Annotated in this window: 45 protein-coding genes, 1 pseudogene and 1 riboswitch (1 of these 47 running past the window's edge); of the genes and pseudogenes, 17 read left to right on the top strand and 29 right to left on the bottom strand. The window is 69.4% G+C overall.

Annotated features, from left to right (window positions below):
* Positions 1-229: 229 nt before the first annotated feature.
* The 4 genes from V5F49_RS15440 to V5F49_RS15425 form a co-directional block, all read right to left on the bottom strand.
* Positions 230-1,690, bottom strand: a complete 1,461-nt coding sequence (locus V5F49_RS15440; RefSeq protein ID WP_394117169.1) for a tripartite tricarboxylate transporter permease — start codon at positions 1,688-1,690, stop codon at positions 230-232.
* Between the two features lie 404 nt (positions 1,691-2,094).
* Entirely contained in the window at positions 2,095-2,610 is a 516-nt protein-coding gene (locus V5F49_RS15435) for a tripartite tricarboxylate transporter TctB family protein (RefSeq protein WP_394117153.1), read from the bottom strand.
* A 109-nt stretch (positions 2,611-2,719) separates the two neighbouring features.
* Complete coding sequence (locus V5F49_RS15430) at positions 2,720-3,736, bottom strand: Bug family tripartite tricarboxylate transporter substrate binding protein (RefSeq protein WP_394117152.1); 1,017 nt, start codon at positions 3,734-3,736, stop codon at positions 2,720-2,722.
* Positions 3,737-3,943: 207 nt separating this feature from the next.
* Positions 3,944-4,798, bottom strand: a complete 855-nt coding sequence (locus V5F49_RS15425) for an IclR family transcriptional regulator (RefSeq protein WP_394117151.1) — start codon at positions 4,796-4,798, stop codon at positions 3,944-3,946.
* Between the two features lie 194 nt (positions 4,799-4,992).
* On the opposite strand from V5F49_RS15425, the gene V5F49_RS15420 reads away from it, so the two are divergent.
* Positions 4,993-6,033, top strand: coding sequence for a 2-dehydropantoate 2-reductase (locus tag V5F49_RS15420; protein WP_394117150.1), 1,041 nt, complete (start codon positions 4,993-4,995; stop codon positions 6,031-6,033).
* 107 nt (positions 6,034-6,140) lie between these two features.
* On the opposite strand, the gene V5F49_RS15415 is transcribed toward V5F49_RS15420, so the two are convergent.
* A complete protein-coding gene (locus V5F49_RS15415) occupies positions 6,141-6,272 on the bottom strand; it encodes a hypothetical protein (protein ID WP_394117149.1) in 132 nt (43 codons plus the stop codon).
* A 444-nt stretch (positions 6,273-6,716) separates the two neighbouring features.
* On the opposite strand from V5F49_RS15415, the gene V5F49_RS15410 reads away from it, so the two are divergent.
* The gene (locus V5F49_RS15410) at positions 6,717-7,298 is read left to right on the top strand and encodes a YqaA family protein (RefSeq protein WP_394117148.1); all 582 of its coding nucleotides are present in this window, start codon (positions 6,717-6,719) and stop codon (positions 7,296-7,298) included.
* Positions 7,299-7,534: 236 nt separating this feature from the next.
* Here the strand turns inward: V5F49_RS15410 and V5F49_RS15405 are convergent, their stop codons facing one another.
* Positions 7,535-8,404: a hypothetical protein gene (locus V5F49_RS15405; protein ID WP_394117147.1), complete on the bottom strand. Its 870-nt coding sequence runs from the start codon at positions 8,402-8,404 to the stop codon at positions 7,535-7,537.
* Positions 8,405-9,015: 611 nt separating this feature from the next.
* On the opposite strand from V5F49_RS15405, the gene gltB reads away from it, so the two are divergent.
* Together gltB and V5F49_RS15395 are read left to right on the top strand one after the other, a co-directional pair.
* A complete protein-coding gene (gene gltB, locus V5F49_RS15400) occupies positions 9,016-13,719 on the top strand; it encodes a glutamate synthase large subunit (protein ID WP_394117146.1) in 4,704 nt (1,567 codons plus the stop codon).
* A 198-nt stretch (positions 13,720-13,917) separates the two neighbouring features.
* Positions 13,918-15,339 carry a glutamate synthase subunit beta gene (locus V5F49_RS15395; RefSeq protein WP_394117145.1) on the top strand — a complete coding sequence of 474 codons (1,422 nt, stop codon included), beginning with the start codon at positions 13,918-13,920 and terminating at the stop codon, positions 15,337-15,339.
* Positions 15,340-15,693: 354 nt separating this feature from the next.
* Here V5F49_RS15395 and zapE read toward each other — a convergent pair whose 3' ends face one another.
* Positions 15,694-16,881, bottom strand: coding sequence for a cell division protein ZapE (gene zapE, locus V5F49_RS15390; protein ID WP_394117144.1), 1,188 nt, complete (start codon positions 16,879-16,881; stop codon positions 15,694-15,696).
* A gap of 296 nt (positions 16,882-17,177) precedes the next feature.
* On the opposite strand from zapE, the gene V5F49_RS15385 reads away from it, so the two are divergent.
* A complete protein-coding gene (locus tag V5F49_RS15385; RefSeq protein ID WP_394117143.1) occupies positions 17,178-19,400 on the top strand; it encodes an FUSC family protein in 2,223 nt (740 codons plus the stop codon).
* Positions 19,401-19,449: 49 nt separating this feature from the next.
* On the opposite strand, the gene V5F49_RS15380 is transcribed toward V5F49_RS15385, so the two are convergent.
* Positions 19,450-20,577: a 2'-deoxycytidine 5'-triphosphate deaminase gene (locus V5F49_RS15380; RefSeq protein ID WP_394117142.1), complete on the bottom strand. Its 1,128-nt coding sequence runs from the start codon at positions 20,575-20,577 to the stop codon at positions 19,450-19,452.
* Between the two features lie 70 nt (positions 20,578-20,647).
* Positions 20,648-20,728, top strand: a riboswitch (SAM riboswitch).
* Positions 20,729-20,810: 82 nt separating this feature from the next.
* Between V5F49_RS15380 and V5F49_RS15375 the strand changes: the two genes are divergently transcribed.
* From V5F49_RS15375 to V5F49_RS15365, 3 genes are all read left to right on the top strand, one after another.
* A complete protein-coding gene (locus V5F49_RS15375; protein ID WP_394117141.1) occupies positions 20,811-22,031 on the top strand; it encodes an O-succinylhomoserine sulfhydrylase in 1,221 nt (406 codons plus the stop codon).
* A 105-nt stretch (positions 22,032-22,136) separates the two neighbouring features.
* Entirely contained in the window at positions 22,137-22,529 is a 393-nt protein-coding gene (apaG, locus tag V5F49_RS15370; protein ID WP_394117140.1) for a Co2+/Mg2+ efflux facilitator ApaG/CorD, read from the top strand.
* A gap of 30 nt (positions 22,530-22,559) precedes the next feature.
* Positions 22,560-24,053 carry a TrkH family potassium uptake protein gene (locus V5F49_RS15365; protein WP_394117139.1) on the top strand — a complete coding sequence of 498 codons (1,494 nt, stop codon included), beginning with the start codon at positions 22,560-22,562 and terminating at the stop codon, positions 24,051-24,053.
* A 76-nt stretch (positions 24,054-24,129) separates the two neighbouring features.
* Here V5F49_RS15365 and V5F49_RS15360 read toward each other — a convergent pair whose 3' ends face one another.
* From V5F49_RS15360 to V5F49_RS15295, 14 genes are all read right to left on the bottom strand, one after another.
* Positions 24,130-24,885, bottom strand: a complete 756-nt coding sequence (locus V5F49_RS15360) for an SDR family oxidoreductase (protein ID WP_394117138.1) — start codon at positions 24,883-24,885, stop codon at positions 24,130-24,132.
* Between the two features lie 54 nt (positions 24,886-24,939).
* Entirely contained in the window at positions 24,940-26,064 is a 1,125-nt protein-coding gene (locus tag V5F49_RS15355) for an MFS transporter (protein WP_394117137.1), read from the bottom strand.
* Positions 26,061-26,267 (bottom strand): cbb3-type cytochrome oxidase assembly protein CcoS, encoded by a 207-nt coding sequence (gene ccoS / locus V5F49_RS15350; protein WP_394117136.1) that lies wholly within the window; start codon positions 26,265-26,267, stop codon positions 26,061-26,063. Before ccoS ends, V5F49_RS15355 begins: the two co-directional genes overlap by 4 nt.
* On the bottom strand, positions 26,264-28,492 hold the full coding sequence (locus V5F49_RS15345; protein WP_394117135.1) for a heavy metal translocating P-type ATPase: 2,229 nt from the start codon (positions 28,490-28,492) through the stop codon (positions 26,264-26,266). The genes ccoS and V5F49_RS15345 overlap by 4 nt, the downstream gene beginning before the upstream one ends.
* Positions 28,493-28,704: 212 nt before the next feature.
* Positions 28,705-29,208 (bottom strand): FixH family protein, encoded by a 504-nt coding sequence (locus V5F49_RS15340; protein ID WP_394117134.1) that lies wholly within the window; start codon positions 29,206-29,208, stop codon positions 28,705-28,707.
* A 32-nt stretch (positions 29,209-29,240) separates the two neighbouring features.
* Positions 29,241-30,710: a cytochrome c oxidase accessory protein CcoG gene (gene ccoG, locus V5F49_RS15335; protein ID WP_394117133.1), complete on the bottom strand. Its 1,470-nt coding sequence runs from the start codon at positions 30,708-30,710 to the stop codon at positions 29,241-29,243.
* 346 nt (positions 30,711-31,056) lie between these two features.
* Positions 31,057-31,941 carry a cytochrome-c oxidase, cbb3-type subunit III gene (gene ccoP / locus V5F49_RS15330; protein ID WP_394117132.1) on the bottom strand — a complete coding sequence of 295 codons (885 nt, stop codon included), beginning with the start codon at positions 31,939-31,941 and terminating at the stop codon, positions 31,057-31,059.
* Positions 31,942-31,945: 4 nt separating this feature from the next.
* On the bottom strand, positions 31,946-32,107 hold the full coding sequence (locus tag V5F49_RS15325; protein ID WP_394117131.1) for a CcoQ/FixQ family Cbb3-type cytochrome c oxidase assembly chaperone: 162 nt from the start codon (positions 32,105-32,107) through the stop codon (positions 31,946-31,948).
* A 3-nt stretch (positions 32,108-32,110) separates the two neighbouring features.
* Positions 32,111-32,857, bottom strand: a complete 747-nt coding sequence (gene ccoO, locus V5F49_RS15320) for a cytochrome-c oxidase, cbb3-type subunit II (protein ID WP_394117130.1) — start codon at positions 32,855-32,857, stop codon at positions 32,111-32,113.
* Positions 32,858-32,868: 11 nt separating this feature from the next.
* Positions 32,869-34,533 carry a cytochrome-c oxidase, cbb3-type subunit I gene (ccoN, locus tag V5F49_RS15315; RefSeq protein ID WP_394117129.1) on the bottom strand — a complete coding sequence of 555 codons (1,665 nt, stop codon included), beginning with the start codon at positions 34,531-34,533 and terminating at the stop codon, positions 32,869-32,871.
* Between the two features lie 312 nt (positions 34,534-34,845).
* Positions 34,846-35,982, bottom strand: a complete 1,137-nt coding sequence (locus V5F49_RS15310; protein ID WP_394117128.1) for an ABC transporter permease — start codon at positions 35,980-35,982, stop codon at positions 34,846-34,848.
* The gene (locus V5F49_RS15305; RefSeq protein WP_394117127.1) at positions 35,979-36,965 is read right to left on the bottom strand and encodes an ABC transporter ATP-binding protein; all 987 of its coding nucleotides are present in this window, start codon (positions 36,963-36,965) and stop codon (positions 35,979-35,981) included. Before V5F49_RS15305 ends, V5F49_RS15310 begins: the two co-directional genes overlap by 4 nt.
* A complete protein-coding gene (locus V5F49_RS15300; RefSeq protein WP_394117126.1) occupies positions 36,962-37,921 on the bottom strand; it encodes an HlyD family secretion protein in 960 nt (319 codons plus the stop codon). The genes V5F49_RS15305 and V5F49_RS15300 overlap by 4 nt, the downstream gene beginning before the upstream one ends.
* Positions 37,918-38,517 carry a TetR/AcrR family transcriptional regulator gene (locus V5F49_RS15295; RefSeq protein ID WP_394117125.1) on the bottom strand — a complete coding sequence of 200 codons (600 nt, stop codon included), beginning with the start codon at positions 38,515-38,517 and terminating at the stop codon, positions 37,918-37,920. The genes V5F49_RS15300 and V5F49_RS15295 overlap by 4 nt, the downstream gene beginning before the upstream one ends.
* 332 nt (positions 38,518-38,849) lie before the next feature.
* Between V5F49_RS15295 and V5F49_RS15290 the strand changes: the two genes are divergently transcribed.
* On the top strand, positions 38,850-39,512 hold the full coding sequence (locus V5F49_RS15290) for a transglutaminase-like cysteine peptidase (RefSeq protein ID WP_394117124.1): 663 nt from the start codon (positions 38,850-38,852) through the stop codon (positions 39,510-39,512).
* A 97-nt stretch (positions 39,513-39,609) separates the two neighbouring features.
* Here V5F49_RS15290 and V5F49_RS15285 read toward each other — a convergent pair whose 3' ends face one another.
* Positions 39,610-40,140: a gamma carbonic anhydrase family protein gene (locus V5F49_RS15285; protein ID WP_394117123.1), complete on the bottom strand. Its 531-nt coding sequence runs from the start codon at positions 40,138-40,140 to the stop codon at positions 39,610-39,612.
* A gap of 107 nt (positions 40,141-40,247) precedes the next feature.
* Entirely contained in the window at positions 40,248-40,760 is a 513-nt protein-coding gene (locus V5F49_RS15280; protein ID WP_509210699.1) for a low affinity iron permease family protein, read from the bottom strand.
* Positions 40,761-41,032: 272 nt separating this feature from the next.
* On the opposite strand from V5F49_RS15280, the gene V5F49_RS15275 reads away from it, so the two are divergent.
* From V5F49_RS15275 to V5F49_RS15250, 6 genes and pseudogenes are all read left to right on the top strand, one after another.
* Entirely contained in the window at positions 41,033-41,368 is a 336-nt protein-coding gene (locus tag V5F49_RS15275) for a hypothetical protein (protein WP_394117121.1), read from the top strand.
* Between the two features lie 68 nt (positions 41,369-41,436).
* Entirely contained in the window at positions 41,437-42,108 is a 672-nt protein-coding gene (locus tag V5F49_RS15270) for a 5'-methylthioadenosine/S-adenosylhomocysteine nucleosidase (protein ID WP_394117120.1), read from the top strand.
* Positions 42,105-43,406 carry an RsmB/NOP family class I SAM-dependent RNA methyltransferase gene (locus V5F49_RS15265; RefSeq protein ID WP_394117119.1) on the top strand — a complete coding sequence of 434 codons (1,302 nt, stop codon included), beginning with the start codon at positions 42,105-42,107 and terminating at the stop codon, positions 43,404-43,406. Before V5F49_RS15270 ends, V5F49_RS15265 begins: the two co-directional genes overlap by 4 nt.
* A gap of 599 nt (positions 43,407-44,005) precedes the next feature.
* Positions 44,006-44,230, top strand: a complete 225-nt coding sequence (locus V5F49_RS15260; protein ID WP_394117118.1) for a hypothetical protein — start codon at positions 44,006-44,008, stop codon at positions 44,228-44,230.
* 108 nt (positions 44,231-44,338) lie between these two features.
* Positions 44,339-45,907, top strand: a complete 1,569-nt coding sequence (guaA, locus tag V5F49_RS15255) for a glutamine-hydrolyzing GMP synthase (protein WP_394117117.1) — start codon at positions 44,339-44,341, stop codon at positions 45,905-45,907.
* Positions 45,908-46,005: 98 nt separating this feature from the next.
* A pseudogene (locus V5F49_RS15250) lies at positions 46,006-46,236 on the top strand (integrase core domain-containing protein); the annotation flags it as partial.
* A 224-nt stretch (positions 46,237-46,460) separates the two neighbouring features.
* Here V5F49_RS15250 and V5F49_RS15245 read toward each other — a convergent pair.
* From V5F49_RS15245 to V5F49_RS15230, 4 genes are all read right to left on the bottom strand, one after another.
* On the bottom strand, positions 46,461-47,792 hold the full coding sequence (locus tag V5F49_RS15245) for an HlyD family type I secretion periplasmic adaptor subunit (RefSeq protein ID WP_394117116.1): 1,332 nt from the start codon (positions 47,790-47,792) through the stop codon (positions 46,461-46,463).
* Complete coding sequence (locus V5F49_RS15240) at positions 47,789-49,510, bottom strand: type I secretion system permease/ATPase (protein WP_394117115.1); 1,722 nt, start codon at positions 49,508-49,510, stop codon at positions 47,789-47,791. The genes V5F49_RS15245 and V5F49_RS15240 overlap by 4 nt, the downstream gene beginning before the upstream one ends.
* A gap of 84 nt (positions 49,511-49,594) precedes the next feature.
* Positions 49,595-53,788, bottom strand: a complete 4,194-nt coding sequence (locus V5F49_RS15235) for a tandem-95 repeat protein (protein WP_394117114.1) — start codon at positions 53,786-53,788, stop codon at positions 49,595-49,597.
* 169 nt (positions 53,789-53,957) lie between these two features.
* On the bottom strand, positions 53,958-54,146 hold the full coding sequence (locus V5F49_RS15230) for a helix-turn-helix transcriptional regulator (RefSeq protein ID WP_394117113.1): 189 nt from the start codon (positions 54,144-54,146) through the stop codon (positions 53,958-53,960).
* A 427-nt stretch (positions 54,147-54,573) separates the two neighbouring features.
* Here V5F49_RS15230 and V5F49_RS15225 point away from each other — a divergent pair, with 427 nt between their 5' ends.
* Together V5F49_RS15225 and V5F49_RS15220 are read left to right on the top strand one after the other, a co-directional pair.
* Entirely contained in the window at positions 54,574-54,765 is a 192-nt protein-coding gene (locus tag V5F49_RS15225) for a hypothetical protein (protein ID WP_394117112.1), read from the top strand.
* A gap of 328 nt (positions 54,766-55,093) precedes the next feature.
* Positions 55,094-56,182: a LuxR C-terminal-related transcriptional regulator gene (locus V5F49_RS15220; protein ID WP_509210698.1), complete on the top strand. Its 1,089-nt coding sequence runs from the start codon at positions 55,094-55,096 to the stop codon at positions 56,180-56,182.
* Between the two features lie 148 nt (positions 56,183-56,330).
* On the opposite strand, the gene V5F49_RS15215 is transcribed toward V5F49_RS15220, so the two are convergent.
* Positions 56,331-57,317: the 3' portion of a GTPase gene (locus V5F49_RS15215; protein ID WP_394117110.1), read on the bottom strand. It continues 651 nt past the right edge of the window; the window shows 987 of its 1,638 coding nt (coding positions 652-1,638); its start codon lies off the right edge, out of view; it ends in the stop codon at positions 56,331-56,333.

Here is a 57,317-nt window from a genome sequence, read left to right as displayed (position 1 = left end):
GATGCACGGGCGATTGATGCACGACCTGGGTTCCTCTCCTCGCTCGGCCTCCTTCTGTCGAGGCGGTCCGATGCCGTGAAATATTGTATACGGTCTGCATTACGCCAACGCAATCCCGGTTCCGGCAAATTGTGTTGCGCGCTGCAGCATGAAGGACTTCCGGCCAGGCCGGACGTGGCGGAGCGGGGCGGCGGGCTCCGGAGGGAGCCGTGCCGCCCCGCTCCGCGCCTTACTCCGCCGCCGCGTGCTTCGCCGGCTTCAGCCGGGCGAGCGCGAGGGAGATCAGCGGCCAGGCCAGCATCACCAGCGCCAGCGTGACGATGGAGCCCACCAGCGGGTTGGACCAGAAGATCGACAGGTGGCCCTGCGAGACCAGCATCGCCTGCCGGAACGAGGATTCGGCCATGTCGCCCAGCACCAGCGCCAGCACCAGCGGCGCCAGCGGATACTGCAGCTTCTTGAACAGGTAGCCGATGACGCCGAACACCAGCATGACCGCGATGTCGAGGCCGGCATTGTGCACCGTGTAGGCGCCCACCGCGCAGATCACGAGGATGATCGGGGCGATGACGCTGAACGGAATGCGCAGGATGGCCGCGAAGATCGGCACGGTGGTGAGCACCACGATCAGGCCGGCGATGTTGCCGAGGTAGATCGAGGCGATCAGGCCCCACACGAAGTCCTTCTGCTCCACGAACAGCAGCGGGCCGGGCTGGAGGCCCCAGATCAGCAGGCCGCCCAGCAGCACCGCCGCGGTGGGCGAGCCGGGGATGCCCAGCGTGAGCATGGGCAGCAGCGCCGAGGTGCCGGCCGCGTGGGCCGCCACTTCCGGCATCACCACGCCCTCCAGCTCGCCCTTGCCGAAGTTGCGCCCGTTGCGGGAGAACTTCTTGGCAAGGCCGTAGCTCATGAAGGAGGCCGGGGTGGCGCCGCCGGGGGTGACGCCCATCCAGCAGCCGACGATGGCCGAGCGCAGGCAGCCGACCCAGTATTGCGGCAGCTTCTTCCAGGTCTCCCACACCACCTTGGGATTGATGGCGGCGCTCTTGCCCTTGAAGGCGAGGCCTTCCTCCATGGTGAGCAGGATCTCGCCCACGCCGAACAGGCCGATGACCGCCACCAGGAAGTCGAAGCCGCGCAAGAGCTCCACCGAGCCGAAGGTCATGCGCAGCTGGCCGGTCACCGTGTCGATGCCCACCGCCGCCAGCGCGAAGCCGAGCATCATGGCCGCGATCACCTTCGCCGCCGGCTCGCGCCCCATGCCGACGAAGGCGCAGAAGGTGAGCAGGTACACCGCGAAGAATTCCGCCGGCCCGAACTGCAGCGCGAACTTGGCGATGACCGGCGCGAGGAAGGTGATCAGCAGCACCGCGAAGAAGGCGCCGATGAACGAGCCGGTGAAGGCCCCGGTGAGCGCCTCGCCGGCTTTCCCCTTCTGGGCCATGGGGTGCCCGTCGAAGGTGGTGGCCACGCTCCACGGCTCGCCGGGAATGTTGAACAGCACCGAGGTGATGGCCCCGCCGAACAGCGCGCCCCAGTAGATGGACGAGAGCATGATGATCGCCGACACCGGCGACATGGAGAAGGTGAGCGGCAAGAGGATGGCGACGCCATTGGCGCCGCCGAGGCCCGGCAGCACGCCGATGAGCACGCCGAGGGCGATGCCGACGAACATGTAGATGATGTTCATTGGGTCGGCGAGCACGCCGAACCCTCCGATCAGGGACGTGAGCGCTTCCACGGGGTTCCTCCGTTGCGCCGCCCCGCCGCCGGTGGATGGGCGGCGCGACGGGGACGGGCGCGTTCAGCTTCGTTCGGGTTGGCCGGACCGCCGCGCGGGGGCGAGGCGGGCCTCGGACCGGGCACAGGTCGGCGCGGGTGGTCGGCGCGGGTGCTGGAAGCGTCGCGGCTGAGCCGGCGCGCTGTCGCGGAGTTCCGGCGCGGCGTCCGGCCGCCCCCGTCCGCAGGCGGGGAAGCGCGGGCGCTGCGCCCGGGATGCGCGGCGAGGCGCGCGCATCCCCGTTGTCGGCGACGCCATCCGTCCTTGCGGGGCGCCGCGGGGCGGGGCCGGCAACGGCGCCGGACCCCTCTGCATCAATAGCCGAGCGCGGTCTCCAGCGGCCCCTTCGGCAGCGGCACGAGGAACCACACCTCGAACATGACGAAGAGGGCCAGCGGCACACCCACCGCCACGGGAATGATCCGCACCGGCGAATACTTGCCCAGCCACCACATGAAGAAGGCGATGAAGATGGCCGAGGCCACATAGATGCCGAGGATGAAGATCAGCCCGACATAGACCGTGGTCGGCACCAGCACCTGCATCACCGACGCCAGCTGGGAGCGGTCGACGAAGTTGCCGAGATCGGGATGCTTGGTGACAAGGCAATGCACCAGCGTCCAGGTGCTGGCGATGAACATGATGAGGCCCACGTAGAACGGGAAGTAGCCCGCCTGCGGACCATCCGAGGCCCAACTCGCGCCGATGCGCCAGCTGTCGCCCATCACCGTGGCGGCGAGCGCCATGAAGAGCAGGGCCACCACCACATCCATGGTGCGGTTGGTGACCGTCCGCTCCTCGCGCCCGGCATGTCCGGTTTCACTGCTCATGACTGAACCTCCTCGAGAACCGGGAAAAGCCTTGTCCGTCTCCCCGGCCTCCCCGCCCCCTGAGGGGCGAGGCGCCGGCGCGGCCACGCGCGGCCTACTTGCGCGCGGCCTACTTGGCGACGAAGCCGGCCTTCTCCATGAGGTCCTTGTGGGTGGTCTCAGCCTTGCCGAGCCAGGTCGCGTACTCCGGGCCGGACAAAGCGGTGGTGTTGAACGCGCCCTTCTGCATGAACTCCTGCCACTCGGGGGTGGCGCGGACCTTCTTGAACAGCTCGACGAAGTAATCGACCTGGTCCTTGCTGGCGCCCGGCGGCATGAAGATGCCGCGCAGCATCAGATATTCGATGTCGAGGCCGGCTTCCTTGCAGGTGGGGATGTCGTTCCAGGACTTTCCGCTGGCGATGGGCTCCTTGTACGGCAGCCGGTTGTCGTCGAACACGCACAGCGGCTTCAGCTCGCCCGCGCGCCACTGGGACACCGCCTCGATGGGATTGTTGACCGAGGAGGTCACATGCCCGCCCACCAGCTGCGCCGCGACATCGCCGCCGCCCTTGTAGGGCACATAGATGAACTTGGCGCCGGTCTTCTGCTCGATGGCGGCGGTGATGATCTGGTCTTCCTGCTTGGAGCCGGTGCCGCCCATCTTGAAGATCTGGTCGCCGGAAGCAGCCTTCAGCGCGGCCAGATACCCCTTCACGTCGTCATAGGGCGCCTTGGCATTCACCCACAGCACGAATTCGTCCAGCGCCAGCATGGAAACCGGCGTCATGTCCTTCCACGAGAAGGGCACGCCGGTAGCAAGCGGCGTGGTGAACAGGTTGGACAGGGAGATGATGATCTTGTGAGGATTGCGGTTCGACCCCTTCACATCGAGGAAACCCTCGGCGCCGGCGCCGCCCGACTTGTTGATGACAACCAGGGGCTGGCTCATCAGGTTGTTCTTCTGGACGATACCCTGGATCATCCGCGCCATCTGGTCGGCGCCGCCGCCGGTTCCCGCCGGCACGATGAACTCCACCGTCTTCGTAGGCTCCCACGCGAACGCCGCGCAGGGGGACAGGGCGGCAGCGGACAGGGCGAGCGCCGCCGCCCCTCGCCGGACAGTTCTGGCGATTGCAGATTGCATTGGTCTTCCTCCCGGATCGTCCGCTTTTTATGGGGTGCGGATCGAATCTTATCGCCTTGTTTTTTCAGGCGATTCTGCCGCTTACGTTAGGGCGGCCGGGAAAGAGTATAATGTATGTCAAAGGTGTCAATGGAATTCTCAATTTGGAATTCCGTGCTTCGTATTCCAAATACAGAAAATATTGTATACCAGTTACGTCAATACTACTTACCGATACGCGGCATAGTCCTGCGACAGGCCCTCGTCCGCGCCGGAGTAGAGGCGGGTCATCTGCTCGGCCGCCGCAGCGACCCGCCGGCCAAGGCGCTGGATGCGATCGTCGCTCATGCGCACCACCGGCGCCGACACCGACACCGCGCCGATGGGATCGCGCCATTCATTGAGGATGGCCGCAGCCACCGCCCGCATGCCCGGGGCGTGCTCCTCCCGGTCCACGGCATAGCCGCGGGTGGCGATCTCGGCCACGTCGTCCATCAGCGCCCGCTCCTCGCGGTGGGTGGCGGTGGTGAACGGCTCGTAGCGGATCTGCGCGAGGCAGGCGCCGCGGAACGCGGGCGAGGCCGCAGCCAGCACCGCCTTGCCGGCGGCGGTGGCGTGGAGCGGCAGGCGCCCGCCCAGCCGGAAGAAGGCGCGCAGCGGCGCATGGGCCTCCGCCTGCGCCACCACCACCAGCTCCATGGCATCGAACATGGCGAGGTTCACGGTCTCCTCGGTCTCGTGCAGCAGGCGGCGGATCACCGGGCGGCCGATGTCCGGCAGCTTGCGGATGCGCAGATAGGCCGAGCCGATGCGGAACAGGCCGAGCCCCACCGTCCACAGCCCGCTGGAGAGGTCGTGATTGACCAGCTGACGCTTCTCCAGCGTGGTCAGCAGGCGATGCACGGTGGACACCGGCAGCTCGGCCCGCCGGGCGATCTCGGCGAGCGCCATCCCGTCCTGGTCGGCCACCACCCGCAGCAGGGCGATGGCCCGGTCCAGCGACTGGACCTCGGCCCCGCCCTCGGAGCCGGTGCCGGACGCCGGACGGCCCCTGCGACGCGGTGCGACCTCGATATCGGGCATTGGCTGGCTCCCCCGCTCTTTCGCCTCGAACAGGGCTACAGGCTAGCCTGCCGCGGGCGCCCGCGCACCCTGTGACAAATTTCCACCTTACGGAATTAATTTCCACTGATATGGTGAGAGTAAGGGTTGCTGGAGGCGTCATTCTGCGCCTTAATCTGGCATACATAATACATCGCACAGCAGGAGGGACGACCATGAAGGTTTGCATCTATGGTGCCGGCGCCATTGGCGGGTACATGGGCGTGCAGCTCGCGCAGGCCGGCGCCGAGGTCAGCCTGGTGGCGCGCGGCGGCCATCTGGAAGCCATGCAGACCAACGGCCTCAAGCTGCTCATCGACGGCGAGGAGCGCGTGGCCCACGTGCGTGCCACCGACGACCCGCGCGAGCTGGGCCCGCAGGATTATGTGATCGTCACCCTCAAGGCCCACTCCGTGCCCGGCGTGGTGGAGCGCATGCGCCCCCTCATCGGCGAGCACACCACCATCGTCACGGCCGTGAACGGCGTGCCCTACTGGTACTTCTACAAGCATGGCGGGGCTCTGGAGAACCGCACCCTCGGCACCATCGATCCGGGCGGCCGCCAGTGGGAGGTGCTCGGCCCCGAGCGGGCGCTCGGCTGCATCGTCTATCCCGCCACCGAGGTGGTGGCCCCGGGCGTGATCCAGCACATCTACGGCGACAAGTTCCCGCTCGGCGAGCCCTCCGGCGAGATCACCCCGCGCGTCACCGCCCTCAGCCAGATGATGGAGAAGGGCGGCCTGCGCGCCCCGGTGATGACCAACATCCGCGACGAGCTGTGGCTGAAGCTGTGGGGCAACCTCTGCTTCAATCCCATCAGCGCCCTCACCCACGCCACCCTCGACATCATCGCCGCCGATCCCGGCACCCGCGCGGTCGCCCGCGCCATGATGCTGGAGGCCCAGGGCATCGCCGAGCAGCTCGGCATCCGCTTCCGCGTCGACGTGGAACGGCGCATCAACGGCGCCGGCGCCGTGGGCGCGCACAAGACCTCCATGCTGCAGGACCTGGAGCGCGACCGTCCCATGGAGATCGATCCGCTGGTGAGCGTGGTGCAGGAGATGGGCCGCATGCTCGGCACGCCCACCCCCACCCTCGACGTGGTGCTGGCGCTGGTGCGCCAGCGCGCCGGCATGGCCGGCCTCGGCGACATCCTCTCGGTGCCTCCGGTGACTGCGGCCGATCTCGCGCCGGCGAAGAAGGTGGCGGCGCACTGACGCCCGCCGGAACCGCGACAAAAGAAAAGGCCGGGAATTGCCCGGCCTTTTTCGCGTCTGCGCCTGATGTGCGACCCGGGCGCCGGCGCGCGCCCCCGGGCGTCAGCTCACTCGGCCTCGATGACCGGCGCGGCCAGCGGCGTGCCCGGGGCCGGCTGGCTGGCGTTCAGCGCCATACCGGTCAGGACATAGCCCAGCACGAGAGCGGCAAACACGGCAATTCGCTTGAACATCGTCATCCCTCAACTTGCGTCGCGGCCCAGAACCGTTCGACGGCCCCCCGTCTCCGACGCGTCGCGGTTCTAAGCCCTGCGCCCCGCACCGGAGATGAAAGCTTCCGTCAGCAACCGTTCATGAAGGCTGAACGGTTCGCTTCCGTTCCCGTGCCGGCACCCGAAGGTGCGGACGGCGGCCGCGAGCCGATCGGCACCGGAACCGCGGCGCCGCCCCGCGCGACTCAAGGTTCCGATGGGCATGGTCTTACACGCCGCAGGAAAGGCTGTCTGTGTCGCGGCGGCCACAGCCCCTCCTCCCGTGTGCACCACGGTAAAGCAAGGGTTTACGCAGACACCTCCGCCATGCAACGGGCGCGGAAGAGGGCTGCCGAGATGCCGGCGGCTTTACTCGCCCGGCGGGACGTTCTAAGCCGGGGCATCCCTACCGCGCTGCAACATAGGGCGCCCATGCTCCGCAAGCTCTACGACTGGATCATCGCCTATTCCGCGAAGCCGTCGGCGCCGTGGGCGCTCTTCATCGTCGCCTTTGCGGAAAGCTCCGTCTTCCCCGTGCCGCCGGACGTGCTGCAGGTGCCCATGACGCTGGCGCGGCCCGACAAGGCCTGGCGCTACGCGCTCATCGCCACCATCGGCTCGGTGCTGGGCGGCCTCGTGGGCTATGCCATCGGCGCGCTGCTGTACGACAGCGTGGGCAAGTTCCTGATCGACCTGTACGGCTACGGCTCCAAGGTCGACCAGTTCCGCGCCGCCTATGCCCACTACGGCCACTGGGTGATCCTGCTGAAGGGGCTGACCCCCATCCCCTACAAGCTGGTCACCATCACTTCGGGCTTTGCCGATTACAGCCTGTTCTGGTTCGTGGTGCTGTCGCTGATCACCCGCGGCGCCCGCTTCTTCCTGCTGGCGGCGCTGCTGCACCATTTCGGGCCGACGGCGCGCGAGTTCATCGAGAAGCGGCTCGGCCTCGTGACCCTGGTGTTCCTGGCGGTAATCGTGCTCGGCCTCGTCGCCGCAGCCTATTTCGCCTGACGCGCCAGCCGTCGCCCACCGCGCCGGCCGTGTCGCGCGCGACCGAGCCGCGCCGCCGGCAGGCGCCCGCGCGGCTCCACCGCCTACAAAGAAGGCCGCACGCAGGGTCACCCCGCGTGCGGCCTTTGATGTTTCCGTGATGTCGACCCGCACGGGCATTCGCAGGCGGGAGGGAACGCTCCACCCACGCCCCGCCGCGTGCTGCCGTGCGATGGCCGGGATCGCCCCCTGCCCGGTCAGGGCGCCTTGGGCCGCGACAGGACCGAGGCGGAGCCCGCGCTGGCGCTGTCGGTGGTGGCGGTTCCCGCGCCGGCCTTCTTGCGCGCAGGGGCCGGGGCAGGCTGAGCCGCCGGCTGGACGGCCGCCGCCTTCGCCGGGTCCGCATGGGCCGGCTCGGCCTTCGGGATCTCCGCTTTCGCCGCCTCGGGACCGGGCACCGCAGGCACGACGCCCGCGCCTGCGGGAGCCGTGGCCGATGCCCCCCCGGGCGCCACGCCGGGCGGTGTCGCGGCGGGAGGCGTTGACGTTGCCGTAGGCGGCGCAGCCGGAACGGCGGGGGCGATGACCGGGGCGGGCGTCACCGCCGCCACGGCGGCCTCGGGCGGGCGGGCCGGGGGCAAAGGCGCGGCCACCGGCGGCGACACGGCGCGCGCGGACGGAGCCACCGGCTGGGGCGCCGGCCGCGCGGCAACGGGCGGGGGCGCGCCATAGCGCGGCGGCACCGAGGGCACGGCGATGGTCGGCCCGCCATAGACGCTGCGGGCGCTCACCACGCGGCCGGTGAGACTGTCGATGCGCAGCACCGCCGGACCTTCCTCGTCCACCGCGGTCAGCACATAGAGGCGGCCGGCGAGACGCGGCGCGGAGACATTGCGATAGCCCATGCCGCGGACGATGGCCCGCACCTCGGCCGGCGCCAGCATGCCGTAGCCGCGCGGCGCGGCCGGATAGGCCGGCGGCGGGGCGGGATAGGCACGCGGCGGCGGGCCATAGGGCCCCTCGTAGATCAGCACCTGCGCGCCGGCGGAACCGGATGACGCAAGGCCAGCGCCCAAAAGAAGGGCAGCAATGGCCATCGGGCGGGCGCGGACGACGGGTCGCGACATGACGCTCCTCTCAGGACGGGACCCCGCGGGGGATCGAAACCCGGCGTGCCGCGCGCGAATATCGGCCGCTCAAGCCTTTTCGCGCGCCCACGGGCGGGGCGATTCCTCACCATATGAGCGCGCCAATGCGGCAGCCGTGGGACGTCGCCGCGCCTCCGGAGGGGCGAGGCTGCCTGCCTCCCCCCCAACCGCGAATGAAACGCCGTTGCGCGGGCGCGGGCCGCGCCGTACCGTTCCTTTCGCCAAGGCCAGCAAGAGCGCAAGATTTCACCCGACTGACCATATTTGCGCCAGCAAGGCGCTTGTGGGTCTGCCTCTTTTCTGGCATGTTCGGCGAGATAGGGAAACCTTACTTCCCTATCTCCCGCGTCGATGGCTTGCAACGGCTCAGCCCGCGTTCCCCCCCGAACGTGGGCCTTTTGTGCGGCGCGGCAGTGGTGCAAAAGTTGCAGCGGCGGGTCCGGAGCCTTTGGGGGGCTCCGTCCGGCGCGACCGGGCCGGCCCGGCCGGCAGGGGGGTCACGATCCGTCAGCGGATCGGCGGCGCATCGGGCAAGTTGGGGCAGGACGGCGGGGGCGCACCCCGGCCGCGAGAAGAGAAGGAACGGACACATGGCAGCGTCAGATCGCAGGGATGGCTTGAACGGAAGCGTGGCTCGGACTGCCGCCGCCGTGAAAGACACGGCGATCGTCGGGCGCCCCGCCGCGTCCGGCCTGTTCGATCCCGCGCACGAGCGCGACGCCTGCGGCGTCGGCTTCATCGCCGACATCAAGGGCCGCAAGAGCCACCGCATCATCCAGGATGGCATCAACATCCTTCTGAACCTCGAGCACCGCGGCGCGGTGGGCGCCGACCCGCGCGCCGGCGACGGCGCGGGCATGCTGGTGCAGATCCCGCACAAGTTCTTCGCCAAGGAGGCCGCCCGCCTCGGCTTCTCCCTGCCCGAGCCCGGGCAGTATGCGGTCGGCCACATCTTCATGCCGCGCGACGCCGAGGGCCAGCAGATCGTCCGCGCGGCCTATGAGCGCGTGGTGGCGGAAGAGGGCCTCGCCCTCCTCGGCTGGCGCGACGTGCCGACCGACAATTCCTCCCTCGGCGTGAGCGTGCTCCCGACCGAGCCCGAGCACGTGCAGATCTTCATCGGCCGCGGTGAGTTCGCCGGCGACGAGGACGGCTTCGAGCGCCGCCTGTTCGTGCTGCGCAAGGTGATCTCCAACACCGTCTACAGCGCCAACGACCCGCGCACCGCCGGCTATTATCCGGTATCGCTGTCGTGCCGCACGCTGGTCTACAAGGGCATGTTCCTGGCCGACCAGCTGGGCGCCTACTATCCGGACCTGCACGACCCGGACTTCGAGAGCGCGCTTGCCCTGGTGCACCAGCGCTTCTCCACCAACACCTTCCCGGCCTGGCCGCTGGCCCACCCCTACCGCATGGTGGCGCACAACGGCGAGATCAACACCCTGCGCGGCAACGTCAACTGGATGGCGGCGCGGCAGGCGAGCGTGGACAGCGAGCTGTTCGGCTCGGACATCTCCAAGCTGTGGCCCATCTCGTATGAAGGCCAGTCGGATACCGCCTGCTTCGACAACGCGCTGGAATTCCTGGTGCAGGGCGGCTACGCGCTGCCGCACGCGGCCATGATGCTGGTGCCCGAGGCCTGGGCCGGCAACCCGCTCATGGACGAGGAGCGGCGCGCCTTCTACGAGTATCACGCCGCCCTCATGGAGCCGTGGGACGGCCCCGCCGCCATCGTCGCCACCGACGGCCGCCAGATCGTCGCGACGCTGGACCGCAACGGCCTGCGCCCCGCCCGCTACATGGTGACCAGCGACGACACCATCGTGCTCGCCTCGGAAATGGGCGTGCTGACGCTGCCCGAGGAGAAGATCGTCACCAAGTGGCGCCTCCAGCCCGGCAAGATGCTCCTGGTGGACCTGGAGCAGGGCCGCCTCGTCCCCGACGAGGAGATCAAGACCGAGCTCGCCCGCGCCAATCCCTACAAGGAGTGGCTGAAGCACACCCAGCTGGTGCTGGAGGACCTGCGCCCCGTGGAGGCGCGCGAGGTGCGCACCGACGTGTCGCTGCTCGATCGCCAGCAGGCGTTCGGCTACACCCAGGAGGACCTGAAGCTCCTCATGGCGCCCATGGCCATCACCGGCCAGGAGGCGGTGGGCTCCATGGGCACGGACACGCCCATCTCCGTGCTCTCCAACAAGTCGAAGCTGCTCTACACCTATTTCCAGCAGAACTTCGCGCAGGTGACGAACCCGCCCATCGACCCGATCCGCGAGGAGCTGGTGATGAGCCTCGTCTCCTTCATCGGGCCGCGGCCGAACATCTTCGACCTGGAGGGCAACGCCCGCCGCAAGCGCCTTGAGGTGCGCCAGCCCATCCTCACCAACGAGGACTTGGAGAAGATCCGCTCCATCGGCTTCATGGAGGAGCGGTTCGATACCCGCACGCTCGACATCACCTACGGCGCCGACAAGGGTGCCGCCGGCCTCCACGACGCGCTGGAGCGCCTGTGCGAGCGCGCCGAGACGGCGGTCCACGGCGGCTACAACATCATCATCCTGTCCGACCGCATGACCGGGCCGGACCGCATCCCGATCCCGGCGCTGCTCGCCACCGCCGCCGTGCACCACCACCTCATCCGCCACGGCCTGCGCACCTCCGTGGGCCTGGTGGTGGAGACGGGCGAGGCGCGCGAGGTGCACCACTTCGCCTGTCTCGCCGGCTACGGCGCCGAGGCCATCAACCCCTATCTCGCCTTCGAGACCCTGCTCTCCATGAAGGACGAGATTCCGGAGGAGGTGGACGACAAGGAGATCGTGAAGCGCTTCATCAAGTCCATCGACAAGGGGCTTTTGAAGGTGATGTCCAAGATGGGCATCTCCACCTACCAGTCCTATTGCGGCGCGCAGATCTTTGACGCGGTGGGCCTCTCCTCGGAGCTGGTCAACAAGTACTTCTTCGGCACCGCCACCACCATCGAGGGCGTGGGCCTTGCCGAGATCGCCGAGGAGACGGCGCGCCGTCACACCCAGGCCTTCTCGGACAACCCCATCTTCCGCATGGCCCTCGACGTGGGTGGCGAATACGCCTACCGCATGCGCGGCGAGGACCACGCCTGGTCGCCCGAGGCGGTGGCGCTGCTGCAGCACGCCGTGCGCGGCAATGCGCAGGACCGCTACAAGGCCTTCGCGGCGATGATCAACGAGCAGGAGAAGCGCCTGCTCACCGTGCGCTCGCTGTTCCGCATCAAGGGCGCGGAGGAGATCGGCCAGCCGGCCGTCGACATCTCGCAGGTGGAGCCCGCCACCGAGATCGTGAAGCGCTTCGTCACCGGCGCCATGTCGTTCGGCTCCATCTCGCGCGAGGCGCACACCACCCTCGCCATCGCCATGAACCGGATCGGCGGCAAGTCGAACACCGGCGAGGGCGGCGAGGAGCCCGAGCGCTTCGTGCCCCTGCCGAACGGCGACAGCATGCGCTCCGCCATCAAGCAGGTGGCCTCCGGCCGCTTCGGCGTGACGGCGGAATATCTCGTCAATTCCGACGTGATGCAGATCAAGGTCGCGCAGGGCGCCAAGCCCGGCGAGGGTGGCCAGCTCCCCGGCCACAAGGTGGACGCGGTGATCGCCAAGGTGCGCCACTCCACCCCGGGCGTGGGCCTCATCTCCCCGCCCCCGCACCATGACATCTATTCCATCGAGGACCTGGCCCAGCTCATCTACGACCTGAAGAACGTGAACCCGGCCGCCGACGTGTCGGTGAAGCTGGTGTCTGAGGTCGGCGTGGGCACGGTGGCGGCGGGCGTGGCCAAGGCGCGCGCCGACCACATCACCATCTCCGGCTTCGAGGGCGGCACGGGCGCCTCGCCCCTCACCTCCATCAAGCACGCCGGCTCGCCGTGGGAGATGGGCCTCGCCGAGACCCAGCAGACTCTGGTGGCCAACCGCCTGCGCTCGCGCGTCGCGCTGCAGGTGGACGGCGGCCTCAGGACCGGCCGGGACGTGATCATCGGCGCCCTGCTCGGCGCCGACGAGTTCGCCTTCTCCACCGCGCCGCTGATCGCGGCCGGCTGCATCATGATGCGCAAGTGCCACCTGAACACCTGCCCCGTCGGCGTGGCGACGCAGGACCCGGTGCTGCGCAAGCGCTTCAAGGGCACGCCCGAGCACGTCATCAACTACTTCTTCTTCATCGCGGAGGAGGTCCGGGAGATCATGGCCTCCCTCGGCTTCCGCAAGCTGGAGGAGATGGTGGGCCGCTCCGAGGTGCTGGACCAGAAGGCGGCCATCGAGCACTGGAAGGCCAAGGGGCTCGACTTCTCGCGCATCTTCGCCAAGCCGGACGTTCCGGCCGACGTGGGCATCCGCCACACCGAGCGCCAGCACCACCCCATCGAGAAGGTGCTCGACCGCACCCTCATCGAGAAGGCGGCGCCGGCCATCGAGAAGGGCGAGCGCGTGGTGATCGAGACGCCGATCCGCTCGGTGGACCGCTCCGCCGGCGCCATGCTGTCGGGCGCGGTGGCCAAGGCCCATGGCGGCCAGGGCCTGCCCGACGACACCATCCACGTCGAGCTCAGCGGCACCGCGGGCCAGGCGTTCGGCGCCTTCCTCGCCGCCGGCATCACCTTCGACCTTATCGGCGAGGCCAACGACTATGTGGGCAAGGGCCTTTCGGGCGGGCGCATCATCGTCCGTCCGCCGGCCAATGCCGCGATCGTGCCGGAGAACTCCATCATCGTCGGCAACACGGTGATGTACGGCGCCACCGAGGGCGAGTGCTACTTCCGCGGCATCGCGGGCGAGCGCTTCGCGGTGCGCAATTCGGGGGCAATCGCCGTCGTTGAAGGCACCGGCGACCACGGCTGCGAGTATATGACGGGCGGCATCGTGGTGGTCATCGGCCAGACCGGGCGCAATTTCGCGGCCGGCATGTCCGGCGGCGTCGCCTATGTGCTGGACGAGGACAAGAGCTTCGCCAAGCGCTGCAACCTGTCCATGGTCGACCTCGAGCCGGTGGAGGAGGAGGAGGATCTCCTCGAGCGCCTGCACCACCACGGCGGCGACCTGGAGTTCAAGGGCCGCATCGACGTGCAGGGCGACATGTCCCGCCACGACGAGGAGCGCCTGCACCAGCTCATCGCCAAGCACCTGCACTACACGGGCTCGGCGCGGGCGCAGGCCATCCTCGACAACTGGGCGGACTACCGCTCCAAGTTCGTCAAGGTGATGCCGGTGGAATACCGCCGCGCCCTGCGCGAGATGGAGAAGCGCCGCGGCCTCGCGGCGGCCGAGTGAGGCAGGCGCGTCCCCTCTCCGGAGGGGACGCCGGCCGGCCCCAGCGGCCGGCGAGCGGGCTCGGCAAGCCCGTGCGGTAACGCGCGGAAAACCGAGTCCTCAAGCTGGAACAATTCTTGTAATGGAACTGCTGGTGCGGCACGCGGAGACATCCGGCGCGCGCGGCGGTTCCCTCAAGGTTCGCCAACGAGGTCATTTATGGGCAAGGTCACGGGTTTTCTGGAGATCGACCGGCGGGAGCAGAAGTACCAGCCCGCCTCGGACCGCATCCGCCATTTCCGCGAGTTCACGCTGCCGCTGCCTGACGCCGAGGTGACCAACCAGGCGGCGCGCTGCATGGATTGCGGCGTTCCGTTCTGCCACGGCCCCAACGGCTGCCCGGTCCACAACCAGATCCCGGACTGGAACGATCTCGTCTATCGCGAGGAATGGGAGGAGGCGGCCCGCAACCTCCACTCCACCAACAACTTCCCCGAGTTCACCGGCCGCATCTGCCCCGCCCCGTGCGAGGAAGCCTGCACGCTGAACCTCGAGGACATGCCCGTCACCATCAAGACGGTGGAGCAGGCCATCGCCGACAAGGCGTGGAAGAAGGGCTGGATCAAGCCCGAGCCCGCCGCCGTGAAGACCGGCAAGAAGGTGGCCGTCGTCGGCTCCGGCCCGGCCGGCCTTGCCGCCGCCCAGCAGCTGGCCCGCGCCGGCCACGACGTGCACGTCTATGAGCGGGAGCCCAAGGCCGGCGGCCTGCTGCGCTACGGCATCCCCGACTTCAAGATGGAGAAGCACCACATCGACCGTCGCGTGAAGCAGATGGAAGGTGAGGGGGTGACGTTCCACTACAACGAGAACATCGGCACCGCCCGTCCGCTGCAGGAGCTGCTGGACGGCCATGACGCGGTGCTGCTCGCCGGCGGCTCCGAGGCCCCGCGCGATCCGCAGCTGCCGGGCCAGGAGATGGAGGGCGTGCACTTCGCCATGCCCTATCTCGTGCAGTCCAACCGTCGCGAGGGCGACGAGCCGGTGAACGAGATCCCGATCCTCGCCGGCGGCAAGCACGTGGTGGTGGTGGGCGGCGGCGACACCGCCTCCGACTGCGTGGGCACCGCCTTCCGCCAGGGCGCGCTTTCCGTGACCCAGCTGGACATCCGCGCCGTCCCCCCCATGAAGGAGGACAAGCTGGCGGTGTGGCCCTACTGGCCGACCAAGTTCCGCACCTCGTCCTCCCAGGCCGAGGGCGCCGAGCGCGAGTTCGCCTGCGCCACCCTCGGCATCGAGGGCCGCAACGGCCGCGTCACCGGCGTGAAGTGCGCCCGCGTGGACCAGAAGCGCCAGCCCATCCCCGGCACCGAGTTCGTGCTGCGGGCCGACCTCGTGTTCCTCGCCATCGGCTTCGCGCATCCGCTCTATGCCGGGCTCATCGCCGAGTCGGGCGTGACGCTGGACAAGCGCGGCAACGTGCAGGCGGACGATCTCGCCTATGCCACGTCGGTCCCCAAGCTCTATGCGGCGGGCGACATGCGGCGCGGCCAGTCTCTCGTCGTGTGGGCCATCCGCGAGGGCCGGCAGGCCGCGCACGCCATCGACAAGGACCTGATGGGCGCCACCACCCTGCCCCGCTGACGCGCGGAGGCACATTGCTGATCGCCAATGGCCGGGCCGCAAGCCCGGCCATTTTGCGTTCACGCCCTGAGGTGGCTTTCCGGCCCTGACGCGGTCGGGGGAACTGCGGTGCGGGGCAACCTGCCGCGGCCCGCGCGCAGGGCGGAAGACGCTTCGCGCGGCGCATGGTTCGGGGGAGCCGGATCACCTGCGAACTTGCCGGCCAACTTGAGAGGGGGCGGCTGACTTGAGGCGCGCCCGCTCCCGCCGACGTGCGCGTCCGGAGGGGCCGCGGAAGAGCGCCACCCGCCGGCCAGCCCCCTGCCCCGCGCGCGCCGAGCCGTGACCGCCCGCGGGCCGTCGCGGCGCGCGCCCTCAGGTCTCGACCAGACCCGTCGTATCGCCGGAGGCGGCGGAATCGGGACGGCCGTGGGGCTTGGCGAGGTATTCGCTGGAGCGCATCTCGTGGATGCGCGAGATAGTGCGCGCGAACTCGAAGGCCTCGGCCCCGTCCGTGCCCACATAGAGCCCGTCCGGCTCGGCCGCGGCGGAGGCCACCAGCTTCACGTTGGCGTCGTAGAGCGTGTCGATCAGCGAGATGAAGCGCTTGGCCTCGTTGCGCTGGTCCTGGCCCATGATGGGGATGTGCTCCACCACGATGGTGTGGAACATGCGCGCCAGCCGCAGATAATCCGGATTGGGCCCCAGCGCCGCCTCGCACAGGTTGGCGAAGGAGAAGCGGGCCGCGCCGTTGGCCATGGCCGGAATGGCGAGCCGCCGGCCCTTCAGCATGACCTCGCCCGGCGCGCCGCCGCCCGGCCCGGCGAGCCGCCGCCACGCCGCCGCCACCGCCGCATCGGCCTCCGGCCCGAGCGGGGTGTGCCAGGTGCTCACCCCTTCCAGCTTCTCCATGCGGTAGTCGGTGCGCGAATCCAGCGTCATCACCCGCATGCGCTGCTCGATCATGTCGATGAACGGCAGGAACAGCGCGCGGTTGAGGCCGCCGGTGTACAGATCGCGCGGGGCGACGTTGGAGGTGGCCACCACCACCACGCCATCGGCGAACAGCTTCTCGAACAGCCGGCCGAGGATCATGGCGTCGGCGATGTCGGTGACGTGGAATTCGTCGAAGCACAGGATCTTGGCCTCGTCGGCCAGCGCCTGGGCCACCGGGGCGATGGGATCGGCCGCCTTGCGGGTGCCCTGCTTCTGCGCCTGCCGCTCGCGGAAGATGCGCTCGTGCACATCGCCCATGAACTCGTGGAAATGGGCGCGGCGCTTCCCGCGCGCCGGCAGCGCCTCGTAGAACAGGTCCATCAGCATGGTCTTGCCGCGGCCGACCTTGCCGTAGACGTACATGCCCTTCGGCACCTCCGGGGCGCGGCGCTGGAACAGCCAGCCCAGCGCGGAGGACTTCTGCGCCATGGCGCGCTGGCGCAGCTCCAGCTCCAGCCGGGCGAATTCCTGCACCACGGCGGCCTGCGCCTCGTCCTCGGAGATGTCTCCGGCCGCGCGCCGCGCCGCATAGAGTTCGCTCACGCGCGCCTGGGTTTCCGCCGTCATTCGCCCGTTCCCGTTCGCCGGCTGAGGATCCGCCGTCCCGCCCGCGCGGGAAGTCGCGCTGGCTATAGAGCAGATGCGGGCAAAGTTGAATGCACCGCCGCATCCGCCATGCTGCGACTGGACACGGCGGGCGACGTGTGAATTCCTCGCCCGGGCCGCACAGAGGGAACCGAGACGTTCGCCATGGGTCTTCGACCGAGCCGTCTTCGACCGAGCCGCCTGCGACCGGACACCCCGCCCGCGTCCGCGCGCCGCCGGCGCCGATTCGCCTGCGCCCCGCGCGGGCGCCTCGTCCCATGACGGGGCGGGCCCGGCCGCGCCCGCTGCTGTGGCGCGTGAAATCCTGGCTGGCCGAGCATGATCCCGGCCGCATCGACCAGGCGCGGGCGTTCCACCTGGGCGTCTCCTTCGTCATCGTCATCCTGGTGGGCTATGCCACCTCGTCCGCCTTCGGGCTGGGCATGGACATCACCTTCCCCATGATGGCCGGGTGCGCGGCGCTGGTGATGATCAGCTTCAATCCGGCCGCCAGTGTGCGGGCCGAGGCGCTCACCATGGCCCGCCTGTTCGGGCTCGGGGTGGCATTCCTGGTGGTGCTCGCGGCGGTGGGGCCCGGCCAGGGCCCCGCCAACGACACGGTGCAGAAGCTGCTGCTGATCCCGCTCGCCTTCATCGCGCTGGTGCTGCGGCGCTACGGCATGGACGGGCAGCGCATGGGGCTGGCGCTGATCGTGGTGGCCACGGTGGGCACCATTCTGAAGCCGACGCGGATGGAGGGCGCGCTGCTGCTGGCCGCCTTCTGCCAGGGGGCGCTGGTGGCCGCGGTGGTGCGCCTGTCGCCGTGGCGCCCCTCGGCGCTCGCCGCCTTCGTGGCCACCACGCTCGACATGCAATCGGCGGTGGCCTCCTATCTGCGCGAGCTGTCCGATGCGGTGCGCTCCGGCCGCCACTTTGCCGACGACGCCAACGAGGCGCTGGAGGATCTCAGGGCGCGGGTATGGAACGCCCTCGCCGCCGCCATCGCCGAGGACCCCGCCGCCCAGCCGGATTTCGAGCAGCTGCGGGTGCGCTTCTACCGGCTGCGGGTGGCAGTGCAGCTGCTCGCGGGCTGCGTGCCGGAAAAGGCGCCCAACACGCTGGACTGGCGCGGCCCCTTCGCCGCCGCCGCCGACCACATCGCTCGCCGATTGGAAGCGGTGGACGTGTCGGACGTGCATGCCGAGGAGCGGTTCGAGCGGGCGGTGGCGCAGCTGCGGCAGGTGGCCTTCTCCCCGGAACTGCCGCCGCAGGCCCGCTTCGCCCTGCTGCGGGCACTCACCGCCTTCGACCGGCTGTCGCTGGTGGTGACCGGCATCGCCGCGGCCGAGACCGCCCCCTTTCCCCCGCCGCACGAGGATGCGCCCCTGCCCGCGCCAGTCCCGCCGCGCGCCGTGCCGCTGCTGGTGACCGGGCCGGATGGACGACGCATGTTCTCGGCGCCGCTGCGGGTGGCGTGCCAGGGCGCCATCGCCACCGTCATCACCACCGTGCTCGATCTGGTGGTGCATCTCGATCACGCCTACTGGGCGACCATGACGGTCATGTTCGTCATCGGCAACAGCGTGGGCGAGACCTTCATGCGGGTGCGCTACCGCACGGTTGGCACGCTCATCGGCGTTGCGGTGGGCATCGGCTTCTTCCTGCTCCTGGGCGAGCACATCTGGCTGCTGGCGCTGTTCTGCATGGCAGCGCAGATGGTGGCGCTCGTCACCCAGAAGGACCGCTACGACGTGGCGTCCGCCGCCGTCGGCTTCTCCGTGGTGCTGGGCCTGCACATCATCTCCGGCCTCGGCACGCAGGGCATGGTGGCGCGGGTCTACGAGACCGCCATCGGTGCCGCCATCGCTCTGGCGGTGTCCTATGTGGTGCTGCCGGTCTACCTCACCGACCAGCTGCGGCCGGAGGTGCGCGCGCTGGTGCGGCGCGGCCGCACCGCCTTCGCCACCTGGTGGCCCCATGCCGGCACGCGCGAGAGCGTCTCCCCTCTCGCGCAGGACGTGCGGGCCATGGGCGCGCGCCTGCCGCAGCTGGGGGCCGAGCAGGTGTTCGGCCATTCCGCCGGCGACGCCGCCAACATGGTGTCCACGCTGGACGTGCTCATCACCTATCTCGCGCTCATGGAGGACGTGGCGCTGCGCCTCGCCGCCGCCGGCGCGCCGGAGGAGGTGGTGGCGGTGGTGGAGGCGGCGCGCTCGCGCACCCTCACCGGCTTCGAGGTGGTGCTGGGCGAGGCGGGTGCCGGCAGCGCCGATGCCGCCACCCCGGCGGTGGACGCCGCCGTCTCCACCGTGCTGGAGCTGGCGGACGATCCCGCGGTGAAGGAGGTGCTGCCGCTGGTGGCGGACTATCTCGCCTATTCGGATTCCATCCTGCGGCCGCTGCGCGAGCTCCACGCCGCGCTGCAGGACGACACGCCCTGGCGCAAGGAGGACATGATCGCCGCCGGCCGCGCGCCCGCAGCCTCCAAAGGCGCTGCCTAGCGAGGGCGCTCGCTTGCCCGGCCGGCCGCCGCCCGGAGCCTCGCGCCCCTCAGAGCGTCACCGGCCTGAAGTGCTTGGAGAGCTTCAGCCCCTGCCCCTGGTAGTGCGAGCGCATGTCGGCGCCGTAGAGCGTGCCCGGGCGCCCGGCCATGCGCTCGTAGACGAGCCGGCCCACCGTCTGGCCGTGCTCCAGGATGAAGGGCACCTCGCGCGAGCGCACCTCCAGCACCGCGCGGGCGCCGCGTCCGCCGGCGGCGGGATTGCCGAAGCCGGGATCGAAGAAGCCGGCGTAATGCACCCGGAACTCGCCCACCAGCGGATCGAACGGCACCATCTCCGCCGCATAGTCGGGCGGCACGTGCACCGCCTCGCGGGAGGCGAGGATGTAGAAGGCGTCGGGGTCGAGCACCAGGCTGGCGCTGCGGTTCGGGCGCACGTGGATCGGCTCCCAGAAGTCCGCCACGTCGAGCACGCCGGCCTCGTCCACGTCGATGACACCGGTGTGCTTCTTGGCGCGGAAGCCCTGCAGCCCGCCCAGCGCATCGCCGGCGAGATCCACCCCGAGCGCGATGCCGCCCGCGGCCACGTCCGGCTGGGCGGCGTCCACCAGGCATTCGGCCGCCTGCAGGTTCAGAAGCTCGAGGTCGGAGAGCCGGGCCACGCCGCGCCGGAAGCGGGCCTGGCTGAGCCGGGAGCCGGTGCGCACCAGGATGGGGAAGGTGCGGGGCGAGATCTCGAGGTAGAGCGGGCCGGTATAGCCGGCGGGGATGGTGTCGAACGCGCGCGCGCCGTCGGTGATGACGCGCACGAATACGTCGAGCCGGCCGGTGGAGCTCTTCGGATTGGCCGCCGCCGCGAGGTCCGCCGGCAGCTTGAACCGCTCGAACAGCTCCACGAGATAGACGCAGCCGGTCTCCAGCACCGCGCCGCGCGTCAGGTCGAAATCGTGCAGAGCGAGGTCGGCCAGCCGCTCCTTCACCGAGACGCCGGCCCCTGGCAGGAAGCTGGCGCGCACCCGCCACGCGGTGCGCCCGAGCCTCAGGTCGAGGCTCGCCGGCTGGATCTGGTCGTCATCGAGGGCGCGGCGGCAGGCGATGGCGCCGCTCGCCTTCAGCGCCGCGATGGCCTCTGCGGGCAGGATCCCGGGCCTCAGATGATCCGTGGCTCGCACCGTCATATCCGCTTTCCCGTCCCTTTTGTTCGCTTTACCGGACGAAACCCTTGACGCCAAGGCCCGGCCCGCGATTAACTGCGCGCGTGGAGAATTTGAGCCGGCCGGCTTGCAGCCACGTTAAACATCCTTGCTAAAAGGCCGGGGACCGACACGCAGGCCCACCGCCGCGCGCCACACGGCGTCCATCGCGGCAGAGCCACGGGCCCGATCCCCTCGGCCTCCCTTCGGAGTCCGTCATGTCCGTGGCGTCCAAGCCCCTTCCCCGTTTCACCCCGCGCGATCCCCTTACACTCCACCCGGAGACCCGCCTAGTCCATGGTGGAACGACGCGCTCGCCGTTCGGCGAAACGTCCGAGGCGCTCTTCCTCACCCAGGGCTTCGTCTACGACAACGCCGAATCGTGCGAGGCGCGGTTCAAGGGCGAGGATCCCGGCTTCGTCTATTCGCGCTACGGCAACCCCACCACCGCCATGTTCGAGGAGCGCATGGCGCTGCTCGAAGGCGCCGAGGCCGCCCGCGCCACCGCCTCCGGCATGGCGGCGGTGAATGCGGCGCTGCTGTGCCAGCTCTCCGCCGGCGACCATGTGGTGGCGGCCCGCGCGCTGTTCGGCTCCTGCCGCTGGATCATCGAGGAATTCCTGCCCCGCTTCGGCGTCGACACCACGCTGGTGGACGGCACCGACCTTGCCGCCTGGCGCGCCGCGGTGCGGCCCACCACCAGGATCTTCTTCCTGGAGAGCCCCACCAACCCGACGCTGGAGCTGATCGACATCGCCGCGGTGGCGGAGATCGCCCACGCCGCCGGCGCCCGGCTGGTGGTGGACAACGTGTTCGCCACCCCGCTGCTGCAGCACCCGTTCGAGCTCGGGGCGGACGTGGTGGTCTATTCCACCACCAAGCATGTGGACGGCCAGGGCCGCTGCCTCGGCGGCGTGATCCTGTCGTCGCAGCAGTTCGTCACCGACCACCTGCAGACCTTCCTGCGCCAGACCGGCCCCTCCATCTCGCCCTTCAACGCCTGGATCATGCTGAAGGGGCTGGAAACGCTGGCGCTGCGGGTGGAGCGCATGCAGGCGAGCGCCGGCAAGGTGGCCGATGCCCTCGCCGGCTTCACCACGGTGGAGAAGGTGATCTACCCCGGTCGCGACGACCATCCGCAGGCCGAGCTCGCCCGCCGGCAGATGAAGGGTGGCGGCACCCTCGTCACCTTCGTGGTGAAGGACGGCAAGGAAGGGGCGTTCCGCTTCGCCAACGCCCTCGGGCTTATCCGCATCTCCAACAATCTGGGGGATGCCAAGAGCCTGCTGACCCATCCCGCCACCACCACCCACCAGCGCTTCACCCCCGAGGCGCGGGCCGAGATGGGCATTTCCGACGGCCTGCTGCGGCTTTCCGTGGGCCTCGAGCACCCCGACGACCTCATCGCCGACCTGAAGGCCGCCGCCGAGGCGGTGTGACCAAGCACCCCGGTGCCGCCGGCGCCAGTTGCGCGCGGGCGGCAACGCGGGTTCACTACGCACGGCGGGGATTTTGCCCCCGCCTTGAGGGGAGCTAGAGCGGGTATGTACCGCGCCATCACTCGCAATATTCAGGTGACCGCGACGCCGCGTTACGTGGCCGAGCGGTCCGAGCCCGACCAGGGCCGTCATTTCTGGGCCTATACCATCGAGGTGGCCAATTTGGGCCGCGAGACCGTGCAGCTGAAGGCCCGCCACTGGGTCATCACCGATGCCAACGGCCGCACCGAGGAGGTGCACGGGGCCGGCGTGGTGGGCGAGGAGCCCACTTTGCCGCCCGGCGGCCGGTTCGAATATACAAGTGGCGTGCCGCTCAACACCGCCACGGGAATCATGCGCGGGGCGTATGAGATGCTCGGCGAGAACGGAGAGACCTTCACCGTGGAGGTGCCCGCCTTCTCGCTGGACGTGCCGGATGCGCGCCGCGTCCTGAACTGACGAGACGCCGGGGAACGGGGGGAAGACGCCATGCACGCGCGCATGCCCACGGTGGAGGCCGAGGCCGTATCGGTGCTCAGCCTGCGCCCGGTTGCGGCGACGCTGGGCATCGTGCTCTCCATCCTCGGCGTATCCATGCTGCTGCCGGCGATTGTGGATTTCGCCGCCCGCTCCGGCGGGCAGGGGGCGTTCGTCGGCGCCTCGGCCATCACCGTGTTCGTCGGCGTGCTGCTGTGGATGAGCGGGCGCAGCGCCGTGGTGCGCAAGCTCGACCTGCGGCAGGCCTTCCTGCTCACCACCTGCGTCTGGCTGGTGCTGTCCGTGTTCGGCGCCCTGCCCCTCATGTGGGGGCATTCGCGCCTCTCCTTCACCGCCGCCATGTTCGAGAGCATGTCCGGGCTCACCACCACGGGCGCGAGCGTGATGAGCGGGCTCGATGCCATGTCGCCGGGCGTGCTCCTGTGGCGGGCGCTGCTGCACTGGTTCGGCGGCATCGGCATCATCGCCATCGCCATCGCCGTGCTGCCGATGCTGTCCATCGGCGGCATGCAGCTGTTCCGCACCGAATCCTCCGACAAGTCGGAGAAGTTCCTGCCGCGGGCGGGCGCCATCGCCAAGCGGCTGCTGGTGGCCTACGTGGTGCTGACCGGCCTGTGCGCCGGCTTCTATCTCGGCGCGGGCATGAAGCCGTTCGATGCGGTGACGCTGGCCATGTCCACCCTCTCCAGCGGCGGCTTCGCCAATTCGGACAGCTCCCTCACCGTGTTCGCCAATCCGGCGGTGGACTATGTGGCCGTGGTGTTCATGCTGGTGGCCGCCCTGCCCTTTCCGCTCTATGTGCGGGCGCTGTCCGGCGACGTGCGGCGGCTGTTCACCAATCCCGAGGTGCGGCTGTTCCTCGCCATCGTCGCGGTGTTCACGCTCCTGTCGTTCGCCCAGTTGAGCCTGTCCGGCACCGCCTCGGGCGAGACGGCGCTGCGCTGGGCGCTGTTCACGGTGGCCTCGCTCATCTCCACCACCGGCTTCATGGCGGCCGACTACACCAACTGGGGCGCGAGCTCGGACGCCATCTTCTTCGTGCTGATGTTCCTCGGCGGCTGCACCGGCTCCACCTCGGGCGGCCTGAAGGCGCTGCGCCTCGCCATCACCGCCAAGGCCATCCGCCAGCACCTCAAGGCCATATCGTTCCGCAACGGCGTGTTCCCGCTGCGCTATGGCGGCGCGCCGGTGGCGGACGACGTGGTGACCTCGGTCCTCTCCTTCGTCTTCCTCTACCTGCTCACCTTCTTCCTGGTGGGCGTCGCGCTGAACCTCATCGGCCTCGACCTGCGCACGGCCTTCTCCGCCGCCATCGCCTGCCTCGCGAACGTGGGGCCCGGCCTCGGCCCGGTGGTGGGGCCGGCTTCCAACTACGGCTCGCTGCCGGACAGCGCCCTGTGGGTGCTCACCGCCGCCATGCTGCTGGGCCGGCTGGAGATCCTGACGGTGCTGGTGCTGTTCCTGCCGCGCTTCTGGGTGCGCTGACCGCGGGGCTTCTGGGCGCGCTGAACGCCGGCCTGCCTGCGCTCGGCCCGGACGGCCGAAGCGGCCTGCGCCTCCCTCAGAAGTGGGCCATGTAGCCACCGTCCACCGCCAGCACCTGCCCCGTCACGTAGGACGCCGCCGGCGAGGCGAGGAACACCGCCGCGCCCGCCACCTCCTCCGGCCGGCCCCAGCGGCCGAGCGACGTGCGCCGCGCCAGCCAGTCGCCCACCGCCTGATCGCGGGCCAGCTCGGCATTCGGCTCGGTGAGGAAATAGCCGGGTGCGATGGCGTTCACGGTGATGCCGTGCGGGCCGAGATCGGCCGCCAGCGCGCGGGTCAGCGCCTCCAGCCCGCCCTTGGCGGTGGTGTAGGCGGCATCCCCCGCCCGCGACAGCGGCCCGGCGATGGACGTGACATTGATGATGCGCCCGCCCGCCCTGCGCGCCACCATGCCCCGCGCCACCTCGCGGGAGATATGGGCGGGGGCGAGCAGGTCCAGCTCCACGAGGCGGCGGAAATCGGCAGCCGGCATGTCGAGGAAGGCGCGCCGGTCGCGGGCGCCGGCATTGTTCACCAGGATGTGGATGGGCGCGGCGGCGGCGATGGCGGCGGTGACGGCTTCTGCGTCGAACACGTCCAGCACGAACGGCTCGGCCTTGCCGCCGGCGTGATGGATGGCGGTGACCGCCGCGCCGAGCCGCCCGGCATCGCGGCCGTTGAGCAGCACGTGCGCGCCGGCGCGGGCCAGCTCCCGCGCGATCTCGAAGCCGAGGCCGGCCACCGAGCCGGTGACGAGGGCGGTCTGTCCGTCCAGCGAGAAGGGATGGGTCACGAAAGGCTCCGCGCGGCGTTGGGCTGCCGGCCCTCAATAGCCGCCCGCGGCGGATCAGGCGAGCAGGTAGCCCAGCAGCGCGCCGCAGACCGCGGCGAAGAACAGCCCGCCGTCATGCAGCGCCAGCGCCAGCCGGCTCGGCACGCCGGCCCGGTAGATCCAGGCCGTGGCCCCGACCGTCGCCACCGACCAGCCGGCACCCACGCAGATCAGCGCGGCGGTGATGGTCTCGGGCGTTCCCAGGCTCTGGAGCGGGATGCCCACCGCCACGAGCAGCGCGCCGCAGAGCGCCACGGCCATGGGCGGCACCCGGTCACCCACCAGCGCCAGCGGAATGGCGGGCGCATACATGGCGGCCACGTGGAGGGCGACGAAGCCGAACACAGCCGCTCCGCCGATGCCGCAGCCGACCAGCGCCAGCGGCGCGCCGGACATGACGGCATTCATGCCGAACCATGCGGCGCCGGCCACCACCGTCGGCCAGACGAGGGCGGACAGCGGCGCGGTGGCGCGCGGATGGAACTGGGTGGTCGGGTCGGCGGCGAGCGTCACCGCGACGCCGAGGGAGCAGGTATGCGCCAGCGCCGCGAGGCCGGCCGCGCCCACGAGGAAGTATGGCGCCGCGAGCTGCTCGGCAAAGCCGGCGAGGGTCGGCCCGGCGAAGGCGGCGAGGAGGCCGCCGGCCAGCACGCCGGCGGTGGCGGCCGCGGGCCGTCCGCTCGCGGCGGCGGCCTCGTGCCGGTAGAAGAAGGAGAAGCCCTGCGCCATGCCAAGCCACAGGGCGCCGAGGCAGGCCCAGGCGAACTGCCTCTGGATCAACGCCGCGATCAGCAGCGCGCCGCCGGCGATGCCGAGGGAGGCACCGAGGGCGAAGCCGGTGCGCCGGCCGAAGGCGTCGCGCAGGAAGGAGGCGGGGAAGGAGGCGAGCGCGGCCCCGAGCAGCATGGCCGCGAACGGCCAGGTCACCAGCTCCGGCCGCGGGGCGAGCATGGCTCCGGCCAGCGGCAGGGCGGCGGAGGCCACCGTCTGCGCCAGCACCGCGAAGGCAAATCCCAGCGTGAGGCCGAAGGTGGAGACGGCGCGCGGGCCGTTGTCATTGGCGGGCGCGTCGAGCTGCGGGTCGCAGACGCAGACGAGCATGCCCGCGCGGGGCTCGGGCGCGGGCGCGGCACGCCTCACGGCCGGGTCCCCCGGGCGGCGGCGTCAGGCGCGGCCTTGCCGGCCAGCTTGCCGGCATCGGGCAGGTCATCGTCGGACAGGATGCGGACGGCGGCGCCGTCCAGGTCGTCATACTGGCCGCTCTTGAGGCTCCAGAGGAAGGCGAACAGGCCGCTCAGGCCGAGCAGCAGCGCCAGCGGCAGAAGATAGACGAGCACGTTCACGCGGCCGCCTCCTCCAGCGCCCCGCCCAAGCCCTCCTGGGGGCGGGCATCGGTTTCCTCATCCTTGCGCCCGGGGCGGGCGGCGCGCAAGGCGTTGACGGTCACGATTATGGAAGAGCCGGACATGGCCAGCGCCGCCACAAGCGGCGTCACCAGCCCGGCGATGGCCAGCGGCACCGCGATGACGTTGTAGAGCACGGCGATGGCGAGGTTCTGCCGCATCAGCTTCGACGCGACCCGCGCGCCATCCACCGCGGCCAGCACGGGGGCGAGGCGGCGGCCGAGGAACACCGCGTCCGCATGGGCCTGCGTCACCGCCGCGCCGGAGGCGGGCGAGAGCGAGACCGAGGCGGCCGCCAGCGCCGGCGCGTCGTTGAGGCCGTCGCCCACCATCAGCACCCGGCGGCCCTGCGCCTTGAGCGCATCGAGCGCGGCGATCTTGTCGGCGGGCTTCAGGCCGGCATCGGCGGCCGCGATGCCCAGCGCCTCGGCCACCGGCGCCACCGCCGCCGCCCGGTCGCCGGAGAGGATCCGCACATCCAGCCCGCGGGCCTGGAGCGCGGCCACCACTTCGGCCGCGTCGGGCCTGAGTGCCTGTTCCACGCCCAGCACGAGCGTGCGCGCGCCGTGGCGGAACGCGATCAGCGAGGCCTCGGCGGGAATGCCCGCCGGCGCCACGGCATCGCAGAAGGAGAGGCTTCCGAGCCGGGCCAGCCGGCCGTCCACCATCGCCTCCACGCCCTGCCCGCTCACTTCCACCACGCCCTCGACGGCCGGGCCATCGGCGCGGGCCGCCACCACGCGCGCCAGTGGATGGCGGCTGGACAAAGCGAGACGGCCGGCAAGGCCGAGCAGGCCGGCATCCGTGCCGCGCGGCAGGCGCAGCGCCGGGTCCGGCAGCGTCAGCGTGCCGGTCTTGTCGAACACCACCGTGTCCACGGCGGCGAGGCGCTCCAGCATGTCGCCGGCATTGATGAGCAATCCGGCGCGGAACAGCCGCCCGGTGGCGGTGACCTGCACCGCCGGCACCGCGAGCGCCAGCGCGCAGGGGCAGGTGATGATCAGCACTGCCACCGCGATCATCACCGAGGCGTGCAGCCCGGCGCCGGCCAGCAGCCAGCCGATGGCGGAGACGAGCGCCGTGAGATGCACCATGGGGGCATAAAGACGCGCTACCCGGTCGGCAAGCCGCACATAGGCGCCCTTCTCGGCGAGCGCGCCGTCCAGCAGGCGCTGCACGTCGTCCACCAGCGTGTTCTCGCCGCCGGCGGTGACGCTGAGGTGAAGCGCGCCCTCCCCGTTCAGGCTGCCGGCATAGACCGCGGCGCCGGCCTTCACCGCGCGCGGCAGCGTCTCGCCGGTGACGAGGCTTTCATCGATGCTGGAGGCGCCGGAGGAGACGACACCGTCGGCCGCCACCCGCTCGCCGGGGGCGACGAGGATCATGTCGCCGGGCTGCAGCGCCTGCACCGGCACCAGCACCGGCACGCCATCGGCGCCGAGGCGGTGGGCCATCTCGCCGCGCAGGGCGGCGATGTTGCCGGCCGTCGCCCGGGTGCGGCGCCGGGCCTCGTGGTCGAGGTAGCGGCCGGCGAGCAGGAAGAACAGCAGCATGATCGCGCTGTCGAAATAGGCGTGCGGCTGGCTCAGAGCGGTTTCCACCACGCTCATGCCCAGCGCCAGCGTGACGCCGATCGTTATGGGCACGTCCATGTTGAGCCGGCCCGAGCGGATGGCCCGGAACGCGCTCTGGAAGAACGGCTGGCCGGCATAGGCTGCCGCCGGCAGCGCGATGAGCGCGGAGACCCAGTGGAAGAAATCGCGCGTCTCGGGGGTGATGTCCGTGACGTTGCCGGACCACACCGAAACCGAGAGCAGCATGATGTTCATGGCCGCGAAGCCGGCGACGCCGAGGCAGCGCAGCAGCCAGCGGGCGTGGCGCGCCTCGCTCTCCTCCGCCCGGCCGGCGAACGGATGGGCCCGGTATCCGAGCGCCTCGAGCTGGCTCACCACCCGGTCGGGGGAGGTCTCGTCGCGCCAGGCGACGGTGAGGCGGTGGGTGGAATAATTGAGGCGGGCGCGTACCACGCCGGGCAGCGCCTTCACGCCGTTCTCGATCTCGGCGATGCAGGCGGCGCAGTCGATGCCGTCGATGGCGAGGCTCATCTGCGCAAGGCCGTCCTCGGACCGCGCGACGAAAATGGAATAGTCGATCGCCTCAGCCATTGCTCCGTCCCCGGGGGCCTCGGGGTCCTGCCGCAGGAGGCGGCGGGAGGGTCATGACCCGAATGAGAGAAGAGTACGACAGGCCGACCGGTGCGACGAGCCGGCCGGCCTGATCGTACTCAAGGTGCGGATGGCCCTGGACGAGCGCCACCCGGCAGTCTCGATGCCGCCTCGGGTGTCCGGACGAAGCCGGCTGCCCGTTGGTAAGCGGCTTACGGAAGCTGCACCCGATTCTTGGACCGGAACAGCCGTTCGTCGCCTTGCGCAAAATCAATCACCAGATCCCACTGGCCGGGACCGGCCTGGGCCAGCGCGCGATAGCGCCCGTCGCCCAGCGGCTTGAGGTCGAGGTCGACGTCGCGCCGGGCGTCGGTGGGATGGGCGAGCCGCCCGTCCGGCACCAGCGCGGACAACGGGGCGCCGCTGGCGTCGAGCACCCGCACGGTGATGACGCGGGAGCCGGCGCCCGGCGACGCCATCTCCACGTTCACGGTCCAGTGCCGCGCCGCCTGCGCCTCGGCCGCGCGATGCTCGGCGGTGAAGGCGAGACCGGCCTTGTAGGAGCTCTCCGTCTCCACCCCCGCGAAGGTGGAGACGGCGTAGCGGGCCATGATGAGGTTCACCGCGATCACCACGCCGAAGAAGGCGAGGAGGATCAGCAGCACCGCGCGGCCGGTGAGCTCGCGCGGACGCCGCGGAATGGTGGCGTCGGCCATGGGCGCCTTCCCTGTGCTGTCGGTCCGCTGTGTCACGGGCCGATGAAGTGGTCTTTGACCGCCGCCGTCAAGCCCGATGCCTTGTCGCGGATGCGGAAGGTGATGGGCAGCGACGCCTGCGGGGCGAGCTTGTCGTGGGTCGTCACCAGCACGCGGATCTCGCGGGTCTGGTCGGGGCCGATGGTGAGACCGTCGGCATTGTCGCCGATCACCTCCATGCTGGCCCCCGGCACGCCGTCGATGGAGAGGATGAAGGTGCGCTCCTCCAGCTTCATGTTGGCGAGGCGGATGGTGTAGGCGTTGCGGATCGCGCCGTCCGACAGGCGCACGAACAGCGGGTTGCGGTCGTGGATGGCGGCGACGCCCTCGGTCGCGCGGCCGATGAGGGCCGTCAGCATCAGACCCGCGACCAGCGTGATGAGCGCCGCATAGAGGAGGGTGCGCGGGCGGATGATGCGCTGCACGAACGGCTTGCCGGCGAGGCGCGCCTCGAGGTTGGCCTCGCTCTCATAGGTGATCAGCTCGCGCGGGCGGCCGATCTTGTCCATCACCGTGTTGCAGGCGTCGATGCACAGGCCGCACTGGATGCACGGCAGCTGCAGGCCCTGGCGGATGTCGACGCCGGTGGGGCAGACCGCCACGCACTGGTTGCAGTCGATGCAGTCGCCCGCCGGCTCGCCCTTCTCGCGCAGCGCCGCCGCCTTCTTCACCGAGCCGCGCGGCTCGCCGCGATCGAAGCAGTAGGTGACGTTGAGGGCGTATTCGTCGGTCAGCGCCGCCTGGATGCGCGGCCAGGGGCACATGTAGGTGCACACCTGCTCGCGCATGTGGCCGGCCAGCGTGTAGGTGGTGAAGGTGAGGATGCCGATGGACCAGTAGGCCACCGCCGGCGCCTGGAACGTGGCGAGCTCCTTCACCAGCGTCGGCGCGTCGGCGAAGTAGAGCACCCAGGCGCCGCCGGTCCACCACGCCAGCAGCAGCCAGATGGAGTGCTTGAGCGTCTTGTGGGCGAACTTCTCCATGGACCACGGCGCGGCATCCGCGCGCATGCGCTCGCGCCGGTCGCCCTCGACGAGGCGCTCCACCGCCATGAACAGGTCGGTCCAGACCGTCTGCGGGCAGGTGTAGCCGCACCACACGCGCCCGGCCACCGCATTGGCCAGGAACAGGATCAGCGCTGCCATGATGAGCAGGCCGGCGACGTAGTAGAATTCCTGCGGCCAGATCTCGAGGAAGAAGAAATAGAACCGGCGGGCGGGAAAATCGATCAGCACGGCCTGATTCGGCGCGTCGGGACCGCGGTCCCACCGCACGAACGGCAGGAAGTAATAGATGCCGAGCGTCACCGCGAGGACGATCCACTTGATGGTGCGGTAGCGGCCGTGGACGCTCTGCGGATAGATCTGGCGCCGGGCCTCGTACAGGGGGATGTCCGCGTCGTCGGCCACGACCGCGACCTGCGCGGCGGGCTTCTGCTCGGGGTTCGTGGACAGGGCAGTCATGGGTCGTTCGCCGGTTTCAGGGCCGACCATGCCGGGTCGGCAATGCGGATGGGGGCCACGCCCCCTCGGGTGTCGATCGCCGCGCGAAGCCTTCGCGTCTCACGACCATCAACATTCATAGGTTAGAATGTTTATCAGGGCGCGCTGGCGAAAGGTCGCGCAGTCGTTTCGCCGCGCGACGTTTTGGCTCCCCCAGGATGGCACTCCGACGCAGCACACCCCGATGTGGCCCGTCCGAAGCTCCCGCGCCGGCCCCCGCCGGCGGCCCGCCCCGGCCACCATTGGCTCGGGAACGGGCAAACGCCCGGCGGCCGAAGGCGCGCCGGGCGTCGTTCAGGTCAGGCCGTCAGCGGCCGCCGCCGAGCGAATGCACGTAGACGGTCAGGGCCTTGATGGTGGTCGGGTCGAGGCGCGCGTGCCATGCCGGCATCACGTTGCCACGGCCGTTGACGATACCGTACTCGATGGTCGCCTTGTCGGAGCCATAGAGCCAGATGCCGTCGGTGAGGTTGGGGGCGCCCAGCTCCTGGTTGCCCTTGCCGTCCTCGCCATGGCAGGCGGCGCAGTTGGCGGCGAACACTTCCTTGCCCTTGGCGAAGTCCTTCCCCGGCTGCGCGATGCCCGACAGGGTGCGCACATAGTCCGCAACCGCCGAGATCTCGGGCTTCTGGAGAATGCCGTCGCGGCCGAACGCGGGCATGCTGCCGGTGTGGGCCTCGCCGTCGCCCGAACGGATGCCGTAGTTGATGGTCTGCTGGATCTGCTCCAGCGAGCCACCCCACAGCCAGTCGTCATCGTTCAGGTTCGGGAAGCCGGTGGTGCCGCCGCCGCCCGCGCCGTGGCACGGAGCGCAGTTGTCGGCGAAGGCCACGCGGCCCTGGGCCCGCGCCAGCGTCAGCAGCGCCGGCGTCTGCTCGATCTGCTCGAGCGAGGCGCTGGTGAGCTTGGCCGCGCTCTCGGCGCGCAGCGCCTTGAGGTCGGCGAGCTGGACCGCCACGGCCGAGCGCGAGTGCCAGCCGAGCAGGCCCGGCGTCGCCGAGCTGATGAGCGGCCAGGCCGGATACAGGAACCAGTAGATGACGGCCCAGACGATGGTGGCGTACCACACCCAGAGCCACCACCGCGGAAGCGGATTGTTCAGCTCTGAGATGCCGTCCCATTCGTGGCCGGTGGTGGAGACGCCGGTTGCGGAGTCCACCTTCCCATGGTGGGTGTCGTTGGTCGTGCTCACGGGATCAATCCTCTTTGAGCGGAATGTTCGCGGCGTCGTCGAAGGCCTTCTTCCGCTCTTTCGAGGGCCAGAAGGCGTAGGCGACCACCAGCAGGAAGCCCAGGACGAAGAGCACGAGGCCCCACGTCTGCGCGAAGGCGGCCAGCCCGAGATAGGTCTCGTGCATCGCTCACCTCACGTTGGCTTGGTTGTCGTAGAGCTTGAAGTCGACCAGCGTGCCCAGCATCTGCAGGTAGGCGATGAGCGCGTCGGCCTCGGTCAGCTCGCCGGCGTTGCCGTCGAAGTCGCGGGCCTGCGCCTTGGGATAGCGCTTGTCGAGGCCCGAGGTGTCGCCGTCGGTGGTGGACTGGGCCTTCAGGTCGTCCAGGGCACTGGCGATCATGTCGTCGGTGTAGGGGACGCCGAGGAGCTGCAGGTCCTTCATGTCCGCGGTGATGTGCTTGGTGTCGAGCTTCGTCTTCGCCAGCCAGGGATAGCTGGGCATGATCGAGGCCGGCACCACGGCGCGCGGATTGTTCAGGTGCTCCTGCTGCCACAGGTCCGAATACTTGCCGCCGACGCGGGCGAGATCGGGACCGGTGCGCTTGGAGCCCCACTGGAAGGGGTGGTCGTACATGCTCTCGGCCGCCAGCGAGTAGTGGCCGTAGCGCTCCACCTCGTCACGCAGCGGGCGGATCATCTGCGAGTGGCAGTTGTAGCAGCCCTCGCGCAGATAGATGTTGCGCCCCGCCAGCTCGAGGGGGGTGTAGGGGCGCATCCCCTCCACCTTCTCGATGGTGCTCTTCAGGTAGAAGAGCGGGGCGATCTCCACGAGGCCGCCGATGGAGATCACGATCAGGATCCCCAGCATGAGCCAGTAGGAGTGCTTCTCGAAGACCTGGTGCTTGGTCCAGATGGAGGTGCCTTGCGATGCCATAGGAGCCTCCCTCATTCAGCCGGCTGGAGCGCGAGCTTCTGCTCGGTCGCCGCCTCGGGCGTGGTGATGGTCTTCCAGATGTTCCAGGCCATGATCAGGGCGCCGGTCAGGAAGAGGATGCCGCCGAGCGCGCGGATCACGTACAGCGGGTGCATCGCCTCCACCGACTCGATGAACGAGTACTCGAGGAAGCCGAGCTGGGTGTAGGCGCGCCACATCAGGCCCTGCAGGATGCCCGCCACCCACATGGAGGAGATGTAGAGCACGATGCCGAGGGTCGAGACCCAGAAGTGCCAGGAGACGGCCTTGAGCGAGTACATTTCACGCTTGTTCCACAGCCAGGGCACCAGGCAGTAGATGGCGCCGAAGGAGATGTAGGCCACCCAGCCCAGCGCGCCGGAATGCACGTGGCCGATGGTCCATTCGGTGTAGTGGCTGAGCGAGTTCACCGCCTTCACCGACATCATCGGACCCTCGAAGGTCGACATGCCGTAGAAGGCGACCGCGACCACCATCATGCGGATGACCGGGTCGGTGCGCAGCTTGTCCCACGCGCCGGAAAGGGTCATCAGGCCGTTGATCATGCCGCCCCACGAAGGCATCCACAGGATGATCGAGAAGGTCATGCCCAGCGTCTGCGCCCAGTCGGGCAGCGCGGTAAAGTGCAGGTGGTGCGGGCCCGCCCAGATGTAGATGAAGATCAGCGCCCAGAAGTGCACGATCGACAGCCGGTAGGAGTAGACCGGACGATCAGCCCGCTTCGGGATGAAGTAGTACATGATGGCGAGGAAGCCGGCGGTCAGGAAGAAGCCCACCGCGTTGTGGCCGTACCACCACTGGAACATGGCGTCCTGCACGCCGGACCAGACGATGTAGGACTTGGACGAGAACACCGACACCGGCACCGAGGCGTTGTTGCCGAGGTGCAGCACCGCGATGGTGATGATGAAGGCGAGGTAGAACCAGTTCGCCACGTAGATGTGGGGTTCCTTGCGCTTCCAGATGGTGCCGAGGAACACCAGCAGGTAGGTGACCCACACCACCGTCAGGAACAGGTCCGAGTACCATTCCGGCTCGGCGTATTCCTTGCCCTGGGTGATGCCCAGCAGGTAGCCCGTGCCGGCGATGACGATGAACAGGTTGTAGCCCAGGACCACGAACCAGGGGGCGAGATCGCCGGCGATGCGGGCGTGCGAGGTGCGCTGCACCACGTAGAACGACGTGCCGATCAGCACGTTGCCGCCGAACGCGAAGATCACCGCCGAGGTGTGCAGCGGGCGCAGCCGGCCGAACGAGATCCACGGCAGGTCGAAGTTGAACATGGGGAAGGCGAGCTGCAGCGCCGCGATGACGCCCACCAGGAAGCCGGCGATGCCCCACACCATGGCGGCGATGGTGCAGAACTTCACCACGTCCATGTTGTAGTTGGGCTTGCCGTCGATCTCCTGCGGCGTCGGGCCGGCGGGCCGGCTCATGTACCGGTTGCCGATGGCGAACACCGCCGCGATGCTCGCCGCGGCGAAGATGTAGGCATGGAACGCATAGGCCGGCGTATAGGCCTTGGCGGCGACGATGATTGCGAAGAAGGCGAAGGCGGCGAGCACCACCATCAGCCCGGCCTCGCCGAACCGCAGCGACTTCGCCGGCGTCCCGACAGGATTTTGCATTATTGACATTTCAGAACCCCTCGCGCCGAGGCATGATCACTGCACCTTCGGAGCCATGGCGCACCATGACCCCGGGGCCCCTTTTCACCTTGACCCAAGTCAAAGGTAACTAGCGCAGACAGGCCGGCATGCGCTGCGACGGGCAGTCGCAATTCCGCCTCCTGCGAGACACCCATGCAACCACCCGGCCCCGAAATCGCCATGTTCCGGAGCCGCTACCGCCTTGTGATACCTACGCCGCCCCGGAGCCGCGGGGCCGGGTTTCTCTAGGCCCGGCAAGCCTCTGGCTCACCCGTTTCGCGACGACGTGACGCATATTCTTTAGTCCAGCGTCTGCCGGAATCTCGCCACGGCAATCACCATGGCCAGTAACATCAGCGCGACCAGGGCCGCCGCGTCAACCGTCAGATCGGAGAATCCCGATCCTTTCAGAAGGATGCCGCGCACCATCCGCAGATAGTGCGTCAGCGGCAGCCCCTCGCCGATCCATTGCGCCCACAGCGGCATGCCCGAGAACGGGAACATGAAGCCGGACAACAGGATCGACGGCAGGAAGAACATGAAGGACATCTGCACCGCCTGCAGCTGGTTCTGCGCCAGCGTCGAGAAGGTGTAGCCGATGGACAGGTTCACGGTGATGAACAGCAGCGTCGCCGCCGCCAGGAGCGCCGGCGAGCCCTCCAGCGGCACCCCGAACAGCAGCATCCCCGCCCCGAGAATCAGCACCGCCTGCAGGATGCCCACCAGCACGTAGGGCGTGATCTTCCCCAGCATGATCTCCACCGGGTGGATCGGCATGGACAAAAGGCTCTCCATGGTGCCGCGCTCGATCTCCCGCGTCACCGACAGGGCGGTGAAGATCAGCATGGTCATGGTGAGGATGGTGCCGAGCAGGCCCGGCACGATGTTGAGCTGGCTGGTGCCGGCCGGATTGTACCGTCGGTGCTGGACGATCTCGAACGGCGCGGTGCCGGGATCGTCCACGAAGCGCTCCCGCGTGAGCGCCGAGCCCACCACCCCGGCGAGCGAGGCCAGGGCATTGGCCGACCCCACCGGGTCGGTGGCATCCGCCGCGACCAAAAGCTGGGGCCGGTCGCCGCGCCGCAGCGCGCGCTCGAAGCCGGCCGGGATCTCCACGAAGAACAGCACCTCCCCGGCGCGGATCATGTGCTCGGCCTCCTCGGCGCTGCCCACCTCGCGCACGAAGGAGAAGAAGGCGGTGTTGCGCAGCGCCGCGAGGATGGCGCGGCTCGCGTCCGTGTTCTCGTGGGAGAACACCGCCGTGGGCAGGTTGCGGGGCGTGGTGTTGATGGCGTAGCCGAACAGGATCAGTTGCAGCAGCGGGATCATGATCATGGTGGCGAAGGTCACCCGGTCCCGCCGCAGCTGGATGAACTCCTTGACGATCATGGCGCGGATGCGCCTGAGGAAGCCGGTTGTGGCGGCGCGCGCGGTCATCGCATCTCGTCCTTCGAGCGCCGCATGAGGTCGATGAACACGTCCTCCAGGGTCGGCGCGTCGTCGCGCACCACCAGCCGAGGATCGGCGCGCAGCGGCTCCACGGCGGCCTGGAGCGCCGCGGCGTCGCGGCCGGAGACGTGGAGCGCGGTGCCGAAGGGGGCCACCATGTCCACCCCCGGCCGGTCCGAAAGCTCGCGCGCCAGCCGGGTCACCAGCAGGCCCGCCTCGTGGCCGCCCGCCGGCACGTCCACCGTCACCGTGGTGAGGCCGGCGGCGGCGATCACCCCCTGCACCGTGCCCTGCGCCAGCAGCCTGCCGTAGGCGATGTACGCGATCTCGTGGCAGCGCTCGGCCTCGTCCATGTAATGGGTGGAGACCAGCACGGTCAGGCCCTCGGCGGCAAGGTCGTGGATCTGCGCCCAGAACTCGCGACGCGCCTGGGGGTCGACGCCGGCGGTGGGCTCGTCCAGCAGCAGCAGGTCGGGACCGGGCAGGATGCAGGCGCCGAGCGCAAGGCGCTGCTTCCAGCCGCCGGAGAGCGAGCCGGCAAGCTGCTTGCCCCGGCCTTCGAGGCCGAGCCGCTTCAGCGCCTCGGTCGCCGCCTGCTCGGGGCGTGGCACGCCATAGAGCCGGGCCACGAACTCCAGGTTCTCGCGCACGGAGAGGTCCTGATAGAGCGAGAAACGCTGGGTCATGTAGCCGACATGCTCGCGGATGCGCCGGCTCTCGGTCAGGATATCCATGCCGAGGCAGGTGCCGCGCCCGGCGTCGGGGGTCAGAAGCCCGCACAGCATGCGGATGGTGGTGGTCTTGCCCGAGCCGTTGGGGCCGAGGAAGCCGTAGATCTGCCCGCGCATGACGCGCATGGAGAGGTCGTCCACCACCCGGCGGCCGTCGAAGCTCTTCGACAGCCCCTCCACCTCGATGGCGACCTCCCGCGCCTCGCCTTGCGGCACCTCCGGCTCCGGCGCGGCGGTCACGGCGCCGCTCCCAGCGTCACGTTCACCGGCTGGCCGGGGCGGGCGCGGGCCGGATCGTCCGGCCGGGCCTCGATGAGATAGACCAGCTTCGCCCGCTCCTCGCGGCTGTAGATGACCGGCGGGGTATATTCCGCCTGCTGGGAGATGAAGGACACGCGGGCCGTGAACGGCTGGCAGCCGTCGCAGGTGACGGTCACGGGGGCGCCCGCCGCCACCTTGGGCAGGGCGGCCTCGGGCACGAAGAAGCGCACCTTCACCAGCCCCGGCGGCAGGATGGACACCACCGGCCGCCCTTCGGGCACCAGCTCGCCGACGCGGAAATAGACGGTCTGCACCGCTCCGTCCGCCGGGGCCTTGAGGGTGCGCCGGTCGAGCCGCACGGTGGCGGCGGCGAGGTTGGCGCGGGCGGCGGCCACCGCCTGCTCGGCGGCGTCGATATCCTGGTTGCGCGAGGCGATGCGGGCGGCGGCGATGCGCCGGCGCGCCTCGTCCAGCGCCGCCTGGTTCTGCTCGTAGGCGTGCTGGGCATTGTCGAGGTTGGCTTGCGAGGAGGCCCCCTTGGGCACCAGCGTCTTCTGGCGTTCCAGCTCGATCCGGGACAGGTCGAGCGCGGCCGCGGCGCGCTTCTCCGCCGCCTCCAGCACGGCAATCTCCTCCGGCCGCTGGAGTGGCGAGCGGGCGTTCTCGAGCCGCGCCTGCGCTTCCTTCAGCTGCGCGTCAGCCGCATCCCGGTCGGCGCGCTGGAGGTCGTCCTCCACCCGCGCCACCTCCTGCCCCTTGGTCACCTGCGTTCCCTCCGCCACCAGCAGCGCGCTGACGCGCCCGGCCTCGGTGGGGCCGATGAACAGCAGGTCGCCTTCCACATAGCCGGAGAACCCGGGATCGCCGCCGCGGCCGCAGCCGGACAGGGCGAGCGCCGCCGCGAGCGCGAGGCAGAAGGGGCGAATGCGTCTCACGTGTCTCTCCATCCGAGACCGCGCAGCAGAAGATCGCGGTGGGCTGCGAGGAACTGGCGCGCGTCGAGGGGATCGACGGCGCCGAACATGCTGTTCCAGACCACCGCGACGATGGCCGGCGACAGCACCAGCTGGGGGTAGCGCACGGCGAGGTCCGAGGTGATCTCGCCACGGTCGAGGCCGCGCTGGACGATCTGGCGCACGAGGCCGAGGGCGCGGGAGATGACTTCCCGGTGATAGAAGGCCGCGAGCTCCGGAAAGCGCGGGCCCTCGGCGATCATCAGCCGGACCAGCGCCTGCGCGGGCGCATCGAGGATGCGCTGGCTGAGCAGGCCGGTGAGCTGTTCCAGGAGATCGCGGGTGTCGCCGGAAAAGAAGGCGACCACCGCGTCCGCATCGGCCAGCACAGGGGCGATGTTCTCTTCCACCAGCCCGCGGAACAGCGCCTCCTTGTCGGAGAAGTGCAGATAGAGGGTGCCCTTGGCCACGCCCGCCGCCCGCGCCACGTCGTCCAGCCGGGTGCCGGCATAGCCGTTGGCCGAGAACACCGTGAGCGCCGCGGCGAGGATCTGCTGCCGGCGCGCGGCCTTGTCCATGGGCGCGGCCCGGCGGCGGCGGGGCCCGGCGGCCGCGCCCTTCCCTTCCCCCTGCCCTGGCTGGGACGCTGGTTGCGACGGCGCGCGCGCCACGATCCGGCCTCAGATTATGACTGACTCGTCAGTCATAACACCGACACGATAGGAACGCCAGTTCCCCCTTCGCCCGGAACGCGGCGCAAGCGCTCGCTTTCGCGCAAGGCCCCGACAAAAGGCCGCACAGAATGACGGTACTCATTCACCGGACGCATTAAGGTTAATAGAAGGTTGACGGCGCAAATGCGGCGGGCTTCGGGCATTATCATTTCATTAACCCGGTCGGACTGCCCGCCATGACGAAGCGCGTTTCGCCTCCCCGCCTGCTGCCGGCCCTCGCCGTCGCGCTGCTCTGCGCCCTCGTCGCAGCGGCCGAAGCCCGTGCCGAGGAGCCGACGCGGTTCGCCAATCTCGCTTCCGCTTTCGCACCGCGGCATCTCGCCGATGGCCGGGTGACCACCTCCCCCACCGGTTATGTCCGCTTCTGTGCCGAGCATGCGCAGGACTGCGGGCCGATGGGGCCGGCGGTGTCCATGATCCGGCTCGATGCCCCTCACTCCGCCGAGCTGGAGCGCATCAACACCACGGTCAACGAGGCGATCCAGCCCGAGACCGACCTCGACCACTACGGCGAGACCGAGCGCTGGGCCTATCCCGACGACGGCCGCGGCGACTGCGAGGACTATGTGCTGGAGAAGCGCCGGCGCCTCATCAACCTCGGCTGGCCGGCCTCGGTGCTGCTCATCACCGTGGTGCGCGACCGCGAGGGCGACGGCCATGCGGTGCTCACCGTCGTCACCGACAAGGGCGACCTGATCCTCGACAACCAGGAAACCGACATCCGCGCGTGGAAGGATACCGGCTACCGCTTCGTCAAGCGGCAGTCCCAGTCCGATCCCTCCACCTGGGTGTCCCTCGGCGAGACCCGCGTGCCCCCGGTGGTGGGCGGCGGGCGCTGAGCCTCCCCATTGCGCCGCGGCTCACCCCGGCGGCAGCAAGACGGGCCGGAACCGACGCCGCGGTTCCGGCCCGTTTGCGTTCTGCCGCGGAGCGCGCTCAGTCGATGCGCTTCAGGCCCTTGGCATAGCGCTGCCAGTTGCGCTGGTAGTGCTCGGCGGTGCCGCGCAGGCGGGTGGCGGTCGCCTCGTCGATGGTGCGCGCCACCTTCGCCGGGGCGCCGACGATGAGCGAGAAGGGCTCGAACGTCTTGCCCTCGGTCACCAGCGCCTTGGAGCCGACGAGGCAGCTCGCGGCGATGTTCGCCCCGTTCAGCACGGTGGCGCCCATGCCGATCAGGCTGCCGTCGCCGACGATGCAGCCGTGCAGCGTCGCCATGTGGCCGACCGTCACGTTGGTGCCAAGCGTCATGGGGAAGCCCGGATCGGTGTGGAGGACGCAGTTCTCCTGAATATTCGTGCCCTCGCCGACCACGATGGGTTCGTTGTCGCCGCGCAGCACGCTGCCGAACCAGATGCTCGCCCCTTCCTTGATGATGACGCGCCCGATGACCACCGCGTCGGGCGCGATCCAGTAGTTGCCGGATGCAGGCAGCTCGGGCGCGACGCCGTCGAGGGAATAGATGGGCATGGCGATCCTCCAAGGGGCAGGGCTTTGGGGCAGGGTTTCGCCTTGCCTATCGCCATCGCTGGCGCGTTGCCAGCGCGTTTTCCACCCCCCGGGGCCGGAGCGGGCGGTCAGTCCCCCGCCATGCCGGGCGCGCAGGGGGCGCGCGCAACCGGCACGCGGGCGCTGCCGGCATCGGCGCGGGCGCGGGCCCTGTCGGCGATCAGCGCATATTCGAGCCGCAGCCGTTCCAGCGTCTCCTCGTCCAGGTCTTCGAGATCCAGCAGCGCCTCACGTGGGCCCTCCAGCCGCGCGATCAGCTCGTCGAGCTTGATCTGGAGCGCCGCCGTATCCCGGTTCTGGCTGTTCTGGATCAGGAACACCATGAGGAAGGTGACGATGGTGGTGGAGGTGTTGATGATCAGCTGCCAGGTGTCGTTGAAGCCGAAGATGGGCCCGGTCAGCGCCCACGCCACGATCACGCCCACCGCGCCGATGAAGGTCGCGGGCTTGCCGGCATAGCTCGCCACGGCCTGGGACACACGGGTGAAGAAGGGGCGCGGCGCCCGGCCGGCCTCCACCTTCCGCCGCAGCTCCGGCATGTCGCCCGGCCCGGACGGGCGCCCCGTGTCGAGGGCACGCACCCTCTCGGCCAATTCAGGTTGCCCGCCCGGCATCGGGTGTCCTCCCGTCGTCCCCCTCCCGTTCGCCCCCCTCGCGTTCGCCCCTGCGCCCGCCGCCCAGGACTGCGGTCCAGACCCGCCGCCCGATCCTGCCGCAACGGCAGGCGCGCGGACGACGGCAAAGCCCGCCCCGACGGCCTCCCGCGCCCGTTCCGCGCGGCACAAGGGGAACGATCCGCCGCCGCGACGGTTCCGGCTGCGGGCGCTGCGGGCGTCGCGACACGGAGGCCGGCATGTCGGTGCAGATGATCCTTCTCCCCCTCTTCGTCCATGTGGCGCTGATGCTGGCGCTCATGGTCCGCGACAGCCGGGCGGAGCCGGCGCGCCCCGGAACCGAGGCCGTGCCCGCCCTGCTCTTCTACACCCTGACCGCCCTCGCCTTCTTCACCCGCAAGGCGGACGTGGCGTTCGTGGTGCTGGCGTGGATCTTCGTCGTCCTCAGCCTCATCCTCGCCCTGCCCGGCCTGCGCGGCGCGCGCATCGGAGAGCGGACGGCGGGGTTGGTGCGGCTCGCCGTGCTCGCGCTGATGTGGGGCCTGTTCGCCCTCGCCATCCTCCTCAACATCTGAACCGCGGCCGGTTGACAGGCGCAGGCCGGCGACGGAGGAGTGGCGAAACGCCCCCTCTGAGTGATCCGATGACCGACATTGCCCGCCACGTCCTGTCCATCGGCGGCCATCCCGTCCTGTTCGTGATGGCCACCGCGCAGGAATATGGACCGCACCTGAAATCCCGCATCGACCCGCTCATCACCGGCGTTGGGCCGGTGGAGGCGGCGGTGGAGACGGCGCAGGCGCTGGCGGCGCTTTCCCATGCCGGGCGGCTGCCGCATGCGGTGTTCACCCTCGGCTCGGCCGGCTCGCGCCGGCTCGACCATGCCGAGGTCTACCAGGTGGCGCGCGTCGCCTATCGCGACATGGATGCCTCGGCCCTCGGCTTCGAGAAGGGGCGCACCCCCTTCCTCGACGAGCCGGCGGTGATCGAGCTTGCCCACCGCATCCCCGGCGTGCCCGAAGCCTCCCTCTCCACCGGCGGCAACATCGTCTCCGGCGCGGCCTATGACGCCATCGCCGAGGACATGGTGGACATGGAGAGCTTCGCGGTGCTGCGCGCTGCCCGCCGCTTCAACCTGCCGCTCATCGGCCTGCGCGGCATCAGCGACGGCAAGGCGGAGCTGACCGGCTACGGCGACTGGACCGAATATCTCCACGTGATCGACGAGAAGCTCGCCGCCGCCCTCGACCTGTTCGCGGCGCAGCTGACCGCGGAGGGGCTCGCCGTCGCCCCCGCCGGCACGGTGCGCGCATGACGCCCGCCGCCCGCATCTCCGCCGCCATCGAGGTGCTCGCCGAGCTCGCCGCCCGCCGGCGCCCGGCCGCCGACGCCTTGAAAGACTGGGGCCTGTCCCACCGCTTCGCCGGATCGGGCGACCGTGCCGCCATCGCCGGCCTCGTCTATGACACCCTGCGCCGGCGCGCCTCGGCCGCCCATGTGATGGGCTCGGAAGAGCCGCGGGCGCTGGTGCTGGGCATGCTCGCGCTCATGCGCGGCCTGTCCGTGGACGCGCTGGCGGCGCTGGCCGACGGCGCCCGCTTCGCCCCCGCGCCGCTCACGCAGGACGAGCGCGCGCGCCTCGCCGGCGCGGATCTGGAAGCTGCCCCGCCGTTCGTGCGCGGGGACTATCCCCAGTGGCTGCACGCCTCGCTGCGCCACGTGTTCGGCGAGGAGGTGGTGGCGGAAGGCGCGGCCCTCGCCACCCGCGCGCCGCTCGACCTGCGCGTCAACACGCTGAAGGCCGAGCCCGACGCCGCCCGCGCCGCCCTCGCCCACATGCGGCCGGAGGCGGGGCGCTTCTCCCCCCTCGCGCTGCGCATTCATCTGGATTCGGAAGGCAAGGCGCCGCCGGTCTCGGCCGAGCCGGCCTTCCTGCGCGGCGAGGTGGAGGTGCAGGACGAAGGCTCGCAGATCGCCGCCATCCTCGCCCGCCCCCTGCCCGGCACCCAGGTGCTGGACCTGTGTGCCGGCGCCGGCGGCAAGACGCTGGAATTCGCCGCCCTCATGGACAACAAGGGCCAGCTCTACGCCCATGACAGCGACATCCGCCGCCTGAAGCCCATGCACGAGCGCCTCGTGCGCGCCGGCGTGCGCAACGTGCAGGTGCGCAGCCCCCGCGGCGCCGAGGACGTGCTGGAGGATCTGGAAGGCAGGATGGACCTGGTGCTGGTGGACGCCCCCTGCACCGGCACCGGCACCTGGCGCCGCAATCCCGACGCCAAATGGCGCGTGCGCCCCGGCGCCCTCGCCCAGCGCATGGCCGATCAGGCGAAGATCCTCGAACAGGCGGCCCATTATGTCCGCCCCGGCGGCCGGCTCGCCTATGTCACCTGCTCGCTGCTGGACGAGGAGAACGGCGCCCAGGTGCGCGCCCTCCTCAACAAGCGGGAGGATTTCGCCGTGGTGCCGCCCAACGAGACGGTGCTCTCTTTGGGCGCCACCGGCGCCGCACTGGCCGCCGCAGCGCTCCTCAGCCGCGAGGGCGTGCTGATGACGCCCCGCCGCACCGGCACGGACGGGTTTTTCGTGAGCGTGATGAAGCGGGCGGGGTGAGGCAACGTCTGAGTCGCGGGGATGGGTGCCATGCCGAGCTACAGCGAAGACTGGAACCCGTTTCCCAAGCTGACGCCGAGATTCCAACTGAAGGTGACGCGGCTGGCGGCGCTGGGATGCCTTCTGATCCTCGGCACCGAGATCGGCATTCTGATGTGGATTGATTCCAGCCGGACCTACTGCCTCGGTTGGGTCGTGGACAAGAACAACAACACCATCGGGATGGCGGTGTTTGGCTTCGGCCTGGCTCCCACGGCCTTCTGGTGCTGGCGCGCTGCGGTCAAGACCGAGCGGAAGTTCCTGAAGGAAGTGCAGGCCAAATACCAAAAGGGGCCGCCCTATCCCATGGGGGAGGATATCGTTCTCACGACGCCGGAGGAGTTCCGGACCTTGGCGTTTGATCAAGCCATCTGCGCGGTCGCGATAGCCTGGACCTTGGTCTGTGCAATCCCCCTCTTCCTCATGCTCGCCTTCTGCTCCCCCCTCGCCCCTCTGTGGCGCTCCGCTCCCGCCCAGCGCCCCGGCGTGAACCTTCACCGCAGCTATGGCGTTTCCGCCTTGTCCGTGATGCGCACGGGCGAAGGGAAAGGCGTCGCGCCATGGGTCTCATCCGCCTGCTGCTCCTGGTGGTCGTCCTCGTCGGCGGCTACTGGGCCTATTATGTCTATGCCTCCGGCGAGCCCTATGACGAGATCGGCACCGCCATCAACTCCCGCCTTCCCGAGAAGGCCCGCGCATTCGCCTGCGCCGAGCTGAAGCGCCGCCACGGCGCCGCCGCCACCACCGCGCCCGCCGGCTGCGAGCCGTTCTGGACCCGCATCTGACCCCCGCCGCGCCCGCTGCAAGGCGGGCCTGCGCAGCGGCCGGCTTTTGGAATCGTGGCTTTGCGGATAAAGGAGGGGGCAAAATCGCCCTCTCGCGCAAGGTCCGCCATGTCCGCAGCCGCTCCCGCCGCCCAGGAAACCGTCCTCATCATCGACTTCGGCAGCCAGGTGACCCAGCTCATCGCCCGCCGCGTGCGCGAGGAGGGGGTGTATTCCGAGGTGGTGCCGTTCCAGAAGGCGGGCGAGGCCATCGCGCGGCTGAAGCCCCGCGCCATCATCCTTTCCGGCGGCCCGGCCTCGGTGATCGAGGGCGAGAGCCCCAAGGCGCCGGACGCGGTGTTCGAAGCGGGCGTGCCCGTGCTCGGCATCTGTTATGGCGAGCAGTGCATGGCCGCCCAGCTGGGCGGGGCGGTGGAAGCCGGCCACCATCGCGAGTTCGGCCGCGCGGAACTCACCGTGACCAAGCAGGTGCCCCTGTTCGAGGGCGTGTGGCGCGAGGGCGAGCGGCACACCGTGTGGATGAGCCACGGCGACCGTGTCACCCGCCTGCCAGAGGGCTTCGAGGTGGTGGCCGTCTCCGACAACGCCCCGTTCGCCGCCATCGCCGATACCGCGCGCAATTATTACGGCGTGCAGTTCCACCCCGAGGTGGTGCACACGCCGGACGGCGCGCGCCTGCTCTCCAATTTCGTGCGCAAGGTGGCCCGCCTCGAGGGTGCCTGGACCATGGGCGCCTTCCGCGAGCGCGCCATCGCCCGCATCCGCGAGCAGGTGGGCACCGGCCGGGTGATCTGCGGCCTGTCCGGCGGGGTGGATTCCTCGGTGGCCGCCGTGCTGATCCACGAGGCCATCGGCGACCAGCTCACCTGCGTGTTCGTCGACCACGGCCTGATGCGCCAGGCCGAGGCGGACGAGGTGGTCTCCCTCTTCCGCGGCCACTACAATATTCCGCTCGTCCACGTGGACGCCGCCGACCTGTTCCTGAAGGAGCTGGACGGCGTCGAGGACCCGGAAGTGAAGCGCAAGACCATCGGCCGGCTGTTCATCGACGTGTTCGAGGCCGAGGCCAAGAAGGTGGGCGGCGCCGATTTCCTCGCCCAGGGCACGCTCTACCCGGACGTGATCGAGAGCGTCTCCTTCGCCGGCGGCCCCTCGGTGACCATCAAGAGCCACCACAATGTCGGCGGCCTGCCCGAGCGCATGAACATGCAGCTGGTGGAGCCCCTGCGCGACCTGTTCAAGGACGAGGTGCGCGCGCTCGGCCGCGAGCTCGGCCTGCCGGAGAGCTTCGTCGGCCGCCACCCCTTCCCCGGCCCGGGCCTCGCCATCCGCTGCCCCGGCGCGGTGACGCGGGAGAAGCTGGACATCCTCCGCAAGGCCGACGCCATCTATCTGGAGGAGATCCGCTACGCCGGCCTCTACGACGTGATCTGGCAGGCCTTCGCCGTGCTCCTGCCCGTGCGCACCGTGGGTGTGATGGGCGACGGCCGCACCTACGACCACGTGCTCGCCCTGCGCGCCGTCACCTCCGTGGACGGCATGACCGCCGACTTCTACCCCTTCGACATGGCCTTCCTCGGCCGCACCGCCACCCGCATCATCAACGAGGTGAAGGGCGTCAACCGCGTGGTCTACGACGTGACGTCGAAGCCGCCGGGCACCATCGAGTGGGAGTGAACTAGGGTGGTTTCAGACCATCCCGCGCCGTGCCTGAAATCGCACGAACTCGTTGACTGACAATGATTATTTTTCCCACCCCGTATCGCTGCGTGTCGTCCCAGCCCGGCAAGCCGACGGACAACGGCTTCATCAGTTCCTTCGAGGGCAAGTTCCGGGCGGAATGCCTGAATACGCACGGGTTCATGAGCCTTGATGACGCGCGGGCGAAAATGGAGGCTTGGCGTAGAGACTACAATGAGGTTCGGCCGCACGGCGCGATCGGCAATAAGCCGCTGATCGCGCTCATGAACGGCTCATGCCGGCGTCCCTGCCGGCATGAGCCCTAACCCCGGAATTTTCCAGCTCCGGATGGCCTAGAAATGGGGAGCGCTTCAAAACCCTCCTCACCCTCCGCCAGCAGTGCGAATGTCGCGACGAGCATCGCGCTATAGATCAAGACCACCTCCGTGAAAATTTCGGAGGTGGTCGGAACCGCTTCGGTCAAGCAGAGACGGGTTGCTTCACCCGGAGGGGGATACGTTGCGACCCGGCCGTTCCCCGGCATCACCCTTCACCCCGCCCTGAAGCTCCTGCGCAACTGGTCACCGATCGGTTTCAGGAGGTAGGACAGGGGCGTGCGCTCTTGCGTGGCAAGATGAGCTTCGACCGGCATCCCGGCCACGAGCTCCAGATTGGAAAGCGCCATCAGGCTTGCGGCGTCCGGCACGATCTCCACCTGGTAGAAGTTCGCCCCCGATCTCTTGTCCGTGATGGTATCCGCCGAGATGCGTGAGACGATGCCGTCGATTTCCGGCGTCGTTTCCTGCTGGAAGGCGCTGAATCGCAACCTGGCCGCCTGTCCGGGATGGACCTGATCGATGTCGATCGGGTCAACATGTGCGCTGACCACGAACACATCGTCGCGCGGCACGATCTTCATCACCTTGTCGCCGGCCGCCACATAGCTCCCCAGGGTGTGGACGGTCAGTTCATGCACAATGCCGCCGCTCGGCGTCCGCACGTCGAGGCGGGAGAGCTGGTCGAGGGCGGCGACGCGCCGCTCGCGCAGCTCGGACAGCTTTCCTTCTATCTCGCCCTGCTCCTGCGTGGCGTCGCTGCGCGTCTGCTGATCGATGGAGAGAATCTGAAGTCCGATCTCCGCGATGCGTCCGCGGGCAGACGCGATGGAGGCCCGCAGTTGGCCGAGCTCACCCTCGATGCGCGCCGCCTCCCGGCGCACGGCGGTGGCCCGGCTCAGGGAAACCAGCTTCTTGGCGACCAGGTCTTCCAATGAGCCGAGCTCGATATGGACGAGGACAATCTCCGTCTCCTTGGCCGCGGCTTGAAGCTCCAGCCCCTGGATCTGCTGGCGGAGCTGGTCGATCTGCTCGGAGAGCTGGGCTCGCTGCCCCGCGCGCATCTCCTTTCGGGCGGCAAGCAGGCGTTCTTCGCCGGTCCAGATGAGTTCCAGCGCCTGTTCCACCCGGCGCCGTTCGATGATGGTCCCGGCCGGCTCGATGGCATCAGCAAGGCCCGCCTCCACCCTGAGACGCGCGGCTCGGGCTTCCAACTCGTCGATCTGTTGCGCGACGATGGCCAGGCTGGCGCGCGCGAGCGTGTCGTCGAAGCGCAACAGCAGGTCGCCCGCCCCGACGGTATGCCCCTCGGCGACGGCGATTTCCTTGATGGTGCCGCCCATGGGCGGCTCGATGCTCTTGACGCTGCCTTTCAAGGTGAGGCTGCCACTGGCCAGCACGGCTCCCGAGAGCGGGGTAAGGGCTGCCCAGGCGCCCCCGCCGAGGATGAAGAGGGCCGCCACGGCCCCGCCGAGCCGAAGGTCGCGGTGGGCACGGGCGAGCGCGCTGGCGGGTGCGCGGCTCTCCCCGGCGGCGGGCGGGCTCATGGCTTACCTCCCGCCAGCGGCACGAGGGATGGTGCCGCGACCGGGCCGGGACCAGGGGCGACCCGCCCAAGCACCTTGTCGCGCGGGCCGAAGGCGGCAAGCCGACCCTCCCGCAGCACAGCCACGTGGCTCGCCGCCCGCATCATGCTGGCCCGGTGCGCGGCCACCACCGCGATGCCGCCGCGTGCGCGAACCCGCTCGATCGCGTGTTGCAGCGCGGCCTCGCCTTCGGCGTCGAGGTGAGCATTGGGCTCATCGAGGATGACGAAGAAAGGATTGCCGTAGAGCGCGCGCGCAAGCGCGATGCGCTGGCGCTGGCCGGCGGAGAGGGTGATCCCACCCTCGCCGATGTGTGTATCGTAACCCGAAGGCAGGCGCAGCACCATGTCGTGGACGCCGGCTTCCCGCGCGGCGGCGATCACGGCATCGCCATCCGGGCATGCATCGAACCGCGCGATATTCTCGGCAACCGTGCCGTCGAGTAGCGCTACGTCCTGGGGAACATAGCCGATGGAGCGGCCCAGCCGGTCCGGCTCCCATTGGTCGAGCCGCGCGCCATCGAGCCGTACGGCTCCCGCCGCGGGCGGCCAGAGGCCCGACAGGACCTTGAGGAAGGAGGTCTTGCCCGCCCCCGACTGGCCGACGAGAACGAGCGCGTCGCCAGCGGCAAGGCAGAAGGCGATCCCCTGGAGCAGCGGGCGCTTTCCGAGGGGAGACATCACCGACACGGCCTCGATGTCCAGCCGCTCGGCCGGAGGCGGCAGCTGCGTGCGTGCGCCCGGCTCGCTCAGGCGGAGCAGGGCGAGCCGGGATGAGAGCCGCCGCCAGCTCTCGCGCGCCGCGAGAAAGCCCTTCCAGTGCGCCGCGGCGAGTTCCACCGGCGCCAGCGCCCGGCCCATGAGGATGGACGCCGCGATCATCACGCCGCCTGTGGCGTCGCCCCGTATGACGAGCAGCGCGCCGATGCCGAGCAGGAGGGATTGGAGCAGGGTGCGGAACGCACGCGAGAGGGCAGCAAGATTGATGGAGGAGACCGCCAGTTGCTCCTGTCCCTTGCGGCTCTCCGCATCCAGCCGCGCGAAGCGGCCGGACAGATTGGCGACCATGCCGAGCGCCCGCGCGACCTCGCAGGCGCGGCGAGAGGCCTCGAGAAAGGCCGTGCGCCTTGCCGCCAGTTCCACGGCTGCCTTCACCCGGGCCTTTGAGCGCGCCTCGCCCGCCAGGGCGAGGGCGATGATGACGACGGCGCCGGCAAGCGCGGTGAGGCCGAGCCAGGGGTGCAGCAGGAAGCACAGGGTGACGAACAGCGGCACGAAGGGCGCATCGAACAGCACTGTCGGACCCGCGCCGGACAGGAAGCCGCGAACCTGGTCGAGGTCGCGCAGGGCGAGGGTGAATTCCGCCGGCGACCCGAGCCGCGCCGTGCGGTGGATGCCGTCGGCGAACAATTGCGGCGCGAGCCGCTCCTCGATGGTCGCCGCGAGCCGCGCCAGCAGCCGCCCGCGGGTGGCATCCAGCAGGCCCTGGACCGCAAACGCGACCACCACGAGTCCGGTGAGCGCCACCAGCGTCGGCACCGAGCGCGAGGGCAGCACCCGGTCATAGACCTGGAGCATGTAGAGCGCCCCCGCCAGCATCAGCATATTCACCGCGACGGTGAAGATGCCGATGCCGGCGAGCAGCGGGGAGAGGCCGCGAAAGGGGGACTTGGCGTTCACCGGACGGCTCTCACGATGTGCCAGCGCGGGCCGGCGGGATTTTCACGGTCTGACAACGATGTTCGCGTGGTCGGAGGCCGGGCTTCAGGCGGGGATGGCCATGCCGTCCGACATTACGATGACGTGGCCGACATCGATGCCACCATGGCCGTCAGAAACAGTATAGGTGAAGCTTCCGTTGATGCTGCCGAACGGGGCTGTGAATGTAATGACATCGCCCGCCAAGGATACCGTGCCGCCCTGAGCGTCGCCGACCTCAGTCACGAACAGCCCACCGGTATGATAGTCCACATCAAGGTCATTGGCGACGAGACCGGCCGCGCCAAAGGTGGAGACGTAGCTCGCTGGGCTGGGGGTGGAGTAGCTCCAGTACCGAACATCATCCACCGCCACCGGCGCGTCGTTCACCGGCGTGACGTCGATGTTGACGGTCGCAGTGTCGGTGCCGCCGCTGCCGTCGGAGACGGTGTAGGTGAAGGAGGCCGGGCCGTTATAGTCATCGTCGGGAAGGAAGTGGATGCGGCCCTGGTCGTCGAGATAGACGTCGCCGTTCACCGCATCGCCGACGCCGGTGATGGTGAGGTTGTCGCCGTCCGCGTCGGTGTCGTTGGCAAGAAGCGTGGAGAAGGTGCGCAGGGAGATCGCAGTGGGCGCAGCCATGCGCACACCACCACCGTCGCCGCCCCCGGCGCCGGCGCCGCCGTCACCGCCGATCGACGACTGGAATACCAGCTCGGTGTCCTCGGCGAGCGTCACCGCATCGTCGCCGGCGACCGGCGCATGGTTGGAGCCATTCACGTTCACCACCACATCCTGGGTGGCCGTCCCGCCATGGCCGTCGTCGAGGGTGAGGGTGAAGGTGTCCTGACGGGTGTCATCGGCACTGAGGGAAGCGGTGAGATCCCGGTCCACCTCATAGGTCCAGACCACCTTGTCCGGGCCGTCCGCCACCGGCACCACATGCGCCGTGAGCGTGCCGAGGGCACCGGGCGCAGCCGCCACGGAGACGGTGTGCGCATCGCCGGTGTCGGCATCCTCGAAATAGATGGCGCCGGTGTCCGAAAGCACGGTTGCCGCCGGGTCGTCGGTGACGGTGGCGACGGTCTTCGAGTGGGCGTCGAGGGTCTTGATGAAGACATCCCAGGTGCTGTTGGTGTCGCCGGCCACGAGGTTGTCGGCTGCGGAGTGGAACACGACCTGCGTGCCGTCGGGCGAGAAGACCGCGTTGTAGTAGCTGGAGCCATCTGCCTGCGTGCCGGCGGCATTGGTGGAGACCCGCGTCACCTCCCCCGTGGCGAGGTCCTTCACGAACACGTCGGTCGCGCCGTTGGTGTCGCCGGCCACGAGGTTGCTGGCATTGGACCAGAACAATATCTTGCCGCTGTCCGGGGAGAAGGTCGCCTCAGAGCTGTCACCGTTCCCCTGCGTGCCGTCTGCGGCAGCATTGACCAGCGTCACCTCTCCGGTGGCGAGGTCCTTCACGAAATAGTCGTAGTTGCCGTTGGTGTCGCCGGCCACGAGGTTGCTGGCATTGGACCGGAACAGCACCTTGCCGCCGTCCGGCGAGAACGACACGTTGTCGATGTAGAGACTATCGCCCTGCGTGCCGTCTGCGGCGGCATTGACCATCGTCACCTCCCCGGTGGCGAGGTCCTTCACGAAATAGTCGGCATTGCCACCGTTGGTGTCGCCGGCCACGAGGTTGCTGGCGTAGGACCGGAACAGCACCTTGCTGCCGTCCGGCGAGAACGACACGGCGTCGACGTAGAAGAGGTCCCCCTGCGTGCCATCTGCGGCGGCATTGACCATCGTCACCTCCCCGGTGGCGAGGTCCTTCACAAAATAGTCGTAGTCGTCGTTGGTGTCGCCGGGCACGAGGTTGCTGGCATTGGACAAGAACAATATCTTGCTGCCGTCTGGCGAGAAGGTCGCGATTCCGCTCGCATCGCTCCCCTGTATGCCGTCGGCACTGGTGGAGACCAGCGTCACCTCCCCGGTGGCGAGGTCCTTCACGAACACGTCGGTCATGCCGTTGGTGTCGCCAGCCACGAGGTTGCTGGCATTGGACGAGAACAATATCTTGCTGCCATCCGGCGAGAAGGTCGCGCTTTCGCTCCCACCGGTCCCCTGTATGCCGTCGGCACGGGTGGAGACCTGCGTCACCTCCCCGGTGGCGAGGTCCTTGACGAACACGTCGTAGGAGCCGTTGGTGTCGCCGGCCACGAGGTTGCCGGCGTAGGATTGGAACACCACCGCGCTCCCGTCCGGCGAGAACGACACGTTGTCGATGTAGACACTATCGCCCTGCGTGCCGTCTGCGGCGGCGTTGACCAGCGTCACCTCTCCGGTGACGAGATCCTTCACGAAATAGTCGTAGTTGCCGTTGGTGTCGCCGGCCACGAGGTTGCTGGCACTGGACCGGAACAGCACCTTGCCGCCGTCCGGCGAGAACGACACGTTGTCGACGGAGGGAAAGTTTCCCGGCGTGCCGTCTGCCGCGGCATTGACCATCGTCATCTTCCCGGTGGCAACGTCCTTCACGAAATAATCGTAGCTGCCGTTGGCATCGCCGGCCACGAGGTTGCTGGCGGAGGATTGGAACAGCACCTTGCCGCCGTCCGCCGAGAACGACACCCTGCCGACGCTGGCACCGTCCCCCTGCGTGCCATCGGCCGAGACGGAGATGCGCTCCACGCTCTGCGCGCCCTCGGCGAGGAAGACAGGGGCAGCGTTCTCCATCACGTCGGTCACGGTGACGGCCACGGCATGGCTGGTCGTGGCCGTGCCGTCGCTGGCCGCAATGACGACGTTGTAGACGTTGTCCGCGCCCGCGTCGGCCGGAGCTTCGAAGTCGGGAGCGGTCTTGAAGCTCAGGGCGCCGTCAGCGCCGATCGAGAACAGGGCGGCGTCGGCGCCGGACAAGCTCCAGGTGATCGCGTCCCCGTCGGCATCGCTCGCCGTGGGGTTTAGGAAATCCCCCGTCCCGTTCTCCCTGAAGCTCGCTGTGGCGGGCGCAACGATCACCGGCGCATCGTTCACCGGCGTGACGTCGATGTTGACGGTGGCCGTGCTCGTGCCGCCGTTGCCGTCGGAGACGGTGTAGGTGAAGGACGCCGGGCCGTTGTAGTTGGCGTCGGGGGTGAAGGTGACCTGTGCGTTCGCCAGCGCCACCGTGCCGTGGCTCGCCCCGCCGACCGCCGTGACGGTGAGGGCATCGCCGTCCACGTCGGTGTCGTTGGCGACCAGCGTGGAGGCGGCGAAGGTGAGCGCGGTGTCCTCGGTGGCCACCTTGGTGTCGGCGACCGCCACCGGGGCGCGGTTGGGATAATCGATGACGAGGCCGACCTGCTTCGTCGTGACGTCGCCCTCGCGGTCTTGTAAGGTGAAGCTTAGGGCGCGCTCGGCCTCCGGCGGCGCGGCGTCGCTGGTGCTGTGCGACACCTGGCGCATAAGCGCCGTCATATTGGCGTCGGTAACGTTGGCGTTGGGCTTGAACTGGATGGTCAGATCCCGTCCGTCCTGCCCATCCGAGGTGACCGTACCGACCACCGTGTTGCCGGAATAAAGCCTGGTGCCGACGATACGGTAGGTTCCGCTGGCAAGGGTGATGTCGTCGCCGCTGGTGGCGCCGTCGAGATGCACGTTCAGCACCCCGCCCTTGAAGCCCGTGCCGTCGGGGTTGGCGACCGACAGGTCGCCGTCCACGATCTGCGGCACAGCGGCATCGGCCAGCGTGTGGGAGACGTGCTCCGCGAGGCCGGTGACGACGGGCGCGTCCCCTTCGGCGGCCACCTTGAGCTTCAGTCTCGCGGTGCCGACGGTGTTTTCGGCGTCCGTCGCCTGGAACGTGACGGCACGCGCCTGAGCGGGCGGGGTGTTGGACGAGGAGGAGTAGGTCACGGCGCGCGCCAGCGCGGTTGCGGCCTCGTCGCTCACCGGACCGGAGCCGAACGTGATTGTCAGCGGCGCTCCAGCCTGCCCCGACGACGACAGGGTGCCGATCTGGCTTCCCTCATAGTAGACCGCCGAGCCCTGGACCGTGATACCGCCCGTCTGGGCGATCCCCAGCGTGTCGGAGGACGTGGCGCCCGCTATGGAAACGTTCAGCTTTCCGCCCGCAAATCCCGTCCCGTCGGCGTTGGTCAGCGTGACGTTGCCGTCAAGCTGAGCCGGTACGGCATTGACCGAATTTTCCTGGACGGTCTTCGAGACATCCAGCGCACCGAACGCGGGCTTTTTCGATCGACCGAACAAACCGCTAAAATCGCCGAAGGCCATGGCACATCCCCCACCCCGCCCGCCAGACACGATCTGCGATTGTGAACGCGCCCGACAATGTATCGCCAGCGCCCTAGGCTAGTTCCGAGTATAATTGAGGACATGACCCAAATGGGTTAGGACCGAGCGGGTAGGGAATCCCGGGCGAAGCGCTCCGGGCGCTCGCGGCTCATGCTTTGATAAGCAGCGCCAGCAGCTTGCGTTGACTGCGCGTGCCCGTCTTACCGTGGATCTTTTTCAGGTGCGCACGCGCGGTTTCATAGGCGATTCCCAGCCGCGCGGGGATCTGCGCAAGCGTGCCGCCGACGCAAAGCGCTTCGACGAAGCGTCTTTCGGCCGGGCCCAGGGACTGCGGCATGGTTAGGCCCCCACGCGGCGGGGAGGGCGCGAAGATCACCTCTGCGCGGCGGAGCACTCCGAGGGCGATGAGCCGGACAAAGCGCTAGTCCAATACCGCCTCCGAGACGTTCTGCGCCACCGGTAGAAGCGACAGCATCCAGTGCGTGGAACCATCTCTGGACACCAGATCCCGCCCCCTTGCCGGTGCCGATGCGGCACAGCGTCTCGACCGCCCTGGCGAATGCGCGGTGATGCGCCTCGGCGCGCAGCCGGAGGGTGCCGCGGGCGTCGGGTGTGAACAATGCGTCTTCCCGCGGCCCGTCGTTGTAGAACTCGGTCTTCTCCAGCTCGCGGATCGGGACGGCGGCGTCGGACGGGCAGGGCACGAGCGTCGGCACGTCCTTCCAGCCCTCGACCCATGGGCTGACGGCGCAATAGCGGTTCACATGGTCAAGAAGCGCGCGGCCGCTGTAGCCCCGCACCGCCAAGGCGAGGGGGAGAGGCAGATCGTCCTCAAGCCCCTCCATGCCGACCCGCAGGTCTGGGAGGACCGCTTGAAGTCCTTCGACGAAATCATTCCAGCGCTCAAGATCCCGCACCGCCACATCAATGCACCATCTGCGTCAGCCGACGATTGACTTGAGTTGTTCTAAGCAACTATGCCAGAATCGCACTCAATTCGCCATGCCAAACGCGCCTTCTTCCGCGTTAAATATCGATCATATATGCATTCACATACTATCTGTACATTTGAATATTCTGAATCATCAATCATGAGCATAGGCTCTTCGGCAGCACATGGCCGCGACGGCACTTGGCCGCGACCTGCTTCTGTCCCTGGGGCAGGTCTGTCTAGCTATGGAATGGAATTCAAAGTAGGGTGCAGGCGGCGCTGCTTCTCGCCTTGGCTGTGCGAGGAACCCGCCTTGCTTCCTGGAGACGCAAGCTGGAGACGCAAGCCATCCGATGCCCGAATCCGCGATTGACCTCATGTACGAGGCCTCGTTCGTACCGGAGAAATGGCCCGCTCTGCTCGACGCGCTGAGCACACAGGTAGACGCGCTTGGCGGATGCCTGTTTGCCGTCAACAACGCATCGGCGGCCTGGGTCTCGTCGGCCTCGTTGACACAGACCATGCACATCTTCGTCACTGATGGATGGATCGGCGCCAGCACCCGCGCCATCCGCGCCGCGAAGCTCAACCACAACGGCTTTCTCACCGATCTCGACGTCTGCACCCGCGAGGAGATCGAGAACGATCCCTTCTACCGGGACTTCCTCCACAAGCATGGGGTCGGGTGGGCGGTGGGCACGCACATTCCCCTGTTCACCGGGGACGTCGTCTCCGTCACCTTCGAGCGACGGCGCGAGCGCGGCCCCGTGGAACGGCGCTTCGTCGAGGCGCTGGACCGGGTCCGCCCGCACCTCGCGCGATCGGCCATGATCAGCGCCCGCCTCGGCCTCGCCCAGGCCGTGACGGCGGCGAACGCAATGGCCGCGTTGGGGCTGCCGGCGGCAACACTCAGCGGCAGCGGCCGGGTGATGGCGTGCAATGCGCTGTGTGAACCCCTTCTCGGCGGCGTCCTGCTTGATCGGCGGGATCGCATCCATTTTGCGGATGCCAATGCGGACCGCCTGCTTACGCAGGGCATTCTCGCCATGCATGCTTCGACGAGCAGTGCGCGGCTGGTTCAGTCGATCCCGCTGCCGGCACCGAACGCCATGGATGCCATGGTCGCGCATCTCATCCCCTTCAGAGGGGGGGCGCAGGACTTGTTCGCCCGGATGGCCAGCATGCTGGTGCTGATGCCGGTGTCCAGAAAGGGCGACTTGAGCGTCAACCTCATCCAGGGACTGTTCGACCTCACGCCTGCAGAGGCCAAGGTCGCGGCCGGGATCGGCGCCGGGAGCAGCCCCGCCGAGATCGCCGCACGCCTTGGCCTGTCGGTCGAGACGGTGCGTGCGCATCTGAAGGCCGTCTTCGCGAAGACGGGCGTCCACAAGCAGGGCACCCTGGCCGCTCTGTTGCGCGGCGTGGGCCTTCCCCGCGCCTGAGCGCGACGCTGCCGGGCAACCACATGTTCTTCCTTGGAGAGACAGGCGCGCGGGAAACCGCGCAGACGCTGAAACGCCTCCGCCAGACCGCGGCGGACGTTGCCGGCGAGATCTCGCGCCTGATGGACTGAAAGGGGTGCGGGGCTTCTCAGCCGGTGATTGTTTCCCCGCCCGCCCTGAGCGCGGTGCGGATGTCGCGCAGGGACGCCTCATGGGCGTCCAGCACGGCCCCGATCTGCGCGACGGACGCCAGGAGGCGGCGCAGGCTGGCGGCACAGGTGGCGCGGGAGGCATCGGCGAGACCCACCACGTGGGCGCGCACCTGCCGCTCCAGCGCGGCATGCAGGCGGCCGTAGTCGATGCCGACCGGCCGTCGCACACCGTCCACCTCCACCGCCAGCTCCTCGAACCCGATGCCGCCGGATGCGAAGTCCGCGAACCCGTCACCCTCCGCCTCGCCTGTGCGGCCGCAGGGCTCGGGGCGATGATCCGGCAGATGCGCGGCGACCGCCCGCGCGAACGCGGCGTCGACGGCCTGCGCCAGCGCGCGGCAAACGCCCCCAACGTCGCGGGCGCCGGCGTGGGCCTCCAGCAGCTCCGGCAGCAGCGGAATGGCGTCGCGCCACACGTCGTCCTGCACCTGCTCGTGCCGGTCGCCGATCTGCGCCAGCGCGTCGTCCAGCATCCGCGCGAGCTGCGCCAGCACCGGCCCCACCTGGAGCCGCAGGTCGCCCAGCACGGTCTCGTCCAGATGACGCAGCAGCACCTCGGCGGGCTTGCGGCGGCCATAAGCGAGCGCCGGCGCCACCAGCGCCCGCAGCGCCGCATAGAGCCGCTCCAGCCCGGCCTCGGCGATGGCATCCGGCGCGGGCGCCCGCGCCATGTGGGCGGAGACCGAAACCGGGGACCTCAGCTGCGCGGGATCCACCCCCATCGCGGCGAGCTTGTCCCGCGCGCGAGCGGCCACATCCGCCTCCTGCAGGGCGCGGTTCGCCGCCGTCTTGTTGCGCAGGCGCCTGACCAGCGCGCCGTCGATCTCGTCCTCCTCGAAGAGGTCGCTTCGGGTCAGAACCGGCAGCAGCGGCTTGGCGCGGCGCAGCTCCTGCGCCAGCTCGTCCAGCTCCTGCACCTGCCC

It is taken from the genome of Xanthobacter lutulentifluminis, from assembly GCF_043194675.2.
GTDB lineage: Bacteria > Pseudomonadota > Alphaproteobacteria > Rhizobiales > Xanthobacteraceae > Xanthobacter.
The sequence above is the reverse complement of the archived record's forward strand: the minus strand, read 5'-3'. Positions and strand labels throughout refer to the sequence as shown.

What these genes read in the sequence shown, in the direction of transcription:
- V5F49_RS15440 (WP_394117169.1), bottom strand. Translation starts at nt 1,690, where the DNA reads ATGAACATCATCTACATGTTCGTCGGCATCGCCCTCGGCGTGCTCATC.
- V5F49_RS15435 (WP_394117153.1), bottom strand. Translation starts at nt 2,610, where the DNA reads ATGAGCAGTGAAACCGGACATGCCGGGCGCGAGGAGCGGACGGTCACC.
- V5F49_RS15430 (WP_394117152.1), bottom strand. Translation starts at nt 3,736, where the DNA reads ATGCAATCTGCAATCGCCAGAACTGTCCGGCGAGGGGCGGCGGCGCTC.
- V5F49_RS15425 (WP_394117151.1), bottom strand. Translation starts at nt 4,798, where the DNA reads ATGCCCGATATCGAGGTCGCACCGCGTCGCAGGGGCCGTCCGGCGTCC.
- V5F49_RS15420 (WP_394117150.1), top strand. Translation starts at nt 4,993, where the DNA reads ATGAAGGTTTGCATCTATGGTGCCGGCGCCATTGGCGGGTACATGGGC.
- V5F49_RS15415 (WP_394117149.1), bottom strand. Translation starts at nt 6,272, where the DNA reads ATGACGATGTTCAAGCGAATTGCCGTGTTTGCCGCTCTCGTGCTGGGC.
- V5F49_RS15410 (WP_394117148.1), top strand. Translation starts at nt 6,717, where the DNA reads ATGCTCCGCAAGCTCTACGACTGGATCATCGCCTATTCCGCGAAGCCG.
- V5F49_RS15405 (WP_394117147.1), bottom strand. Translation starts at nt 8,404, where the DNA reads ATGTCGCGACCCGTCGTCCGCGCCCGCCCGATGGCCATTGCTGCCCTT.
- gltB (WP_394117146.1), top strand. Translation starts at nt 9,016, where the DNA reads ATGGCAGCGTCAGATCGCAGGGATGGCTTGAACGGAAGCGTGGCTCGG.
- V5F49_RS15395 (WP_394117145.1), top strand. Translation starts at nt 13,918, where the DNA reads ATGGGCAAGGTCACGGGTTTTCTGGAGATCGACCGGCGGGAGCAGAAG.
- zapE (WP_394117144.1), bottom strand. Translation starts at nt 16,881, where the DNA reads ATGACGGCGGAAACCCAGGCGCGCGTGAGCGAACTCTATGCGGCGCGG.
- V5F49_RS15385 (WP_394117143.1), top strand. Translation starts at nt 17,178, where the DNA reads ATGACGGGGCGGGCCCGGCCGCGCCCGCTGCTGTGGCGCGTGAAATCC.
- V5F49_RS15380 (WP_394117142.1), bottom strand. Translation starts at nt 20,577, where the DNA reads ATGACGGTGCGAGCCACGGATCATCTGAGGCCCGGGATCCTGCCCGCA.
- V5F49_RS15375 (WP_394117141.1), top strand. Translation starts at nt 20,811, where the DNA reads ATGTCCGTGGCGTCCAAGCCCCTTCCCCGTTTCACCCCGCGCGATCCC.
- apaG (WP_394117140.1), top strand. Translation starts at nt 22,137, where the DNA reads ATGTACCGCGCCATCACTCGCAATATTCAGGTGACCGCGACGCCGCGT.
- V5F49_RS15365 (WP_394117139.1), top strand. Translation starts at nt 22,560, where the DNA reads ATGCACGCGCGCATGCCCACGGTGGAGGCCGAGGCCGTATCGGTGCTC.
- V5F49_RS15345 (WP_394117135.1), bottom strand. Translation starts at nt 28,492, where the DNA reads ATGGCTGAGGCGATCGACTATTCCATTTTCGTCGCGCGGTCCGAGGAC.
- V5F49_RS15340 (WP_394117134.1), bottom strand. Translation starts at nt 29,208, where the DNA reads ATGGCCGACGCCACCATTCCGCGGCGTCCGCGCGAGCTCACCGGCCGC.
- ccoG (WP_394117133.1), bottom strand. Translation starts at nt 30,710, where the DNA reads ATGACTGCCCTGTCCACGAACCCCGAGCAGAAGCCCGCCGCGCAGGTC.
- V5F49_RS15325 (WP_394117131.1), bottom strand. Translation starts at nt 32,107, where the DNA reads ATGCACGAGACCTATCTCGGGCTGGCCGCCTTCGCGCAGACGTGGGGC.
- ccoO (WP_394117130.1), bottom strand. Translation starts at nt 32,857, where the DNA reads ATGGCATCGCAAGGCACCTCCATCTGGACCAAGCACCAGGTCTTCGAG.
- ccoN (WP_394117129.1), bottom strand. Translation starts at nt 34,533, where the DNA reads ATGTCAATAATGCAAAATCCTGTCGGGACGCCGGCGAAGTCGCTGCGG.
- V5F49_RS15310 (WP_394117128.1), bottom strand. Translation starts at nt 35,982, where the DNA reads ATGACCGCGCGCGCCGCCACAACCGGCTTCCTCAGGCGCATCCGCGCC.
- V5F49_RS15295 (WP_394117125.1), bottom strand. Translation starts at nt 38,517, where the DNA reads ATGGACAAGGCCGCGCGCCGGCAGCAGATCCTCGCCGCGGCGCTCACG.
- V5F49_RS15290 (WP_394117124.1), top strand. Translation starts at nt 38,850, where the DNA reads ATGACGAAGCGCGTTTCGCCTCCCCGCCTGCTGCCGGCCCTCGCCGTC.
- V5F49_RS15285 (WP_394117123.1), bottom strand. Translation starts at nt 40,140, where the DNA reads ATGCCCATCTATTCCCTCGACGGCGTCGCGCCCGAGCTGCCTGCATCC.
- V5F49_RS15275 (WP_394117121.1), top strand. Translation starts at nt 41,033, where the DNA reads ATGTCGGTGCAGATGATCCTTCTCCCCCTCTTCGTCCATGTGGCGCTG.
- V5F49_RS15270 (WP_394117120.1), top strand. Translation starts at nt 41,437, where the DNA reads ATGACCGACATTGCCCGCCACGTCCTGTCCATCGGCGGCCATCCCGTC.
- V5F49_RS15265 (WP_394117119.1), top strand. Translation starts at nt 42,105, where the DNA reads ATGACGCCCGCCGCCCGCATCTCCGCCGCCATCGAGGTGCTCGCCGAG.
- V5F49_RS15260 (WP_394117118.1), top strand. Translation starts at nt 44,006, where the DNA reads ATGGGTCTCATCCGCCTGCTGCTCCTGGTGGTCGTCCTCGTCGGCGGC.
- guaA (WP_394117117.1), top strand. Translation starts at nt 44,339, where the DNA reads ATGTCCGCAGCCGCTCCCGCCGCCCAGGAAACCGTCCTCATCATCGAC.
- V5F49_RS15245 (WP_394117116.1), bottom strand. Translation starts at nt 47,792, where the DNA reads ATGAGCCCGCCCGCCGCCGGGGAGAGCCGCGCACCCGCCAGCGCGCTC.
- V5F49_RS15235 (WP_394117114.1), bottom strand. Translation starts at nt 53,788, where the DNA reads ATGGCCTTCGGCGATTTTAGCGGTTTGTTCGGTCGATCGAAAAAGCCC.
- V5F49_RS15230 (WP_394117113.1), bottom strand. Translation starts at nt 54,146, where the DNA reads ATGCCGCAGTCCCTGGGCCCGGCCGAAAGACGCTTCGTCGAAGCGCTT.
- V5F49_RS15225 (WP_394117112.1), top strand. Translation starts at nt 54,574, where the DNA reads ATGGTCAAGAAGCGCGCGGCCGCTGTAGCCCCGCACCGCCAAGGCGAG.
- V5F49_RS15220 (WP_509210698.1), top strand. Translation starts at nt 55,094, where the DNA reads ATGCCCGAATCCGCGATTGACCTCATGTACGAGGCCTCGTTCGTACCG.